Source organism: Rhodocyclaceae bacterium (assembly GCA_020248265.1).
Taxonomy (GTDB): Bacteria; Pseudomonadota; Gammaproteobacteria; order Burkholderiales; family CAIKXV01; genus CAIKXV01.
The window spans coordinates 1-55736 of the sequence record JADCHX010000021.1 but is presented as its reverse complement, the minus strand read 5'-3'; the positions used below and the strand labels follow the sequence as shown (position 1 = coordinate 55736).

The following is a 55736-nucleotide window of genomic DNA, read 5'->3' as shown; positions in this document are numbered from 1 at the left end:
ATCGCCGACGATGACCTCGCATGTCTGGTCCTGCCGCGCACCGGCTTCGACCGGCTCGCCGGACAGTCGCCAGGCACTGCAATCACCATCACCGCCAACCTGTGCCGTGAACTCGCGCACCGGCTGCGGCGCACCAACCGGACACTGGTGGAACTGAGTCGTTGACTGCGGCAGTGACCTGAGCCGACCTGACAGCGATGGATCGGGGCTGCGGGTCACAGCGACAGTTCACAGCCGCAGTCAACGACCACAGGTCCGGCCTGCCTGGAGCGCTTGCCCGGCTCCGGAGGCCCTGCTACCGTCCGTACCATGGTGACAACCGAACCCGAAAGCACTTTGTCACGCCGCAAGCCCCGGACTCGCAGCCTCTGGCGCTCGCTCGTTGCCGTGCCGATGTGCACGCTTTCGCTCGCTGTGGCAGCAGCCAGCGCACCGGCAAGGGAAGATGCGATGCAAGGGGCTGAACGCTTGCTGCTGGAGGCGCAGCGGGTGGGCAATCCGGAGCGGCTGGCGCAGGCCTACGCGTTGCGCGCCGCCGCCCATCAGGGCGCGGGAGATCGCCAGCGTGCGCTCGCCGATGCGCAGACCGCCTCGCAGCTCTTGCCTGCCAGCGCCTCTGCGCCGCTGCGCGCAGCCATTGCCGGCACTCTCGGCCAGGCGCGGCTGCGCGCCGGCGAGATCGACACCGCCGAAGCGCCGTTGCAGGAAGCGATCGTGCTGGCAAGCTCGTCTGGCAATACGCGTATCGAGGCTGTGGCAGCCAACGATCTGGGCTTGCTGTACCTGCGCCTGCAGCGTCTGCCAGATGCAGCACTGCAGTTTCGCCGCGCGCAGGCCGCTGCGGAAAATGCCGGCAACACACTGACAGCGGCCAGCGCGGCGATCAATCTGGGCCGCCTCGAGTTTCGCAGCGGCAACCTCGCCGCCGCGACCGGCGCCGCCAGCGGTGCCGAAAAGCTGCTGGCAACGGCACCCGTGAGCCGGGACACCGTGCTTGCGCGCGCCGCTGCGGGCGATCTGCTGCGCGAACTCGGCCGCACTGCAGGAGACCCGGTGGTGCGCGCCGCACGGTTGTCGCTCGAGGGCACGGCCACGAGCGCCGCCGAACTGCGCGATCCGTACGCGGCCGCATTCAGCCTGATCCATCTGGCTGAACTCGAGATCGACCAGCGCAATCTGCCAGCCGCTGCCCGGCTCAATGCACGGGCGCAGTTCGCGGCGCAGGCGTCCGGTCAACCGCTGGCTGTGTTCCGTGCGCAGTGGCAGTCTGCCCGGTTGCTCGACACCGCCGGTGACGCCACCGGCGCGATCAATGCGTATCGCGCCTCGCTCGCATCGCTCAACGAGATCAAGCCGGACATCGCGGCCGACACCTGGGCGGCGGGCGACGCCTACCGGGAGCGGGTCGGCGCCGCCTATCTCGGTTTCGTCGAACTGCTGCTGCGCCGCGCCGGGCAGGACAGCGATACGCAGCGCTCGGCGGCTTCGCTGCGCGAAGCGCGCGCGGTCATCGAGCGCTTTCGCACCGTCGAGCTGGAAGACTACTTCCGCGACGACTGTGTCGAGCGGTATCTGGCAGGCATCCGTCCGCTCGAGCAGGCGGCCGCAGGCACGGCGATCATCTATCCGATCCCGCTGCGCGACCGGCTGGAGCTGCTGGTGAGCGTGGGCGAGCGCATGTATCGTGTCTCGGTCCCGGTAGGCGAAGAACAGTTGCGACGGGAGACCAACGCACTGCGTGCAGCGCTGGAAAGAAGAACGACCTTTCGGTACCTGCCCCATGCACGCCAGCTCTACGACTGGGTGATCCGGCCTCTGGACACGATACTGACCGGCGCATCGGTGCATACGCTGGTGATGATTCCGGATGCGCCGCTGCGCGGCGTGCCGCTGGCGGCGCTGCATGATGGCAACGACTTCCTGCTTGCCCGTTACGCGGTGGCGATCGCGCCCAGCCTGACGCTGGTCGATCCAAGACCACTCGCCAGCCGGGGCACTTCGATTCTGGCTGCGGGCGTATCGCAGGCAGTGCAGGGATTCACAGCGCTGCCGGCAGTCGAGGGCGAGTTGAGCGAAGTGGCCGCTTTCGGCGCGAAGGCGGTGCTGCTCGACTCGGCATTCAGCGCGCAGGCGTTCGAGAAAAACCTGCGCGAAACGCCGGTCTCGGTAGTCCATGTCGCTTCGCATGCGCGTTTCTCCGCCGACTCGCGCCAGTCCTTCCTGCTCACCTATGACGGACGGCTTTCGATCGATCGGCTCGAGCAGCAGTTGCGCACGACTCGACTGCGCGACGACCCGATCGAGCTGCTTCTTCTCAGTGCCTGCGAGAGCGCGGCTGGCGACGAACGGGCTGCGCTGGGTCTTGCCGGGGTGGCGGTCAAGGCCGGCGCGCGCAGCGCCGTGGCCACACTGTGGCAAGTCAGCGATGCGGCGACCCGGGTGCTGGTGGGAGAGTTCTATCGGCAGCTGGCACAGCCCGGCGTGAGCAAGGCCGAAGCGTTGCGCCGTGCGCAGCAACTGCTGCTGTCCGACCTGCGCTACAGGCATCCCGGGCTCTGGTCGCCATTCATGGTCATTGGCAACTGGCTTTAGCGCGCTCGCGATGACGACCGACAGCGAGTTCCCGGAAGACGTGTTGGTCCGTCTGATTGCGGCCCATGGCACGGCCCGCTGCTATCCGAAGAACGCTGTGATCATCGCCGAGGGCGATCCCTCGGACTGGCTCTATGTGATCGTGTCTGGCCGGCTGAAGGTCTACCTGAGAGACGACACAGGCCGCGAGGTGGTTCTGGCGACCCGCGGCCCGGGCGAGTATGTCGGCGAGATGGCCCTCGACTCCGGCGTGCGCACAGCCTCGGTGATGACGCTCGAGCCCTGCGAGCTGTCGGTCGTGTCCCAGCAGGCGTTCCTCGAGTTCATCGCCAGCGAGCCGGGTGCGGCTTTCAGCCTGATCCGGACACTGATCCGGCGTGCGCGCGAAGCCTCGGAGAACATCCGCAATCTTGCCTTGCTCGATGTCTACGGCCGCATCGCCCGACTGCTGCTGGAACTGGCGACCGAGCAGGACGGCAAGCTGGTTGTACAGGAGCCGCTCACCCAGAAGGATATCGCCGAGCGTGTCGGCTGCTCGCGCGAAATGGTGAGCCGTATCTTTACCGACCTGTCCTCAGGCGGCTACATCAGTTTCGAGGGGCGCCGGGTGCATATCGAGCGTATGTTGCCCAAGCGCTGGTAGCGTGGGGAACCCGTCGACCGTATCCAGCCCGGGGCAGTCTCTGGCCGAGTCCCGGTCGATCCTCACCGCTGCGCGCAGCCGCGGGATCGCCGCGCTGTGCTGTCTGTGTGCGGCGGTGCTGCCGTTCACCTCGCCAGTGCAGTGGCTGGACCACAAGCTGGTCGATGCGGGACAGCGCGTCTTGCAGGCGGTCGCACCACGCGCAGCAGACATCGAAGTGGTCGTGATCGGCATCGACGATGCGACACTGCGCGCCTTTCCCGAGCCGCTCGCGCTCTGGCACCTGCGGCTCTCCACCCTGTTCTCGGCACTGTCCGAAGCGGGGCCGCGCGCCGTCGGCCTCGATGTCGAGCTGCCCGATCGCTCGCTCGCCTTCATCCAGCCGGAGCTGGACCGCACGCTTCTGCGTGCCCTGTCTCAGCTCGCTCGCGCGCAGCCGCTGGTAATTGCGCGTGGCCTGGATCGCGATGGCCGACTCAAGCCGGTGTTCGTGCCTTATCTGACCGTGCTTGGTGCCGACGGCAGCGCGCTGGCCGCCCTGGAGGTCGACCCGGACGCGATCGTTCGGCGCCTCACACCGCGCCTGGGCGACAGCGAGGGCGGCATCGAAACCTTCAGCAGCCTGCTGGCCCGCCGTCTTGGCCGCACACCGACCGCCGGTCTGATCGACTACAGCGTCGGGCCGCGTTTCAGCTATCTGCCGCTGGTTGAAGTCCATGCCTGGGCAGTGGCAGGCGACAAGCTGCGCTTGCGTGCCGCAATGCTCGACAAGGTCGTCCTGATCGGCAGCGTACTTCCCTTCGAGGATCGACATCGCGCGCCAGTGCGGCTGGCGGAGTGGGAACACGCGGACACCGTGCCGGGCGTGCTGCTGCATGCGCAGGCACTGCGCACCCTGCTCGGGCCGGGACCGATCCGGCCAGTGGCACTGCCCTGGGTGATGCTGCTCGCAGCGCTCGCCGGCCTGCTCTGGTTCTGCGGGCGCAGGCCTGCGGTCGGACTGGCGTCGCTTGCCCTGGTCGCACTGGCGCTGGCGGCATCCGCCCTGTTGCTGCTGCATCGACAGTGGTGGCTGCCGATCGGCGGCGCGCTGCTCGGGGCGGGACTGGCCACAGGCGCGCGCCTGTTCACTCAAGCGTGGCTCAGCCATCGCGAACGACACTGGCTGCAGCGTGCGTTTGCCGGGGCAGTGAGCCCTAACGTGCTCGATCTGATCGTCAGCGGCCAGCTGCAGGCCGGCACCGGCAGCGGCCGGCGCACCCTGTGCGTGATGTTCGGCGACATCCGGGACTTCACGCAGTTGACCGAACGCAGCGAACCCGAAGAGATCGTCGATCTGCTCAACCGTTACTTCAGCCAGGTGACTGCGGCCGTGCACCGGCACCAGGGCACGATCGACAACTTCCGCGGCGATGGCATCATGTGCATGTTCGGCGCACCCCAGCCTTCGGCCGACCCCGCGCAGGAAGGCTTCAGCGCTGCGCGCGACATCCTGACCGGGATCGATCAGCTCAATGCGGAGCTGGTTGCGCAATCGCGGCCGGCGATCGCCATGGGGCTGGGGCTCGCGCTGGGCGAGGCCGTGGTCGGACGCGTCGGGTCGGCGGAGCGCAACGAGTACACCGCGATCGGCGACTGCGCCAATGTGGCAGCCCGGCTGGAGGGACTGACCCGCGAGCTCGGCTATCCGGTTCTGGTGAATAATCACGTTGCGTCGGCGCTGCAGCCCGGGATAGCGTTCGACGATCTGGGGTATCACGCGCTCAAGGGTCATGCTCCAGTTCAGGTTTTCGGATGGCCCGCACGCGCAGCCGGGGTTTCCCCCGAAGCCGGTGTGGCCAATGCAGAGGTGTCCCGATGAGCAGAATTTTCGCTGGATCAGTTTCCCGAGCAGTCGCCGGGTCGATGGCGATGGCGCTGGCGGCGATGCTGGGCAGCTCCTTCGCCTGGAGCGCGACCATGGCTCTGGTGATCGACACGCAGGGCACCAGCAGCCAGCGCTCGAAGGCGCGCGTCGAACTGCTGAGCGAACTGGCCCCGGGCAGCGAACTGCAACTCGATGCAGCCGCGCGGGTTGTGCTGGTACACACCGTCACCGGCGTGGAGTACACGCTGTACGGTCCAGGCGATTTTCGCTGGACCAACCAGGGCGCGCAGTCGCTGCGTGCAGGCGGACGCATCACCACCCGTGAACCGCTCGGTGGCGCACTGCGCGAGGTGTCGCTGCGCACCGGACGACTTGCGCAGGCAAGCATAGCGATGCGCGGCGAGGGCCAACCCGAGCCACTTCGACTGACTTCGCCCGTGGCCACCTGGCTGCTCGAGATGCCACGCGAGTTCAGCTGGCAACCCGGGCCAGGCGCTCTGAGCTATCGGTTCGAACTCACCGATTCGCGCGGCACCCTGATTCATGTAGTCGAGTCGTTGACTGAAACCCGGCTCACCCTGCCGCCAGCACTCGGTCTCGAGCCCGGCCGCACCTATGCCTGGCAGGTGACGGCACACCTGCCCACCGGGGCGAGGCTGGAAGGCTGGACCGAGTTCGGGGTGGCCGGCGATTCCATGCGCGCGAGCGCCAGCCGAGCGCAGCCGCCTGCAGATGCCGGCTTTTCCGACCGGCTTCTCTACGCCGCCCTGCTCGATACCTGGGGCTTGCGTGAACAGGCCGATGGCGAGTGGCGGCGGCTGGCATCCGACCGGCCGGACGAGCAGCGGATACGCGCGCGCGCCGCAGCACAGTAACAGTTCGTCTCAGAACGAAGTCACATAGGTCAGACGCAGGTGCCAGCCATTGTCGGCCAGCGTCGAGGTCGGCGTCCGCACCGGGTGCAGCGCGTCCCCGTAGTAGATGTGCAACTGCACGCCGGCGTAGGGTTCCCAGCGTACGCCAGCGCCGATGCTCGACAGATAACCGGGCGCTGGCGCGGGATCGTTGCGCAGCCGGCCCTTGCCGGCATCGGCGAACACGGCCAGCTGCAGTGCGCCGTCCGTCTTGGCCTGGGCGCGTTGCCCAGGAAGCCGCACATGGCCAACCAGATGCCGGTACTCGATCGAGGAGAACCAGCCGCTGTCGCGTATCTGCACATCCTTGCGATACCCACGCACACTGTCAATGCCGCCGAGCGCGTAGCGCTCCGGGCCGAGCAGACTGTCGTTGGACTGCTGGTTCTCCGCCCTCGCGACCAGGGTGCCGCGTGCACCCAACCGCTCGATCCACTGCCCCTGCACCAGCGCCGAGGTGAACTTCGAATCGGCGATGCCGGGCGCGCTGGCGACCGATGCCCCCATCGCGTCCAGCCCGAAGGACACAAGACCGCGCAAGGCCACCACGCGCTGGGTCGAGCGCCCCACCCAGTCCAGCCCGAGGCGCAGCGCGCTCACGGTGGTCACGCCATCGGGGGCGCCGGGCACAAACACCGACGGCTGACCGAGAAAATAGTTGCGCGTGCGCCGGTTCGAGACTGTCGCGGTGGCGATCAGCGATCTGGCAAGCGCAGTGATCAGCGGCTGCGACAGCGCAAGATCGAACCCGCTCGACGCCGCGCTGATGTCGAGCTGGTCGAGCGGGGCCTCGACGATCCGGCTTCGAGTCTTCGCCAGCCGAAACTGCACCTGGGTGCCGCTCGCATGAATCGGCATCACGACGCTGAACTGCCCATCATCCAGACCCTCGGTTACCGCACCACGCAGCGTGATCACTTCACCAGCACCGAACAGATTGCGTGCGCCCACGAATGCCTCGGCCTGGTTTGTACCCACCACTGGCGAGCGATCGTTGCCATAGGCGAAGCTGGCGAAGTACACCGGCCCGCCAGTTACATCGACTCGCAGGCGTGCTGCGCCCGGCTGGCTGCCGGGTGCCAGTTCGCCCGACAGCCGCTCGATCTGCGGATCCTGCAGCAGCAACTGCATCTGCTCCTGCAACCGATTCACATTGAGCACCGGCTCCGCACTGCGAGCGAGGCGGTCGCGCAGATAACCCGGCCGGAAGCGGTGCTGGCCGATGATGTCGATGCTGGTAAGTCGGCCTTCGATCACCAGCACCCGCAGCTCGCCGTCGTTCACCTCCTGATCCGGAATCACTGCGCCTGAGTTTATGTAGCCTGCCTCGATGTACCGCCGAGTGATCGCCAGCCGGATCGCCTCGAGTTCGGCAGCACCGATCCGTGTGCCCAGATACCTGGCCACCACCTCTTGCAGTTCAGGCGCGCTGAACACGGTGTTGCCCTCGAACCGCAGCGCGCGCAACAACAGCGCCGGCTGCGTGGCCAGACTGCCTGCCTCGGGTGCCCTCCCTGGCGGCACCACCGGCAGCAGCAACTCCGGCCGTACCGGCGCGCGCGGCAACTCGTCTGGCAGCGACTGCAGGTCACGCGGTCGGCTGGGCTGATCGGCAGGCGGCAGCGCGATCTGGGCTCTTGCCATCGACCCGGCCACTGTCGCGCAGGCCGTGGCTGTCGCCAGGATCAGCGACTGGAAGCTGCAGCCTGGCCGCCGATGTCGTTCAGCGGCAGGCAAAGTGGAACGCGGGCGTCGCCCAGGCAAGCAGGGGCGACGCAGACACGCCGGCCGCCGCACTGGCGCCGGAAGAATCCGCTGGGTCGAAGTAGCTGGAGAACAGGTTCTGCTCAGGCGAGAACGGCAGACCACTGCGGCCAGTGGCACGCAGACTGCTGCCACTGCTGCTGCCGCGTACCGAGCAGGCGGTGCGCAGCAACGAAGTGGCGTCCAGGAACTGCGAGGGCAGTGCAGCCAGCGCGCTGACCAGATCGATGCCAGAGGTACTGACCTGGACTGTGCCAGGAAGCCCGAGTGCCGACGAGGCGTCGATCAACGTCCCGGGCGCGTTGAAGAAATAGTTGGCGACGATACCGATATTGCCGCCCGGTCCGCCGAAGGCATTGGCGACGATACGCGAGCCCTGCTCGAACACCACGAATATCGGATCGATCGCGATGTTGCCCCCGGCGCCGGCGCCCGACCCGACGGCCGTGCTCACTTCACCGCCCTTCAGGTGCAGCAGCGTACCCACCGTCACATCGATGTTGCCGCCGTCGCTCGCTGCGGCCCGGGTGCTGATCGTGCCACCGAACAGCTGCAGGCGATCGCTCGCGCTCACCGCGATCGAGCCGGCATTGCCGGTGCCGGTAGCGGTGGCAGTGACCCGGCCACTGTCGCTGATCAGGATTGCCGGCGCGTCCAGGCTGAGATTGCCGCCATTGCCGGAGCCGGCGCTGTTGCTGGAGATCGTGCTCGGGAACGGGCCCTGTGCACGGCCGGCAGCGCCGCGTACGAGGTCAGGCGCTATCGTGTCGGCAACCACCGCTGTCGCATCTACACCGCTCACCCGGATCGAGCGGCTGGCGGCGATGTCGACGCGCCCGCCGGCACCGCTGCTGCTGGTGCCAGCGTCGATCCAGCCGCCGTTGACCACCGCAAGGTCGCCGGCGCGCACCGTCAGCGGGCCGGCGTTACCGGCACCGGTGGTCGAGGTGCGCACGATGCCGCGGTCGAGCGTCATCGTGTCAGCCGCCAGCACGATGCCGCCACCGGCACCGCTGCCCTGCGTCTCGGCGTACAGGCCGGAGAAGGCCGCGTCGGTCGGACTGCGGCCACTGATCAGCAGACTGCCGGTGGCGGCGATGTCGATCGAACCGGCGGCACCGGTCGAGCCGGTGGCCGAACGCGCATCGACCTGCGCGCCATTGCGCAGAGTGATGTCGCCTGCGCGCAGCGTCACCGAGCCGCCACGGCCGTTCAGCAGCGCGTTGCTCTGGATGCGCCCATCGTCGAGCAGGATTGAGGCCGCGTTGACGCTGATGCTGCCGGCGTTACCGCTGCCGCGCGCCTGGCTGCTCAGGCCGCCTGGCCAGAGGGGATCAGCCCCCGAAAAGCCGACACCGTACGCCGGCGCCCGTTCGACCATCTCGAAGGCACCGGTGAGGTTGATCGTGAGCGCACCGGCGTTGCCGGCGGTGCCATCATTGGCGTTGACTTCGATGCGCGAGGCACCGGTCATGCGCAGCGCTTCTCCGGTGATGGAGATCCGGCCGGCACTGCCTGTCGTCGTGGGCGAGAACCCGCTCAAGTCCGGATCGGCCGAGGCGACGATAACGGCCCCATCCTGCATCACGATACTGCGTGCCGAGATGTCGATCAGGCTGCCGTCGCGCGGGCCTTCGGTGGTGGAGACGATGCGGCCGTCGTGGGCCATGCGCAGCGAATCGGCACGCACCAGGATCTGACCCTGTTGACCGGTACCCCAGCGCGTGCGCGAGAACAAGGCGCCACCATCGAGCAGCACCGAGGGAGCATCGATCAGGATCGTGCCCCCGCGCCCGCCACCTTGTGTGACCGCTGCCACGCGCGCGAAACTGCCGCGATCGGCTGTCGTATCGATTGCGAACGAGGTGGCAGCACGAATCTCGACGTTGCCACCATCTCCGGTCGACTGACTGTTGGAACTCTCGATGTTCACGTCCCGCTGCAGGACGCCCGGCTGCAGCCGGATCGTGTCGCCGTTCAGGCGTATCGCGCCGGCGTTGCCACGGTCGTAGGCGACGCTGATGATGCCCACCCCGGCGACGGTGATCTGCGGCGCGGTCACGCTGATGTCGCCGGCACCACCGGTGCTGTAGCTGTAGGTGTAGCCGAGCGAATCGGTGGGCGCGAAGCGTTGCGCGGAGATGATCATGTCACCGCCACGTCCGCTGCCGACCGCCCTCGTCCCGTACTCGGCAAGCCCACTGGTGAGGATCACGGGGGCCGACAGCAGGACGTTGCCGCCGCGACCGCTGCCCCAGGTGTCGGACAGCACGCTCGACACGTTACCGTCCCAGTCGACGCCGGACAGTTCGATCAGGCGGCTGGCATTGACGCTGATGTTGCTGCCGGGCCCGCTGCTGGTGTTGCGCATGTAGCTGTAGACGAAACCGCCATTGACGATCGATGCCTCGCCAGCATCGATCGTGATCGCGCCGCCGGCACCGGCGCCACGGCCATCGATCTGCACGATCCCCGCGTCCACCACCACCCGGTCGCCGCGCAGCACGATGTCGCCGCCGCGCCCCCCGGCCAGCGCGAAGCTGGTGATCGCGGTGTAGTTCGGATCGGCCGGCTGCGCGAGCACGGTCAGCGGGCCCTCGGCGGTGAAGCGCAGGTCGCCGCCGCGGCCGGTCGAGCCGGCGATTGTCTGCACGCGGGTGTACTGGTCGAACTGCATCGCCGGTGCGTCGATCACCACGTCGGCGCCACGCCCCCCGGCATTGGAGCGCGAGACGATCGTCGCCCCGCGCGCGATGAAGCCGGCGCCGTTGATCGTGCCGTCGCTCACCCCCGTGGACGTGATCTCGATCGGCCGCGCATCGGCCGCCTGGCTGTTCACGCTGGTGATCGATGCCCCGGCGATCGCAATCTGTCCGCTGCGGATCACGATGCGGCCCGGTGCCAGCGCCATACTGGCCACGCTCTCGGCGTTCAACTGCGCACCGCCGCTCACCGTGATCGTTCCGTGCGCCAGGCCAGCGCTGGGCGTGAGCCCGGAATCGAGGGCGAACTCGCCCGCGCCAGCCGCACTGGCGATGCGCAGATCGCCGCCGCGCCCGCGCACGCGCGCAGCCGCACCGCTGATGGCGACGTTGCCGCCGACATACGACACATCCTTGCCGAAGGCGCCGTTCAACACCGAACCGGTGATGGTGATCGGCGCAGGCGCCGGCCCGAGGAAGCCGAACGCCTGCGGCGGCGCGATCGACAGCACGCCCGGGTCGACCGCAACTGCCTCGAAGCGCGTGCCGTCGCCCATCCGGATGTAGTTCGCGGTGGTCGCATGGAACGACCCGGTCAGATCGAGCGTCGCCCCGCTGCCGAACAGGATGCCGGCCGGATTGATCAGGTAGAGATTGGCGCCGGCGATCGATGTCCCCAACTTCCCGTTGATGCTCGACGCGGTGCCGCCGGTGACCCGTGCGAGCACGTTGCCCACCGACACAGGGCCGCTGAACATCGCACTGCCGCCGGTGGATACGTTGAACGTGGCGAAGCTGTGAAACAGGTTGGCGCCGGCCTGCCTTCCGAGCGAGGCGGGGATGGTCACATTGGCACCGGACAGCGTCGAGGCTGCACCCAGCGTCCCATCGGTCACGATCTGGGCGCTGGCTGGGGCCATCACGCCGATTCCAGCAGCAACGATAGCCACCCGATCAAGCCGGCAATGGCGCCCGATGCGCTTCACAGCATCATCTCCAAATCTGCTCCAGACCTTATCTTGACGGAGGTCTTGGCTCCAGACAAGGCCAAGATTACGTACGATGGACAAAGCCTACTGCAGGTTCGCGCCGACACATCTGTGACTTTTTCACATTCTGACACGCGGTCGATCCGGTCAGGCTGGACCGCCCTGACTCCGAATCGACGCTCGCCGTGCACTGGAGCAGGCTAGCCGGCCTTGCTCGGCGTCGGTGCCGGTGGAGCGGGTGCTGTGCAAGCAGGTCTCAGGATTGCGACTTCGTGGCTTCGCCTGCCCGCACTGTTCTGGTTGTTGCCCGCACCGACGTACCCACTACCCCCGCTTCCCGCGCAAGGGCAAGGCAAGGCCAGCCCGCACGCAGCGCCAGACCTGGGCGCAGGCACGCCAGAGCAGAGCGCTGGCGTGCCGGAGGCCCTGGCGCAGCTGACGGGCACGTTCTGCTCGTGCCCAGGCGTGCAGTTCATGCAGGGCCTGAGCGTCGAACACGGGATACGAACGGTTCAGGCTGGCGTTGACCTTCGGATCGCAGTGCAGGTCGTTCATGACGGGTACCCCAATGAGAGAGAGCCGCCGACCGCGTTCTGGCTGGGCCAGGGACGCACAGCAGCGGTGGCCTTCACTCTATGGAGTCACTGCGCAGGCATCTGTGCGCGGTTTACCGCTTCGATGTGACCGATTCACACCCCTTTGCCGGCGAGTGCCCGCCCCCGATCATTGCGTGCGCTGCGCGTGCTGCTCGTGCCAGGCCGGCATAAACGCCGGCAGCTGCGAGCAGCGTGGGATGCGTACCGTATTCGACGACCCCGGCTCGGCACTGCCCAGCCTGAGGACGGTTCGACTTGCGCGGCATCGCCCGCAAGTCTAGATTGCGCGATCCGATCCCGGATCGTCATGGCGACGATGGGCGCGCGGTTGCAACGCGGTTGCAACGCGATTGAAAAGCAACAGTCACCCGACAGGTACGCAATGGACACGAGCGAAGATCGGACTTCTGGCGGTGACGGCCGGGCGCTGACCGATGCGTTGGCCGCCCACGGCGTAGTGCGCCGGTTTCCGCGCAACGCGGTGATCATCACCGAAGGGGACACATCGGACAGCCTGTACGTCATCATCACCGGACGGGTGAAAGTCTATCTCGCTGACGAGACGGGTCGAGAAGTGGTGCTCAATGTGCACGGACCGGGAGAGTACATCGGCGAGATGTCGCTGACGGAGGGCACACGCACTGCTTCGGTGATAGCGCTGGAAACCTGCGAACTGTCGATCGTGACTCAGAGCGCGTTCCGGCAGTTCATTGCACAGAATCCGGACGCCACCTATCACCTGATCCGCAAGCTGATCCATCGTCTGAAGGTCGCCTCCAATGGCGTACGCAACCTCGCCCTGCTCGATGTGTATGGCAGAGTCGCACGCCTGCTGATTGATCTGGCCGTGGACCGGGACGGCAGCATGGTGGTGCCGGAGCCACTGACCCAGCAGGAAATCGGCAACCGCGTGGGATGTGCACGCGAAATGGTGAGCCGGATCTTCTCTGACCTGACCGCCGGCGGCTACATCCGGTTCGAAGGCAGGCACATTCATATTCTTCGTACGCTGCCCAAGGATTGGTGAGGTCGGCCAGCACGCCTCGCAACCGATTACGGGTAGAACGGGCAGAGCCGATAGCCGACCGGTCCGAGCTCGGTGGTGTCGAGCGTGAGCTTGATCGAGAAATCCTCGCCGGCACGCAGTCCGGTCCGGTTGTCGGGTGCCGGATAGGCAAGTGCGATCGATTACCGGCGACGAGGTCGGGTCTTCATCGCGCCGATGCAAAACTCAAGACTTGACCCCATTTCCCCAAGACTTGACCCCATTTCCTTTCCCTGACCCCATTTTCCACATCGGATGCTCCCGCGTTGACGCTTCTGCTTGCTCTCGCCTCGGCGTTCGCCTTCGCCTGCGCGATGATCGCGAGCAACGTCGGCCTGCGCCACATGAGCGCCCGTGCCGGGGTGACGGTAAGTGTGCCGTCTGCGGCGGTGCTGTTCTGGCTGGCGCTGCCGGCTTTCATCGATCCGGCGCTGGCGGCGGCGCCGATCAGCGCGCTGGGGATATTCCTCGCCGTCGGGCTGTTCTTCCCGGCGGCGGTGACGCTGCTGGTGTTCGAGTCGAACGCCCGGCTCGGGCCGACGATTGCCGCAACTGTGTCCTGTACTGCACCGCTGTTCGCAGTAGCGGCCGCGGTGCTGCTGCTGGGCGAAGTGCTGGATCTGCGCCGCGCCGCTGGCACACTGGCTGTGGTCCTCGGCATCGCTGTGCTGTCGACCGCCGGAAACGCATCGAAGGCCGCCAGTCCGGGCGCGGGCAACGCGGTGGACGGACGCGGCATGGTGCTCGCGCTCGGTGCGGCGATGCTGCGGGCCGCAGCGCAAGTCCTGCTCAAGATCGGCTTCGTGTTCTGGGCCAGCCCTTATGCCGCGATCCTGGCCGGCTATACGGTGTCGGCTGCGGTGATCCTGATTGCCTCGCGGTTGCTCGCCGGACGCGCGCCGATCGTGCGTACCCGGGGCGGCATTCCATGGTTCATCCTGGCGGGGGTGTGCAATGGTTCGGCGATGCTGCTGATGTATGCCGCGCTGGTGGACGGCGAGGTGAGCCTGGTGGCACCGATCGTGGCCGGTTATCCGCTGTTCACCCTGCTGTTGTCAGCGCTGTTTCTGGGCAACGAGCGGCTGGCAGGCCGGCACCTGCTCGGTGTCGCGATCACCGTGGCCGGTGTGGCACTTCTCGCTTCGCGCTGAATCGCCTGGCGGGCAGTGGCGTGCATCGTTCATGGCCTGGAAGCACGCAGCTGGCTAGGGGTCCCGGAAGATCCGGTCTGTCTTGAAGGAGACCGCGACCTGCCCGGCATTATGGCCATAGAAGTAGCCGAAGTCCGTCAAGGCCCGGGTGACAAGGTCGAACAGGGCGTGATCCGAGCGCCGGGATGGATGGTCCGCAGGCGCCGTGATGTCGTTCCCCGCGGTCTCGATGATGCGGTCGACCTCCCACATATAGACCGGATCGAGGACGAAGATCGCGTCCACGTCCAGTCGTCGGCCTGCGCCGTCCAGGCGAAATTTTCTGCCCCCCTCCGGACCGGTGGAGAGGAGGACGAGCTGATACAGACCATCGTCCGAGACCATCCGATACTCACCGGGAATGCGTTTGAATTCCACAATGGCGATGACGACCTCGCGCGGGAACACGAAAACGCGGATAGTACTTTCAAACACCCCTGCGAGCGCCTGGCTGCGGCCTCGAGGACGCGATCGTCGCGCCGACGCGCTGCACGCGCAGTGCCGTGGCCCCCGAATCGGGTGGCCAACCCGGCAGCACGGCGCAAGATGGCCCTCGAATCCATCGTCCTCACCCGTGCCCCGCTCGTCGAGCGACGCGTTGGCGAGGGAGGCGCTCGAGGCGCCGATGGAGATCTGGATATGGCTGAACGCCACTGTGCTCGAATAGCCGATCACGGCCACCGGACTGTCGGAGCGATCCTGCACGGCAGCCAGCGCGGCGGTCATCGTCTGCGCTCCGGCCAGCGCGCCCAGCAGCAGCAGCGGCTCGATGCGCAACAGGTAGCGCCCCACCAGCAGGCCCACGAACTGCGGCACCAGCGTGACCACGATGCCGCCGAAGAACACCGCGAGGCCGACCTCGCGGATCGCGTCGATGAAGACCGGGCCCGCCTTCAGCCCGATCATGGCGACGAAATTGGCGCCACGTGACGATCGGATCGGCTCGCCGGCGAGTCACGCGATGCGATCGACGGCGGGCGCGAGTCCATGAAGCGTCAGGATGTCGCCGGCCTCTAGACGCTGCCCGGGTTCGACAGGCAGCGCAAGCCCCGAGCGCCGGATCGACTGCAGGAAGACGCCACGAGACGCGACCGTCTCCGCGCGGATTTCGGCGACCGAGCGGCCGACCACCGAGGGGCTGCTGAGAACCACATCGCGCGTGGCGACCGCCACCTCGAGCAGTTCGTGGTCGTGCACCTCCTCTGCGCTTCCAGCCAGCAGCTGAACCAGCGTCACGCGCGAGCCGATGACCGCGACCGCGTCGCCTGCACGCAGCACCGTGTCCGGTTGCGCTCGACGAAAAGGCGTACCGGCGCGACGCTGCGCTCGGCCGCGGCAACGGTGAGGCCGACGAACCGATGGCGAGCCTCCAGCCTGTAGGCTCGCATCGCGAACATGCACCATCCCGAGTCGATGCCGTCGTCCTCGCGGGTGAAGCCCATCGCGGCCTCGAGGCCCCGGCCATCGGCCTTGAGATCGGCCCGCAGCAGCCAGGGACCGATGTAGGCGCAGAACAGGATGACCCCGACGGTGCCGAAGAGGTAGGTGAGGGCATCGGCCACCGGAATCTGGGCGATGAGCCGGGACTTCTCCTCCGCGGAAATGGGCAGCGCGCGGATCGCCTCGCTGGCGGTACCGATGACCGGGGATTCGGTCAGCCCGCCCGACATCATGCCCGCCGCGTACCCCTGCGGGTCCAGCCAGACCCAGGCAGCGGTCACTTGGCCAGTTCGCGCAGCACGTTGCGTCGCCGCTTCATGATCTCGCGCGCTGCGGTCATCTGCAGATCGAGGATTTCACCATCGAACGTCAACTCGCCAGCGCGCCGACATCCGGCAGCCCGTCCACCTGCCATAGCTGGCCGAGCAGCCGCCGCGCCCGCGCCGCTGTCAGCACAGTGCCCGCCAGCGCCAGGAACTTCGCCTCCAGCTGCACATCGCTCACCGGGCGCCCCGGACTACCGGTGGCATGTTCGATCGCCTGGCGCAACACCCGCCCGTCGGCCAGCGACAGTTCGACCTCGCAGCCGTGCTGAGGCATCGCGGGGTCTGGCGTCATCTCGACCGACCGTCGCACGCCGGCTACCACCGGGTCGTGTACCCGCGCATCGGTGAACTGCGCGGGCAGGCAGGTACCATCCACGAACGCGGCCGCCATCGCATGCTGGAACGACAGGCGCGCGGCCAGTCCATCGGCGGGCTCGGGACGGCTCTCCAGCCGGATCGCGAGCGGGTTCACCCGTCCGCCGATGCGCACCACCTGCGCCGGCGACACGCCAGGCTGCGTGCGCAGCGCGAACATCGCATCGACCATCGGGTGGCTGAGGATCGCCGATGCATAGGGCTTGGGTGCGTTGTCCATCAGCAGCCAGCGCTCGCCGAGGCCATCGACGATCGCCTCGGCGTCGAACGCCCCGGCGGCGAAGGCCTGCGCGAAGCCGTGCGGCCCTTCGAGGATGCGCGTGGTGCTGCTGAAGCCGCGCTGCGCCATCAGTGCGGCAAGCAGCCCGGACTGCGCAGCGCGCGCCGGGTGGAACGCCTTGGTCATCGTGCCGAAGGTCTCGCGCAAGCCGCCGGCCTGGGTACCGGCGAGCCCGAACGCGACGGCCATCGTCGACGCATCCAGCCCCAGCAGGCGGCCCGCGGCGGCCACGCTGCCGAACACCCCCGCGGTGCCGGTCATGTGCCAGAGCGCGCCATGGCGCATCTGCTGGATCGACAGCGCGACGCGGCAGCAGGCTTCCAGTCCGAGCACCGTGGCGGCGAGGAAGCTGCGGCCGTCCGTGCCGCGGTCTTCGGCCAGCGCCAGCGCGGCCGGGATCGTCGGCGCGGAGGGATGCAGCACCGTCGGGAAGAAGGTGTCATCGAAGTCGTCCAGGTGGGCGAGCAGCCCGTTGGCGAGCGCCGCATGCATCAGCGGCACCCGCTGGCCGACGCCGATCACCGTCGCGCGCGGCCGGCCGCCTTCGGCCTGCAGCACGTCGAGCAGCATCGGCAGCGCCGGGTCCTGCGTCGCGTGCAGCGCCACGCCGAACAGGTTCACCAGGCAGCGGCGGCCCTCGTGCAGCACGGCCTCGGGGATCGCCCCGGCGTCGGCCTGCGCAACGAAGGCGGCGAGCCGTGCGGTGACGGCCTCGGCTGCTCCACCTGCCGCGGCGCCCCTCTCGTCGCCCCTCTTGCTGCCCCTTTCGCCACCCGTGTCGCCACCCGTGTCGCCGCCCGTCTCGCCGCCCATCGCGCGCTCAGTCCGCCTGCGCGCCAGCGGCGTGGATGATCGGCGTCCACTTGCCGATCTCCGCCTTGATGAACGCGCCGGTCGCCTCGGGCGAACTGCCGACCGGGTCCAGCCCGAGCGTGGCCAGCGTCTCCTTCATCGACGACGTCTGCAGGGCCTTCACCGCCTCCGCGTTCAGGCGGCCGACGATCTCCTTCGGCGTGTTGCCTGGCGCCAGCAGCAGGAAGAACCCGGTCACCACGTAGCCCGGCACACCAGACTCGGACACCGTCGGCACCCCGGGCGTGACCGCCGGCCGCTTCTCACCGGTGGCCGCGATCGCGCGCAGCTTGCCCGACTTGAGGTAGGGCATCGCCGAGGCGATGTTGCTGAACATGAAGTCGATCTGGCCGCCGATCAGCGCGGCACCCGCCGGGCCGGCCCCCTTGTAGGGCACATGCACGAGCTTCGTGCCGGTCATCTGCTGGAACAGCACGCCTGCCAGGTGGTTCGCGCTGCCGTTGCCCGAGGAACCGAAGGTCACCTCGCCCGGGCGCGACCGGGCCAGCGCGATGAACTCCTTCAGGGTCTTCACCGGCACCGACGGATGGGTCGACAGGTAGTACTGTCCGGAGGTGAGCTGCGTGATCGGCGCGAAGTCGCGGATCGGGTCGTACGGCAGCTTGCGCACCAGCCCCGGGTTGATCACGAACTCCGGCGCGACGGTCATGAGCGTGTAGCCGTCGGCTGGCGCACGCGCGACGATCTCGGTGCCGATCACCGTACCGGCGCCGGCGCGGTTCTCGACCACCACCGATACGCCCATCTGGTCACCCAGCCGCTGCGCGATCAGACGGCCCATCGCATCGGTGCCGCCGCCGGCGGCGATCGGGATCACCATGCGGATCGGCTTCGACGGATACGGCTGCGCGGACGCATGCGGCGCAAGCGCAAGCATGGCCGGTACGAACGCCGCGAATGCGGGCAGCGCGTGCCGCAGTGCAGCCTGCGCGCACCTCGAGATCAGTCTTCCTGCGTACATCCCTGCTCCTCCTGCGCACCGTCTTGCCTCGAGCGGTACGTCTGCATCGGACCGTCGTCCGGCCATGCTTCGATCGTGGGCGCGCGCGTTTGCGCTGCCGGAGGACGCAGGTTAACCTAGCCCCGCGTCAGGTGCTGCGGGACCGCCCGGCCTGCCGAACAGAGGGGCGACTGTGCAGCGAGGGTGGACGAAAGGCATGCGGGCAGCAGGCGTGCGGATGGCAGGCGCGATCCTCACCACCACCGCAGTAGGACTATGTGCGGCTGCCGAGCCAGCGATGATCGCTGCGACTGCCTCCACCACTGCCACCACCACCGCGGCGATCGACCTGGTCGACGACCGCGGCCGCACGGTGCGCCTGGCCGCGCCGGCCCGGCGCATCGTCAGCCTGCTGCCGTCATCGACCGAGACCGTCTGTGCCCTCGGGGGCTGCGACCGGCTGGTCGGCGTCGACCGGTTTTCGAACTGGCCGCCGCAGGTCGAGCGCCTGCCGAGGCTGGGTGGCCTCGAAGACGCGCAGGTCGAACGCATCGTCGCGTTGAAGCCGGACCTCGTGCTGGCCGCCTCGTCGGCGCGGGTGCTCGACCGGCTCGACGCGCTGCGCATCCCGGCACTGGCGCTCGAGCCGAAGACGCTCGACGACATCCGGCGCGTACTCGACACGGTGGCCATGGCACTCGGCGACCCCGCTGCCGGGCAAGCCGAATGGCACAGGCTGTCGGCGCGCATCGATGCAGCCGCGCGGCGCGTGCCGCCATCGATGCGCGGACAGCGTACCTACTTCGAGGTGTCGTCCGCGCCGCATGCGGCTGGCGCAGGTTCGTTCGTCGGCGACATGCTCGCACGGCTGGGCATGGGCAATATCGTGCCGGCATCGATGGGCGTGTTCCCGAAGCTCAGCCCCGAGTACATCGTGCGCGCGCAGCCGCAGGTGATCTTCGCGAGCGACGCAGCCCTGCGCGAGATGCCGAAGCGGCCGGGCTGGCCGGCGCTGAGCGCACTGCGCGATCGCCGCACGTGTGCGTTCCTGCCGAACGCCTACGACACACTGGTGCGGCCCGGTCCGAGACTGGGCGAGGCCGCCGACCTGCTGGTCGAGTGCCTGCGCGCGCTCGACGAGGCGCGCCGATGAGGGTGGCAACAGCACGCGACGGTGGCGCAACGCTGCGCTTCGCGCTGCTGCTCACGGCCGCCAGTGCCGGGCTGCTGCTCGCCGGCCTCGCGGCCGGCAGCGACGGCTGGTCGCTGGCGTGGGCGGACGAATGGACGCTGGTGAGCGAGATCCGTGCGCCGCGCTCGATCGGCGCCTGGCTCGCCGGTGCGCTGCTGGGTTTCGCCGGGGCCGTGGCGCAGGGCCTGTTCCGCAATCCGCTGGCAGACCCCTACCTGCTGGGGTCCGCAGCCGGTGCCGGCCTGGGTGTCGTGCTGGTGCTCGCCGCCGGGGGTGCCGCCGGGGCGTCGATCGGGCTGGCGGCGGCGGGTGCATTGCTGCAGGCGGGCCTGGTCGGCGCGGCCTTCGCAGGCGCCCTCTGTGGTGTGGGGCTCACGTTGCTGCTGGCGCGCGGCGCCGCACGGCCGATGTCGCTGCTGCTGTGCGGCGTGGTGGTCGGCGTGCTGCTGACCGCGCTGTCCGACCTGGTGACGCTCGCCTCCCCCGAGGCGATGCGCGGCAAGCAGATCTTCCTGCTGGGCAGCACCGGCTTCCTCGGATGGACCAGCACGGCCGTGCTGGCCGCCGTGCTGGCCGCGGTACTGCCGGCCGCGCTGCGGGTGTCGCGCGCGCTCGACGCGCTGGTGCTCGGCGAGGCCAGTGCCGCGAGCCTCGGCGTACCGCTGCAGCAGGTGCGCCTGCTGCTGGTAGGCACGATGGCCATGGCCACCGGTGCCGCCGTCGCACAGGCGGGGCTCATCGCCTTTGTCGGACTGGTCGCACCGCACCTCGTACGCCGCTGCCTGAGCGTCGCACACGGGCCGCAGCTCGCGCTGTCGGCGATGGCCGGCGGCGTGCTGCTGCTCGCCAGCGACATCGCGGCGCGCACCCTGGTCGCGCCGCAGGAACTGCCGGTGGGTGTGCTGACCGCGGTGCTCGGCGGCATCTACCTGCTGGCACTGCTGCACCGGAGGCAGGCGTGAACGGCACGGCGCCGCCCCTGCAGGCCCAGGGTATCGGCGTCACCCTCGGCGGCCTGCGCGTGCTCGACGAGGTGTCGCTCGCGCTTCCCGCCGGGTGCTGGACTGCGATCGTCGGTCCGAACGGCGCCGGCAAGAGCACGCTGCTGTCGGTGCTGGCCGGCCTGCGCCGTCCCGACCATGGACAGGTAACGGTCGGCGGCGACCGCATCGAGACACTCGCCGCACGCGAACGCGCGCGGCGCGTTGCCTGGCTCGCGCAGCAGGGCGAGGCCGACGGCGAACTGGCGGTACGCGAGATCGTCGCGCTGGGGCGGCTACCTCACCACGGGCTGTTCGGCACCCCCGGGGCCGATGACCAGCGCGCGGTCGACCTCGCGCTCGAGGCGGCCGGTGCGACGGCCTTCGCCGGGCGCCGGCTGGACGAACTCTCCGGTGGCGAGCGGCAGCGCGCGCTGCTGGCAAGGGTGCTGGCGGTGCAGGCGCCGGTGGTACTGCTCGACGAACCGACCACCCACCTCGACGCGCCCCACCAGCGTGCGGTGCTCTGCTGCATCACGGGGCTGGTGCGGCAGCAGGCGGCGGTCGCTGCAGTCCTGCACGACCTCACGCTTGCGCTGGCCGCAGACCGCGTGGTGGTGATGGACCACGGACGCATCCGCGCCGCCGGGAGCCCCGGAGACCCCGCGCTGCATGCGGCGATCGAGTCCGTGTTCGAACAGGCGATCGTCATCGAGCCGATCAGCCGCACCGGCGCCGACGGCACCGCTGGCACGCGCTGGGTCGCAGTCCCGGCGCCCTGATGTGTCGTACTGACGTGTTGTACTGACCCGGCGCCCGGGTCAGTCCACCGCCACCTTCAGGTACGACGAGCGCCCACCATCGGCCGCGATCGTCGTGCCGTTCACCATGCGCGACTCGTCCGAACCCAGGAACACGGCGATCGCCGCGATGTGCTCCGGCTCGCCGACCGAGAACGGATAGAGCTTCTGCATGGTGATGCGCGCCTTCGCCGCCGGCGACGGGTTGTCGGAGAGCAGCCAGTCCTTGTTCTCCCAGCGCGCGATCGACCGCTCGGTGCGCACGATGGCCGGGGCGATCGCATTGGCGCGGATGTCGTACCCGACGTACTGCGCCGCCAGCGTCTGCGTGAACGACATGATGCCGCCCTTGGCCGCCGCATAAGCCGGCTTCTCGGAGCCCTTCAGCCCGAGGTGGGAAGAGAAGTTGATGATCGATCCGCCGCCGGCCGCGATCATGTGCGGGATGGCGTGACGGCAGCACAGGAACGGATGCAGCAGGTTGAGCGCCATCGTCCGGTGCCAGGTGTCGATGTCCATCAGGTGCACCGGACGATCTTCCTGCAGCGAGCCGCCGGCGCAGTTCATGATCACGTCGAGCCGGCCGAACGTCTCGACCGTACGCTCGACCGCATGCTTCACCTGCGCGTCGTCGGTCACGTCGGTGCGGATGAACAGCGCCTCGCCGCCTTCGGCACGGATCTGCGCCTCGGCGGAACGGCCGGCTTCTTCGTTCAGTTCGAACAGCGCGACCTTTGCTCCTTCGCGCGCGAACGCACGCGCGGTCGCACGGGCAATGCCGGCACCTGCGCCTGTGAGGAAGGCAACCTTGCCCGACATCCTGGCCATGACGACTCCGGCAAACGCGTGAAAGGAAGCCGCGGATTCTACGCGCAGCCCCCGCCGGGACCGATGCTAGACTTTCGGCGATGAAGACGCGTCACGTGCCTCTCCACTGGAACGGCCGCAGCGGCGGACGCGCCGCACGCCTGGCCACCCTCCTCGGCCTGCTCGCGCTGTGCGGATGCGCGACCGTCGATCGCGGCGCGCCGAAGGCGGCGGCCGGTCCGATCGAGATCCAGGACCGGCGCCAGCGGCTGGTGACCCTCGCGCTGCAGGAGTGGACCCTGTGGGGACGGCCACGCATCGACGCGTCCGGCAGGACCCTCGGTCGCCCGGATCCTTCAGCCTCGACCACATCGACGGTGCCGCGCAACGAATATGAGCCCGACTACACCAGCCGCGTGCTGATGTACTGGTTCGTCCTTCGCGGCAGCGACTTCGCGCCGCAGCGAGCGCTGCTCGCGGACGGATCGCTGACCCCGTGGTCCGCGGTATTCATCTCGTTCCTGATGCACGCGGCCGGCGTCCCGCGCGAGGTGTTTCCGCCCAGCGCCCGGCACTGGGACTACATCAAGCGCGCGCACGACTTCCCCGACCCGTCCGGCTTCGAGGCGCTGGATGCGACCCGCGCCGCGCCCCGGGTCGGCGACCTGATCTGCGCGACGCGCTCATGGACGGCCGGCGTGGTCACCACCTTTGCCCAGCTTGCCAGCGACGCCAGCCGCGGCACCTACCACTGCGACCTGGTGGTCCGCGTGTCCCCGGGGCGGCTCGGCGCGATCGGCGGCAACGTTCGCGATGCGGTCACCTGGACCGACGTGCCGCTCGATGCAGACGGGCGGCTGCGGCCGACCGCCGGCCGGCCCTGGCTGGTGGTGCTGCGGAACAACCTGCGCTAGGCTGGCCGGCGCATCACCAGATCACGCCGGCGACCGCCACCAGGGCAACCACTGCGAGCGCCCAGCTCAGCCGGACCGCGCGCACCCGGTTGAGTTCGACGCGCCGGACCATCTGCGTGTTCTGCTCGGCCAGCTCACGGATCAGTTCGGCCGACGCCAGCAACTGGCTGTGCAGGTCGGCCACCGTCGCATCGAGTGCGTCGATGCGCGCCTGGAACGCTTCCGGCGACCTGTCGTCGCGCGCCCGGGCCAGCGCCCCGGCATCCAGCGGTGCCTGCGCAGGCTGGCCGGCGACGCTGCTCCAGAGCTTCTTCGCGCCCTCGGCGACCTTCGGCGCATTGCGGATCACGTCGGACCAAGGCACCGCCTGTAGTACGGTCAACCAGCTGATTGGCATGTCGATGGTCCCTTGTCGGTCATTCCGCCTTGATGCCCGCCGCCTTCACCACCTTGGCCCAGGTGGCGATCTCGGACTTGATGAATGCGCCGAACGCTTGCGGGTCGAGGATGGCCGGCTCGAAATCGTTCTGCAGCATCCGCTCGCGCGTGGCCGGCAGCTTCACGATCTGCTCGATCTCGCCATACAGCCGCTGCACGATCTCGCGCGGCGTGCGCGCGGGTGCCACCACGCCGTACCAGACCTGCGCCGACATCGCCGGGCCGCCGCCTTCGGCGATGGTCGGCAGGTCAGGCGCACCGGACACCCGCTTCGGGCTGGTCACGCCCAGCGCGCGCAGCTTGCCGGCCTTCACGAACGGGATCGCACCGGGCGTGGATGCGAACGTGAACTGGATCTGCCCGGCGATCACGTCGGTCGTGGCCGGGCCCGCGCCCTTGTACGGCACATGCACCGCGTCGATGCCGGCGAGCGTGCGGAACATCTCGGTCGCCAGGTGCGCCGCCGCGCCAGGCACCGCGCCGTAGTTGAGCTTGCCCGGACGCGCCTTGGCGTATGCGATGAACTCCTTCACCGACGTGACTGGCACCGACGGGTTCACCGCCAGCACGAAGGGGGCAGTCGCGACCAGTGCGATCGGCGCGAAGTCGCGTATCGGATCGTAGGGCAGCTTGGCAAACAGACTCACGTTGTTGGCAAGCGGGCCCGAGGTGCCGGCGAACAGCGTATGCCCGTCGGGCGCGGCCTTGGCCGCGAGGTCGGCGCCGATGTTGCCGCTCGCCCCGGGACGGTTGTCGACCACGACCGGCTGGCCGAGCCGCTCCTGCAGCGGCGTGGCGACGAGGCGGGCGAGGATGTCGGTCGGCCCGCCGGCAGGCAGCGGCACGATCATCCGGATCGGGCGCGTCGGATACTGGCCGGACTGCGCCAATGCCTCCAGCGCCGGGAACGACAGCGCAACACAGCCCGCGGCCACCGTTGCACGGAACCGCCGGCCGTCAGAGCCGTCAGGGCCAGCCTGCACCTGCATCACATGATGCTTCATCGAAGAGTTCATTCCGTTCATCCTTGCCTCGCTGCAGGTTCCATCGCTAATCGAACTCGAACACGACGATCTCGTGGTCGTCGAGGCGGTCCACCACCACTTCGGCGCGCCCGGCGCGCATCACCGGAACCAGCGCCGTCTCGCTCGAAGCCAGGCGCACCGCGTGCGGCGGCTCGCCACCGTCGCAGCGCAGCGACACCACGATACCCGACACCGGATGGATGGCGGTGCCCGGATGCCGCCAGCCGGTATTCAGGTGCTTGCCCACCGGGAAGTTCACCAGGTGCACCAGGTCGCGGCGCCCGCCCGGTGTCGCTTGCCGCATGTGCGTCGCGTCGACATGGTCGGGGGCGTCGATGAACACCTCGCGCGGTTCGCCGATCGCCCACGACACGCCATTGGCCAGCACCCGGCCGAGGTCCGGAAAGCCGTAGTGATAGAACAGCGCATCGACCTGGTTGGCGAAGTACACCACCCGTCCGGCACCGAAGCTGCCGCGCAGCGCGACCGGGATGTCGGTGCCGCTGCCGATGGCACTGTACTCGGGGATGCTGATCGTCGCCCCCGAGTGCGCGATCACCGGCGGGATCAGCGTCAGCGGCACTTCGCGCCCGGCGGCCGGGTCGACTTCCAGTTCCACCAGCGCGCCATCGTTGGGCAGCAGGTCGGTGTCGCCGATGCCATCGAGCAGCGGATCGTCCCGGCGCTCCAGCTTCGCGTACGAAGACTTCAGGTCGCGCCGCACCCCGGTGCGCCGCGCACCGAGCAGCGCATCGAGCGCGGGCCGGTGCGCCGGTTCGCCCCGGGCATCGTAGCGTCCGGTCTCGAAGCTGCAGACCAGCGATCCGCCGCCCTTCACCCACTCGACGAGCAGGTCGATCGCCGCATCGCTCAGGCAGGCCGCGTTCGGCAGCACGAGCGCACGATAGCGGGCGAGCGTCGCGGCATCCAGGAACTTGTCCGACAGCATGTCGAACGGGATGTGCGCCTCCTGCAGCGCGCAGTAGGTGCCGCGCACCGGATCGAAATAGCGCGCACCGGGCTTGTCTCGGCCGTAGTTGTCCTGCGTGTAGCGGGAGAACACCACCGCCACCTGCGCGGCCGAGCGCGCACCGTCGAAGTAGCCTTCCCAGCGCGCCAGCCGGGCGAACACCTCGCGCATCGGCGCGAGCGAGCGGCGGTCGAACAGCGGCGAATAGCCGCCGTTGATGTGCAGCCAGCTCGACACACCGTTGGCGAACTGCTGCGCGATCCACGCCCGGTTCTCCGCCTCGGGGGTCGCCGACAGTCGCCACCACGGATAGAAGTAGCTCACCGTCATCCAGCGTGGCCGGTCGGGTCCGAGCGAGGCGAGGTACTTCGCCTGGATGCCCGGCCACCAGGGCGCGGTATTGCGCCGCTGGCATTCGAAGGTCAGCACGTCCTGGCCGTCGAGCCAGTAGTCGATGTCCCAACCACCGATCTGGATGGTCTCGAGCGACTCCATCAGCTGCACCGCCGAGATGAAGATCGCCTTCGGATTGGCCGCATGGATCGCGCCATGCATCAGCTTCACCCAGTCGGCGATCTGCTGGTAGCGCCATTCGTTGAACGTACGCCAGACGGGGTTCTCCCAGTCTTCCTCGAGCGGGATCGCCTCGCCGGCATGCGCGCGGAACGAGGCCTGGCAGGAGTCGCAATGGCAGACCGTCGTATCCCACGCCCCGAACTTGCCCGCGTTGTTCCAGATGCCATCGACCGGATAACGGGTCAGGATCTCGGTCACGACCTCGGCCATGCGGCTGCGGTAGTAGGTACCGCTCGGGCAGGTCACGTAATGGTCGCTGACTTCGCACAGGTTGCCGTCCCGGTCGCGGGTGAACCACTCGGGATGAGTCTCGGCCAGCGCCTTCGGCGCGCAGCTCGGGTCGATGCGAGCCAGCACATGCATGCCCTCGCGGTGCGCGACCGGTACGATCTCGTCGAGCAGGTCGCGCGAGCCGAGTCCGCTGCTGATGCGGTGGCCGTCGATCTGCGTCTGGTAGAACGCGACGATGCCGCCGCCGCTGATGCAGAACGCCGTCGCGGAGAACTGCTTCGCGTCGGCGACCAGCGCCTCCGCATCGATGCGCGGCTCGTCGCCTTCGCGCAGGTTGATCAGCAGCACCCGGTTGGGTCCCTGCCACCAGGGTCTTGCCTGTTCGGTCATGCCGTCTCTCCGGGGGTGGCCGGCCTGGCCGCTGCGTGTCACGGGTCAGTTCCGCGGGTCAGTCTCGCGGGTCACTGGTGCCGATGGCCTTGCCGTAACGGATGATAGCGCCGGACAGTAACGGCAGGCAGGCGATTCTTGCCAAATTTTGCCAACAAGGCTAGTCTCGTTCCATGAGCACGATGAACATCTCCCTTCCCGAGACCCTCAAGTCCTTCGTCGATGAACAGGTCACGGAACGTGGTTATGGCACCAGCAGCGAGTACGTGCGCGACCTGATCCGCAAGGATCAGGATCGGCAGAAGCTTCGCGGAATGCTGCTGTCGGCAACGACCAGAGAATCGAGCCGCCCCGCCGATGAGGCTTACTTTGACTCGCTTCGACAGCGCGTGCGCAGGGCGGAGAAGAGCGGCAACGGCAAGTGAAGGGCAAGCCGGTGATTCCGCGTCCGCGCGCCACCGAGGACGCGGAAGAGGCGGTTCGGCACTACATCGACGCCGATGCTGCGCAGGCTGCCCTCGGATTCATCGCCGCGCTGGAGCAGGCATATGCACGGCTGGCCGTCCATCCGGCCATCGGGTCACCCCGCTATGCACACGAGCTGGGATTGCCGGGACTGCGCTGCCGGCCGCTGGCACGCTTCCCGTATCTGGTGTTTTATGCAGAGCGCGCGGAGTACATCGATGTGTGGCGGGTACTTCACAGTCGACAGGACATTCCGGAATGGATGCAGGAGCCGGACACTCAGGGATGAAACGGTCCCACAGGTATGGCTTGCCGTGCAACGCGTGTCGCCGCATACTTTTCTGATGATCCATACCGTGCGCAGGATGCGCCTTGCCGTCACGTCCGGGTCCGCACCGAGCGCGTGCGGACGATCGGCCTTTCCGGGTTCGTTGATCGCAGTGCTGTCAGCCGTCATGACTTTCAGTGCGGCGCACGCACAGCCACAGTCCTGGCCCGCGCGTCCGATCCGTCTCGTGGTGCCGTTCGCGCCCGGCGGCGCCGTCGACCTGAGCGCGCGCACCGTCGCGCAAGCCATGTCGCCCAGGCTCGGCCAGCAGGTGCTGATCGACAACCGCGGCGGCGCTGGCGGCAACCTCGGGGTCGAGCTGGTGACCCGGGCGGCGCCCGACGGCTACACGCTGGTGATGGCCACGTCCGGGCAGGTGGCGATCAATCCCCACATGTATGCACGCATGTCGTTCGACCCGCTGAAAGACCTCGCGCCGATCACCCCGGTCGGCCATGCGCTGAACATACTGTGCGTGCACCCGGCACTGCCGGTGAAGTCGGTGAAGGAGTACATCGCGCTGGCGAAGTCCAGCCCGGGCAAGCTGACCTTCGCCTCCGGCGGTACCGGCGCCTCCGATCACATCGCCACCGAACTGTTCATGAGCATGGCCGGCATCCGGATGACGCACATCCCCTACAAGGGCGGCGCACCGGCGATGACCGACCTCCTGGCGGGCCATGTCGATTCAGGCTTCTCGACCGTGGCGACCGCGATCGGCCCGATCCGCAGCAACCGGCTGCGTGCGCTCGGCCTCACTTCGTCGAAGCGCTTCGAGCTGCTGCCACAGATACCAACCATCGCCGAGGCCGGGCTGCCCGGTTACGAGTCGGTCAGCTGGTACGGACTGTTCGCGCCAGCCGGCACCCCGGCCGAGATCATCGCCCGGGTGAATACCGAAGCCGTCAGTGCGCTGCAGGCGGAGGACGTACGCAGGCGCATGGTCGAGTTCGGCGTGATGCCGGTTTCCAGCAGTCCCGATGCGTTTTCCACCTACATCGCCGCCGACTCGCAGCGCTGGGGCAAACTGATCCGCAGCGCGGGCATCAAGGCCGAGTGATGCACCACACAGGTTCGAGGATGCCCATGAATATCCCGGCGACGCTGCTGGCTGCGACGTTTTCCTTCGCTCTCGCGACCGGCAGCGGCGAGGCCACCGCTGCGGCCGCCTATCCCGACCGGCCGGTGCGGCTGATCGTGCCGTTCGCCCCGGGCGGCTCGACCGACGTACTCGCGCGCGTGCTGGGCCAGAAGCTCGGCGAGAAGCTCGGCCAGCCGTTCCTGATCGACAACCGCGCCGGCGCCGGTGGCACCATCGGCACTGCGATCGCGGTCAAATCGAACAGCGACGGCTACACGCTGGTGCTGGGCACTACCAGCACGCTCGCGATCAACGAGAGCCTGTACCCGAAGCTCGGCTACGACATCGCGCGCGACCTCGCGCCGATCGTACTGCTGGCGAAGGGCCCGTTCGTGCTGATGTCCACGCCCGGCCTGCCAGTGGCGTCGCTGAAGGAGCTGATCGCGTACGCGAAGGCGCGGCCGGGCAAGCTCTCGATCGCCTCCTCGGGCAATGGCACCTCGGTGCACCTGTCGGCCGAGCTGTTCAAGATGGTGGCGCAGCTGCCCGACATCGTGCACATCCCGTTCAAGGGCGGCGGCCCGGCCGGCGTCGCACTGATGGCAGGCGAGGTGCAGCTGATGATCAACGACCTGCCGCCGGCGATCGGCCCGATTCGCGCAGGCAAGCTGCGTGCGCTGGCGGTGGCCGACAGCCGGCGCTCGCCGCTCCTGCCCGACGTACCCACGTTCGCGGAGGCTGGCCTGCCAGGCTACGAGTCGCTTTCCTGGTTCGGGCTGCTGGCACCTGCGGGCACGCCCGCGTCGATCGTCACGCTGCTCAATGCGACCACGGGTGCGATCCTGGCGAACGACCGCGACCTGCGTGCACGGTTCACCGAACTGGGCGTGGAGCCGATCGGAGGCACGCCCGCCCAGCTCGCTGCGTTCGCCCGCGAAGAGACGCGCAAGTGGTCGGCGGTGGTGAAGAAGGCGAATGTCGTGATCGAGGGAGGTTCCTGATGAAGCGACTGACCGAAGCACAGGCGACGGAATACGCAGCCGAGGGCTGCACGCATCCGGTCCGCGTGTTCAGCGCACAGCAGGCAGCCCACTACCTGTCATGCCTGGAAGCTGGCGAGCGGTCCATGGGCGCCGAGTTCAAGAAGGTGCTGCGTACCAAGGCCCACCTGTCGCTCAAGTGGGTGGACGAGGTGATCCACGACAGCAACGTGCTCGATGCGGTCGAGGACGTGATCGGCCCCGACATCCTGCTCTACAACCTGACCGTCTGGATCAAGAACGCGAACGATCCGTCGTTCGTCGGCTGGCACCAGGACTCGACCTACTTCCCGCTCGACCCGGCGGTGCAGGTGACTGCCTGGATCGCGTTGACCGACAGCGTCGAGGAGAACGGCAGCGTCAACTACCTGCCGGGCAGCCACACGCTCGGGCAGTTGCGCCATGCCGAGGCACCCGGCGACGGGAGCCTGCTGTCCAAGGGACAGCACATCGTCGAACCGGTGGATTCCAGCGTGGTCAAGACCATCCCGCTGCAGCCAGGCGAGATGTCGCTGCACCACACGCGGCTGGTGCACTACTCCGACCCGAATAACAGCTCGCGCCGGCGCATCGGCCTCGGCGTGAGCTACATTCCGACGTCGGTGCGCTGCACCGGCTCGGTCCGGCACACGGCCATGCTGATGCGCGGGGTCGACCGCTACAACCATTTCGACCACGAACCGAGGGTCCGTTTCGACTTCGATCCCGAGGTAACCGTCTTCCGCACCGATGCGGTCGCGCGTTACTACGCTGCCCGCGATGAGCAGGTGGAAGTCCGCGCGCGCGAATTCGCGGCAGCCCGTTGAACCAGGAGACACCATGGCATCGATGAAGGGCCGGTTCTGCGTCGTCACCGGCGCATCCACGCAGCATGGCATCGGCAACACGATCGCCAGGCGCTTCGCCGAAGCCGGTGCATCGGTGTTCCTCGTTGCCGAAGGCACGAAGGAGCAGCTCGAGACCGCACAGGCCGAGTGCCGGGCCTATCCGGAGGCCGGGACGATCGAGTACGGCATCTACGATCTTTCCGTCTCCGGTAACGCCGAGGCAATGATCGCCGACGCGCACAAGCGGTTCGGCCGCATCGACGTGCTGGTCAACAACGCCGGCATCCGCGCGCCGTACAACTTCGGCGACTACACCCGCGCGCAGTTCGACGCCGTGGTCGGCGTGAACATCGCCACGCCGTTCTTCGCCAGCCAGGCGGTGGTGCCGATCATGCGTGCGCAGGGCGGCGGCCGCATCATCCATATCGCCAGCCAGCTCGGCCATGTGACCTACGCGAAGCGCGCGCTCTACGGCCTGACCAAGGCAGCGCTGCTGCACCTCACCAAGTCGATGGCCTACGAACTGGGCAAGGACAACATCCAGGTGAACTCGGTCAGCCCCGGGCCGATCAAGACCCAGCCGCTGATCGACCGCCTGCGCACCGAACCGGAAGAGATGGCCCGCCGCGTCAGCCAGTACGTGCCGCTCGGCCGGCTCGGCGAGCCGGGCGAGATCGCCGATGTCGCCTTCTTCCTTGCCACCGATGCCCCCGCCTTCCTGCAGGGCGAAGATATCTGCGTGGATGGCGGATACATCAACCACTGATGGCCGACGCGGGCGACAGCACCGAGAACGCCGGTATCGTCGAGCGCCTGATGGCGCTCGAGGTCAAGGCGAGTTTCACCGAAGACCTGGCCGATGAACTGAACCGCACGGTGGCGCGACAGCAGCAGCAGATCGAGGCGCTGGCCCGCGAACTGATGCGGCTGCGCGGGCAGGTGGAGGAGCTGGGCGAGCAGGATGGTGCAGGCGACGGCACGAGGCAGGAAGTGCCGCCGCACTACTGATGCAGGCGCCGGTTGGGCGCAACATGACGGAGAACCCTCGCATGACCCACTGCCGGATGACCACGTTGATGCTGCTGCTCGCAATGGCCTCGGGCGCCCTTGCACAGGGTACCGCCCCCGACTACCCCAAACGCCCGATCCGCATCCTCGTCGGCTTCTCCGCCGGCAGCACCGCCGACCTGCTGCCGCGCATCGCCGGCCAGCGGATGACCGAAGCCTGGGGCCAGCCGGTGATCGTCGACAACCGGCCCAGCGCCGGCGGCATCGTCGCGGCCGAGATCGTGGCCAAGGCGACGCCGGACGGGCACACGCTGCTGTCGGTGTCGGCCGGCCATGCGGTGTCGGCGGCGCTCTACAAGAGCCTTCCCTACGACACGCTGAAAGACTTCGCCGGCATCACCCGCTTCGCGAACGTGCCCAGCATCCTGGTCGTGGCACCCGCTTCGGGCATCAAGTCGGTCAAGGACATCATCTCTCTGGCCAAGGCCAAGCCTGGCACCCTCACCTATTCGACGCCGGGCATCGGCAGCGCCAACCACCTCGCGGGCGAACTGCTGAAGAACCTCGCCGGCATCGACGTCACGCATGTGCCGTTCAAGGGCATCCCCGAGGCGATGACCGCGACGATGACCGGCACCATCACCTTCAACCTGTCGCCGGTGCTGAACGTGGTGCCATTGGTCAACAGCGGCAAGCTGCTCGCGATCGCGACTACCACCGGCGCCCGCGCCAGCGCACTGCCCGACGTGCCGACCATCGGCGAATCGGGCGTGAAGGGCTATGCGTTCGACCCGTGGTTCGGCATCCTGACCACGGCACGCACGCCGCGTGCGATCGTGAACCGGCTCAACCAGGAGATCGTGCGCTCGATGGAACTGCCCGAGATCAAGGCACGGCTGGCCACCCTGGGCGCGGAACCGGCACCGCTGTCGCCGGACCAGTTCGATGCGCACATCCGCAGCGAGGTCGAGAAGTTCCGCAAGATCGTCGCGAGCGCGAACATCAAGGTGGAGTGACCGCGGCGCGGCATCGCTGTTCTGACGCACCGGAAGATGTCTTCATGCCGACTGTCATACGAATTTGACAGGTGCAATTGTCCATCCAGCGTGTCAGACTTCCGCCACGCACGCCGCCAGCCTGCGCGTGCTCACAACGGGAGCCGCATCATGAACAGCATCATCATTTCGTTTCTCGTCTTCGGTGCACTGTTCGGCCTGACCACCTACCCGGTCCGCCATCTGTTCAGCGAGGGTACTGTCTCTCGCAGCGACAACGGCGAACGCGGTCCGATGGACGGCCGGACCATGTGGGTCGCGATCAGCGTCTTCCTGTGGCCGATCCTGATGTTCACCGGGTTCTACACGATGCTCTACAAGCGCGCGCAGCGGCAGCGCAGCGCCCGGCACGGGTAACGGCCTGCCGGCGCAGGCGCGCCGGCATCAGCCCCCGCCCTTCTCTGCACCCTTCTCCCCGAACTTCGCCACCTGCCCCTTCCACGCATCCGACAGCAGGCACGGCAGCCAGGCCTCGTTCTCGGCCTGCAACCCGCCGGAGAGCATCGTCTCCTGCGACGCGTTCAGTGCGATCTTGGCCTGGATCAGCGACATGCGCGGCTGGCGTGCGATCGACCGGGCGAGCTCCATCGTCACGGCCATCAGTTCCGGCCGTGGCACCACGCGCAGCACGATGCCCAGCCGCTCGGCCTCGTGCGCATCGAAGCGCCGGCCGGTGAAGATCAGCTCCTTCGCCTTCTGCAGACCGACCGCACGCGGCAACCGCTGCGTGCCGCCGGCGCCGGGCAGGAAACCCAGCCCGACCTCCGGCAGCGCGAAGGTCGCATTGTCGGAGGCGATGCGCAGGTCGCATTGCAGCGCGAGTTCGAAACCGCCGCCGAGGCAGTAGCCGTTGATCGCGGCGATGGTCGGCTTGGCCATCGAAGCCACCGAGTTCACCCAGCGGTTACGGAAGAAGCGGCGTTCGTCGTAGAGCTGCTGCACGCTGCGCTGCCCACGCTCCTTCAGGTCTGCGCCCGCGCAGAAGGCCCGGTCGCCCTCGCCGGTGATCACCACGACGGCGACGGACGGGTCGGCGTCGAGCTCGCGCGCGAAATCGATGATCTCTGCACGCAGCTGCAGGTTCACCGCGTTCATCACGTGGGGACGGGTCAGTGTCACCAGCGCAACACCATCCTCGATGGATACGCGCTTGACGTCGGTGGTCAGTGAATGCGGTGCAGGCATCGCGTCATCCTTTCGTATGCGTTGCGCGCGATCGTATCCACGCACGCGGCAGCTGTCGATGCGGGTCGGCGATGCGGATCAGGATACCCGCCCATGCCATACTGCCACCGAGGAGGCCAGATCCCGATGCCACGCCCGCTAAGACGCCGATACTCGCGGCGACCGCCGACCCTGCTGCAATCCACCCCCGCGCTCGTGACCGCCGCCATGCTCGCTGCCGCGCCCCTGGTGCCGGCGCGTACGGCAGCAGCCCAGCCCGCAGGCTTCCCCGACCGACCGCTGCGGATGATCGTGCCGTTCGCGCCCGGTGGCGTCGCCGACATCGTCGCTCGCATCGTCGCGCAGAAGATGGGCGAAGACCTGCGACAGACGGTGGTGGTCGACAACCGGTCGGGTGCAGGTGGCTCGATCGCGGCCGAACTCACCACCGTCGCGCGGCCCGACGGCCACACGATCCTGCTATGCACCTCGAGCGTGGCGGTGTTCAACCCGCTGCTCTCGAAGGTGAAGTACGACCCCATCCGCGACCTCACCCCGTTGTCGCTGGTCTCGGGTGCCCCGTTCGTGCTGCTGGTGCCGGTCAACTCGCCCGCCACGAGCGTGCAGGAACTGGTGTCGATCGCCCGCAGCAAGCCGGGCTGGATCAGCTTCGGATCGGCCGGCATCGGCTCGGCATCGCACCTGATCACCGAGATCTTCGTCTCGATGACCGGCATCAAGGCCACGCACGTGCCCTACAAGGGCACGGCACCGGCCACCAACGACCTGCTCGCCGGCAACCTGCAGATGATGTTCGATTCGATCAGCGCATCGGTGCAGCACATCAAGTCGGGCCGCGTGCGTGCACTGGGCGTCTCGAAGCGCACCCGCTCACCGTTGATGCCTTCCCTGCCGCCGATCGCCGACAGCGGCGTGCCGGGCTTCGAAGGCGTGAGCTGGCAGGGGATGTGCGGGCCGGCGGCGCTGCCGCGTCCGATCGCACAGGCGCTGACCACTGCGGTGATCAAGGCAGTGAAGGCGCCGGATACCGCGGAGACCTTTGCCGGCCTGGGTATCGAGGGCATCGGCAGCAGCGCCGAGGAGTTCAGCGCCTTCCACAAGGCGGAGATCGCCAAGTGGGGCAAGGCGATGCGGGATGCGGGGATCCGGCAATAGCAATCACGGCTGGCCGATTGCAGTGAGCGGGTCGATGGCGGCCATGCCCAGTGCATGGGCCACCCCGGAATGCGTGACCTGTCCACGATGCACGTTGAGGCCCGCGCGCAGGTGCGGGTCGTGGCGCAGCGCAGCCGTGGCGCCCCGCTCGGCAAGTGCGAGCACGAACGGCGCGGTGGCATGGTTGAGCGCATAGGTGGAGGTGCGCGGCACGGCGCCCGGCATGTTGGCCACACAGTAGTGCACGATGCCGTCGACGACGAAGGTCGGCGCCCGGTGCGTCGTCGGGTGCGAGGTCTCGCAGCATCCGCCCTGGTCGATCGCGATGTCGACGATCACCGCACCGCGCTGCATCCGGCCGAGCAGGTTGCGATCGATCAGCCTGGGCGCGGCATCGCCCGGCACCAGCACCGCGCCGACGACGAGGTCAGCCTGCACCACATGCCTTGCGATCGCGTCTGCGTCTGCCAGCACCCCGCGCACGGTGCCGCCGGTCAGCGCATCGAGCCGGGCGAGGGCCGCTGCGCTGCGGTCGAGCACGGTCACTTCTGCCCCCATCGCAGCGGCCACCCGGGCGGCGTTGTTGCCGGAGACGCCGGCGCCAAGCACCACGACCTTCGCCGGATCGACCCCGGTTGCGCCGGCAAGCAGCACACCGCGCCCGCCCTGTGTCGCCTCGAGGAAATGCGCACCGACCTGGATCGACATGCGTCCAGCCACCTCGGACATCGGTGCCAGCAGCGGTAACCGGCCCTGCACATCGGTCACCGTCTCGTAGGCGATGCAGGTGGCGCCGCTATCAGCCAGGTCCTGCGCCTGCGCGGCATCGCTGGCCAGGTGCAGGTAAGTGAACAGGACCTGCCCCGCGCGCAATTGCCGCCGCTCGTCGGGCTGCGGCTCCTTCACCTTGACGATCAGGTCGGCGGTTGCCCAGACCGAAGACGCGGTCGCGGCGACCGTGGCACCGACGGCTGCGTAGTCGGCGTCACCCGCGCCGATGCCGAGCCCGGCGCCGGTCTCGACCAGCACCCGATGCCCGTGCGACACCAGCGACTTCACGCTCTCCGGCGTCAGCCCGACCCGATACTCGTCACTCTTGATCTCCCGCGGTACGCCGATCAGCACTGCAGCCTCCTTCGTAAGGTGCCGCGCAGCACCAGTAACGCATCGACCGCCACCACCCCTTCGCCGCGCGACCGTACGATCAGCGGGTTGATGTCGAGTTCCGACAGCCGGCCGCGCAGCGACCAGGCCAGTGCAGACACCTGCACCAGTACCTCGGCCAGTGCCTCGCGATCGGCCGGTGGTCGGCCGCGCTGGCCGTCGAACAGCGCGCTGCCGCGCAGCTCGTCGACCATCGACTGCGCCGCGTCCAGGCCGAACGGCGCGATGCGGAACACCATGTCCTTCAGCGTCTCGGCGAACACGCCGCCCAGCCCGAGCGCAACCACCGGCCCGAAGGTCTCGTCGTCGACCACCCCGACGATGGCCTCGATGCCGCCCTCGACCATGGGACAGGCCAGCAGGCCGCCCAGCCGCGCGCGCGGCACCGCTTCGCGCGCGCGAGCAAGCATCGCTCGACCGGCCTCAGCCAGCTCAGCCACGTCCTGGATGCCGAGCCGCACCCCGCCGATATCGCTCTTGTGCGCGATGTCGCGCGACAGCAGCTTGAGCGCGACCGGAAAGGGAATCCGCTCACCGACCGTTTCGGTGCCCGCCAGGCCCTCGCCCTCGCGCAGCAGCGGTGAATCGAGCGGGATGCAGACATCGGCCGTCACCGGGATGCCCGCCGCGCGCAGCAGCGCCTTGCCCTCGTGTTCATCGAGCGCGACATCGCCCGCTGGCAGCGTATGCTGCGCAAGGCCGGCAGGCATCTCCGGTGCCGCACGCGACGCTGCATGGCGCGCACGCGCCTGCGCGAAGTCGGCAAGCTGGCCCATCACCTGCGCCGCACGGTTGGGCGAGGAAAGCAGCGGGATGCCCGCACCGGCGAAGAACTCGTGTCCGACACTGGATATCGAGGCCGGCACCGCCGACACCGCGAACACCGGCTTGTCGAACTTGACCGCCGCCTCGGCCAGCACGCGTGCGGCCAGCGCGAACGACGGACCCATGATCGTGCCGAACAGCACGCACAGCTGGTGCACCTCGGGGTCGGCGAGCAGCGTCTCGAACGCGGCGCGGAACGATGCCTCGTGCTCCGGTCGCGGATAGCCCGCAGTGGTATCCACCGGGTTGCCCACCGCCGCCAGCGGCGGCAGCAGTTCGCGCAGCCGCGCCTGGGTCGCCTCGCCCAGCGGCGCGAGGACCAGGCGCGCCTCGTCCGCGGCATCGGCGAACACCACGGCGGAGCCACCGGTGTTGGTGACGATCGCGACGTTGCGCCCGCGCGCCACGCGCGCCGGCCAGGACGGCTGCGCCACCTGCGCCGTGCCGGCCGACTGCAGCGACCCGCCCGACTGACCCACCAGGAAGTCCACCACCTGCTCCGCGCTCGACACCTCGACCACGCCGCACTGGCGCAGCGCCGCCCGGTACACCGCATAGGTACTGGTGAGGTTGGCGGTATGCGAAGCTGCGGCACGCGCACCCTGCCCGGTCTTGCCCGCCTTCCAGACCACCACCGGCTTGCCGGCCTCCAGCGCGCGGTCGAGTGCAGCCATCAGCGCACGGCCATCGGCCACGCCCTCGATGTAGGCAAAGATCACCTTCGTCTGCGGATCGTCGACGTAGTGATCGAGCAGTTCCGGCATCGTGATGTCCGACTCGCTGCCGGTCGCGACCACATGGCGGAAGCCGACGCCGGCCATCGCCGCCTGGATCACCACGCTCATGCCGAAGCCGCCGCTCTGCACCGCCACCGACACCCCACCCGGCTGCAGCTTCGGCGGACGCGTGAGGCTGCCAAAGGCGGCCACGACGTTCGCATGCACGTTCACCAGGCCGATGCAGTTCGGGCCGATCAACCGCACGCCGCCGTCGCGCGCCGCAGCCAGCATCTCCTGCTCCAGGCGCTCACCCTCTGGTCCGATCTCGCGGAAGCCGCCACCCAGCACCACCGCATGGCCGATGCCCTTGCGCCCGCACTCGGCGACCACGCTGGCGACATGCGCGGCCGGCAGCGCGATCACCGCCAGATCGCACAATCCGTCGATCGCGGAGACGGACGCATACGACCGGCGGCCATCGATCTCGTCGTACTTCGGGTTCACCGGATACACGCCGCCGGTATAGCCCGAAGTGTTCAGCGCGCGGATGGTCTGGCCGCCGAAGCGCGTGATGTCGCCACTGGCGCCGACGATGGCTATGCCGCGGGGGGAGAGGAGGTATCGGGAGAGGGACATGCAGTGATCAGTCACCCATCAACCGAGCCAATGCCCTGCGCACCGGCACGATGTCGTCCGACGAAAGACGTCCGACAACCCCGCGCACAAGGCGATGGTCGAGCGTGAACAGCTTGAATCGAACGCGAGACGGCGCTGGCAGTCCGGCTGCGGCCAGATCGGTCACCACGCAGTCGAGCGGCCAGGGCGAATTGTCCTGGGAAGTGATCATGGCCATTACCGCGTGGCCCGCCGCAGTGTTGAAGGCGTCCGCATCCGACAGGACAAGTGCCGGGCGATTCTTGCTGGCGTTCCGGTCGGTGAACGGAAACGGCACCCGAACCACCGCATAACGTTCAAAAGTCACGGTACGCTTTTTCGTCGGCAGCGCCTGCCCATTCCACCAGGGTGCCCTGCACCGCACGCAGATACTCGACATCCATCGGCTTAACACGCCGGACGACGGCAGTACCGTCCGTGCCCACTTCCCACGCGATCAGATCGCCGGGCGACACGTTCAGCGCGGCCCGGACATCCTGCGGGATCGTCGTCTGCCCTTTGGCAGTGATCTTTGCGATAGCCAGCATGGAAGGCTTCCCTGTAATGTCGTTCTTACTGTCATTACTTTACGCTTCTCCTCCCTGCCGTACCACCCAGACCTGGACGGGACGCCGCCTGCATGACCACCCACGTACCTGCTTCCCCCTCGCCCTGGGTGACCCGCTGGGGTGCCGAGGTCACCACCGGCCCTGTGCTGGACCTCGCCTGCGGCAGCGGTCGTCACGCCCGCTGGTTCGCCGCGCGCGGCCTGCTGGTGGTCGCGGTCGATCGCCAGCGGCCCGGCACGGGAGGACCGGACGATCTGTGCAACCTGCCCGGCGTCGAGTTCATCGAGGCCGACCTCGAAGACGGCAGCCCGTGGCCGCTGGGCGAGCGGCGCTTCGCCGCGATCGTGGTCACGAACTACCTGCACCGTCCGCTGTTCCCGCGGATCGCAGGCGCGCTCGCCGAGGGCGGACTGCTGATCTACGAGACGTTCATGGTCGGCAACGAGCGCTTCGGCCGCCCGACGAATCCTGAGTTCCTGCTGCGGCCGGGCGAGCTGCGCGAGGCGTTCTCCGGGCTGACGGTGGTCGCGTTCGAAGAGGGCGAAGTCGACCGTCCGAAGCCTGCGTTGGTGCAGCGGATCGCCGCCCGGCGATGACGTCCGGTGCGCCCCGCCGCTGCGCCCTGCCTACTCCGCCGGCTTGCGCATCGTCCGGATCGCCTCGCTCACCCGTCGCGCGTCCACCTCGAGGAACTTCTGGAACTCCGGCGAATCCTGGAAGGCCACCGGCGTCAGCACCCTGGACATCGCCGACCGGTATTCCTCGCCGGTGACCACCTGGCGCACCGCGTCGCGCAACTGGCGCACGACCGGCTCGGGCGTGCCGCGTACTGCGAAGACCCCCGTCCAGTTGTAGAACTCGGCCTTGTAGCCCAGCTCGATCAGCGTCGGCACATCCGGGTAGAGCGCATTGCGTTCAGCACCCCAGGTGCCGTAGACACGCACCTTGCCGGCCTTCACATGCGGCGAGGACAGGGCAGGCGAGGCGGCAAGCATGGTGGCATGCCCGCCGAGCACCGCCGCCATCGCAGGCGCACCGCCCACATACGGAACATCCTGCAGCCGGATGCCCGCCGCAGTGGCGAAGATCTCCATCGCCGTATGCTGGGGCGCATACAGGCCCGAGTGCGCATAGAACATCTCGCCCGGCCGCTTGCGCGCGGCGGCCACCAGTTCCTTCACCGAGCGCCACTGCGCCGCCGGGTTGGCCACCAGCAGCGGTGGATCGGCGGTGAGACGCGCGATCGGGATGAACTGCTCGCGGGTGAAGGCCTGCGGCCGCTTGAACAGCGCATCGACCTCGGGCACCGTGCTGAACGAGGAGATGGTCACCAGCAGCGTGTAGCCGTCGGGCTTCGATGCAGCCGCCGCGGCGGTGCCGATCGCACCTGCGGCCCCGGGACGGTTGGTGACGATGACCGGCTGCTTGAACAGACGGTCGAGCTGGTTCGCCAGCGGCCGGGCGACGATGTCGCCCGCGCCACCGGGCGGGAATGGCACGATCAGCGTAATCGGCCGCGACGGCCAGGTCTCCTGAGCGTGCACCAGACCGGCGATTGCGGGGGCAAATGCGATCAACAACGTGCGCAGTGCTGCGGCGCCGGTTCTCACGTTCATCTTCAGACCTCAGGATTGGGCACGCTCAGCCAGCCGCGCCCGTTCAGGAGCGTTCCGTCCGCAAAGGTCACTCGCCAACGACGTTCCCCGCCTTGATCACCTTCGCCCACTTCGCGGTCTCGACTTCCATCAGCTTCGCGAACTCGGCGGTGGTTCGGCGCGACGTCACCACGCCCTGCTCGTCGAGACGGCGCACCATGTCGGGCATCTCGAGCAGCGCGTTGATCGCACCATGCATCTGGCCGATGATGCCCGCCGGCGTGGCGCGCGGCGCGAACAGGCCGAACCAGATCTGCGACTCGTAGCCCGGCAGGCCCGACTCGTTGATGGTGGGCACGTCGGGGAAGGCCGGGTTGCGCTTCGGCCCGCCCATGGCGATCAGGCGCAGCCGGCCGCTCTTGATGAACGGCAGCGCGCCAGGCAGAGAGCCGATCTGCAACTGCGAGTTGCCAGCCACGTTGTCGGCGAGCGCCGGCCCGCCACCCTTGAACGGCACATGCGTCATCCGGGTCTTCGACAGCAGCATGAACAGTTCGGTGTTCAGGTGCGGGAAGCCGCCGATGCCCGACGAGGCATAGTTGATCTCGCCTGGCCGCTTGCGCGCGAGCGCGATCAGTTCCTTCACGTTGGCCGCCGGAAAGCTCGGATGCACCACCAGCGCGCTGTCGCTGGTGCCGATCATCGCCACTGGCGCGAAGCTGTTGACGAGGTCGACCTTCGCCTTCTGGATGATGAAGCCGTAGCCGGTGGAGGTGAGCATCCAGGTGTAGCCGTCGGGCGCGGCCGCCGAGGCGAACTCCAGGCCGACGATCGACCCAGCACCGGCGCGGTTCTCGATCACCACGTTCTGCCCGAAGCGCTTCGACAGGTCGGACGCGAGCAGGCGACCGACGATGTCGGTACTGCCCCCGGGCGCCCAGGGCACGATGATGCGCATGGGCTTCTCGGGCCAGGATTGCGCCAGGGCGGGCGCTGCGGCGAAGGCTGCAGCGACGGCGGCAGCGAGGGCGGTGACGAACGAAGAGGCAGACATGTGCGGAAGACCTGTCGACGGATCACGTTGGAAGGATGGTACAGGGACGTACCGGGATACTGCTGAGAAGAGCAAGACGCAGGCCAACGACGCGTCCAGCGCCTCCCATCGACTGGCAGAATGCCTGTTGGCCGCCGGACACAGGCAGACACCGATACGTCGCCTCACCGTTTTCGTCGCGCTGTGCCTGACTGGTAGGCGCTGTCTTTGAACGGGTCGAAGACGGACACACCGAACACACGGAAATCCGCAACGTTTCGGGTCACCACCGTCAATCCATGCACGAGCGCAGTAGCTGCGATCAATGCGTCCTCGAGCAGCGTGTCGGAGCGCCTGTGCATGAGGCGGCCCCAGGCGCGACAGACGGCGCCATCCAGTGGCAGGACGTTCCAGGCCACGGCCAACTGTTCGAGCCAGCCCTCTATTTCGGCTGCTTTCACCAGATCCTGCACCCGCGTCAGCTCGATGCCAGCCTGAAGCTCTCCAAGCGTCATTGCACTCAGAAAGAGCTCGGACTCATCCACGGTTTCCAGCCAGGCTACAACCGCGAGGCTCGGCCGCGGGCGACGTAGCTCCGAGACGACGTTCGTGTCGATCAGGAACATCCGGCTTCCTACAACGAGTCGACTGGAGTACGACGCCGCGCACTACCGCGGTCGGGTAACCGGAACTCGTGGCGGGCCTCGTCGCTCAGCAGCAACTGCTTGATCGAAGGGCGTGCTGCGGATTGCAGCCGCCGCCATTCCTTCACAGGAACGAGCACCGCGGCTTCAACCCCGCGACGCGTGACGAGTTGCGGTCCCCCATTGAGACAGGCATCCAGCATCTCGCTGAACCGCGCCTTTGCGTCCTGCACAGGCCAGGATTCCATCACGCCTCCCGCTACTATCTGACCATACGACTGACTAGTCTAGCAGCGAGGGGCTGAGGGAGCGATCCGGGAATGCTTGGCTTATCGCCGGAAACAGGCCTCCCGGCCACACCTGGAGGGGGGGGTTGCGCACACACTGCGGAATTGTGATCCAGCCCTTAGCCGCCCCGGCCGATCTACTCCCCCTTCAACCCCGCCGCCTTCACCGCCTTCGCCCAGCGGTCTATGTCCTTCACCAGCAGCTCCGCGAACTGCTCCGGCGTCCCCGGCACGGCATCGACGCCCAGCTCACCCAGCCGCTCGCGCATGCCATCGGCGGTGAGGATGCGGTTCACTTCCGTGTTGAGCCGCGTGACCAGCGGCCGCGGCAGGCCGGCCGGTGCGAACAGGCCGATCCAGAAGTCCGCCTCGAAACCGGGCAGGCCCGACTCCCCGGCGGTGGGCACGATCGGCAGCGCGGGGCTGCGCCGCGGCCCGTTGATCGAGATCGGGCGCAGGCGTCCGGCCTTTATGAACGACAGCGCCGACGCGACACCGGTGAACATGATCTCGGTCTCGCCGGTCAGCGTCGCGCTCACGCCGGGCGTACTACCCTTGTACGGCACGTGCAGGACGTCTACCCCCGACAGGTGCTGGAACAGCGCCGCCGACAGGTGCGGCGAGCTGCCCACGCCAGCCGATGCGTACTTGATCGCCCCGGGCTTCTTCTTCGCCAGTGCGATCACGTCGGCGATGGTCTTCACCGGCAGCGACGGGTGGGCGACCAGCACGCTGGTCGAGTAGCCGAAGTTGGCCACCGCCACGAAGTTGCGCACCGGGTCGTAGGACAGCTTCGGGTACAGCGCCGGGTTGATCGCCATGATGCCGGTGCCGCTGACGATCAGCGTGCCACCATTGGGCGCGGCCTTGAGCGCGGCCTCGGTGCCGATGATGCCGTTCGCGCCGGGACGGTTCTCGATCACCACGGTCACGCCCAGCGCATCGCCCAGCCGCTGGCCGATCAGGCGCGCGAGCGTGTCGGTAGAGCCGCCAGCCGCCTGCGGCACCATGAACAGGACCGACTTCACCGGGTAGTCGAACTGAGCGGACTGCGCAGGCTGCGCGAGGGCAGTGCCCGCGCAGGGCGCCAGCAGCAGGAAGGCAGCAGCGGAACGAAGATCAAGACGATTCATCGCGGAGTCTCCAGGAACTTGCGCAGCACGTGCTGGACGATGCCGCCATGCCGGTAGTAGTCGACCTCCAGCCGGGTATCGAGCCGGGCGGTCAGCGTGATCGGGGTGCGCGTGCCATCGGGGCGGACGATGGTGCAGGCCACCGCTGCCTTGGTGCCCTGCGCGGCGGCGACTGTATCCATGTCGAAGGTCTCGTGGCCGGTGAGCCCGAGCGTCCTGCGCGTGGTGCCCTCCGGAAGCTGCAGCGGCAGCACGCCCATGCCGACCAGGTTCGAGCGATGGATGCGCTCGAACGATTCGGCGATCACCGCGCGGATGCCGAGCAGCGCGGTGCCCTTGGCCGCCCAGTCGCGCGACGAGCCAGCACCGTACTCGCGCCCGGCGACCACCACCAGCGGCACGCCGTCTGCGCGATAGCGCTCGGCGGCCTCGTGCACCGACATCGCCTCACCCGAGGGCATATGCAACGTTGAAGTGCCCTCGACCCCCGGCGTGAGTTCGTTGCGCAGGCGCAGGTTGGCGAAGGTGCCGCGCACCATCACCTCGTGGTTCAGCCGCCGCGCCGCATAGTTCACGAAGTCGTTCGGCGCGACGCCGAGCGACTGCAGGAAGCGTCCGGCAGGGCCGTTGGCCGGAATCGCGCCGATCGGCGAGATGTGGTCGGTGGTTACCATGTCGCCCAGCATCAGCAGCATGCGTGCGCCCGTGATCGGCTGCACGGGCTGCGGCACCGGCGGCATGCCCTCGAAGAACGGCGGGCGGATGATGAAGTGGCTGCCGGCACGCCAGTCGTGGCGCGGCGTGTCCGGTGCCTGCAGCGCCTGCCACTGCGGCGTGCCGTCGAGGATGTGGCGGTAGCGTTCGATGAACAGCCCCGCGTCGAGCGTCGCATGCAGCACCCCGCGCACGTCATCGGCATCGGGCCAGATCTCGCGCAGGTAGACCGGCTGGCCGTTCGGGTCGGTGCCCAGCGGCTCGCGGGTGAGGTCGCGGGTGACGGTGCCCGCGATCGCACAGGCAACCACCAGCGGCGGGGAAGCCAGGAAGTTCGCACGCACGCTCGGATGGATGCGCGCATCGAAGTTGCGGTTGCCCGAGAGCACCGCCACCGTCGCCAGATGTGACGCGTCGATCGCCTCGTGCACCGGCCCGGCCAGCGGGCCGGAGTTGCCCATGCAGGTCATGCAGCCGAAGCCCGTCACGTGGAAGCCGAGCGCGTCGAGGTCTTCCTGCAGTCCGCTGCGCGCGAGGTAGTCGGCCACCACGCGCGAACCGGGCGACAGCGAGGTCTTCACCCGCGCCGGCGGCTTCAGCCCGCGGCGCCGCGCATTGCGCGCGAGCAGGCCAGCGGCGAGCATCACCATCGGGTTCGAGGTGTTGGTGCAACTGGTGATCGCGGCGATCGTCACGTCGCCGTCGCCGAGCGTGTCGTCCATGCCGGCCAGCGGCACGCGGACGGGTGCAGCCGCAGCGGGCGCAGACGATGCCACCACCGACGCGAACGCCCCGGGCACCTGCGCCAGCGGCACCCGTGCATCCGGGCGCCCCGGCCCGGCCATGCAGGGCTCGATCGCCGCAAGGTCGATCTCCACCACCTGCGCATAGTCGGGCGGTGGCTGCGCCGTGTCGCGCCACAGCCCCTGTGCCTTGCAGTAGGCCTCGACCAGCGCCACCTGTGCCGGCGGCCGACCCGTGAGCGACAGGTAGGCGAGCGTCTCCGCATCGACCGGAAAGAAGCCCATGTTCGCGCCGTACTCGGGCGTCATGTTCGACAACGTCGCCCGCTCCGGCAGCGTGAGCGTGTCGACGCCCGGGCCGAAGAACTCCACCACCTTCGCGATCACCCCGTGCCGGCGCATCGCCTGCGTCACGGTGAGCGCGAGGTCGGTGGCGGTCGCACCCGCAGGCAGGCGCCCGACCAGGCGGCAGCCGACGACCTCGGGCATGAGGATCGAGATCGGCTCGCCGAGCGCGACCGTGCCGCCCTCGAGCCCGCCGACACCCCAGCCGACGACGCCAAGCGCATTGGTCATCGCGGTATGACTGTCCATCGCGATCAGCGAATCCGGGTACGCAAGGGTGCGGCCTTCTGCCTCGGCGGTGAACACCACGCTGGCGAGATACTCAAGGTTGATCTGGTGCAGGATGCCCGAGCCCGGCGGGAACACGCGCAGGTTGCCGAACGCGCGGCTGCCCCAGCGCAGGAACGCGTAGCGCTCGTGGTTCTGCTCGAACTCGCGCTGCGTGTTGAAGGCCAGCGCGTCCGCGCGCCCCTGCGCCTCCACCATCACCGAGTGGTCGACGATGAAGTCGAGCTGGATCTGCGGATTGATCCGCCGCGGGTCACCGCCGAGGTCGACCATCGCGTCGCGCATCGCCGCCATGTCGCCTAGCAGGGTGATGCCGGAGGAGTCGGGCATCATCATGCGCGCGGGACGGAAGCCGATCTCGCAGTCCACCGGCCCGGCGGCACGCGCGTCGTTGCGATGGGCCAGCCAGCGCACGAGGTTGTCGAGGTCGTCGGGACCGGACTGGCCGAGGGCGCGCTGGCGCAGCAGGTTCTCTACCAGCACCTTGATCGTGAACGGCAGGCGCCCGAGGCCGGACAGGCCCGCGCCTTCGGCCGCCGGCAGGCTGATGTAGTCGTACTCGGTGCCGCCGACGGGCAGCGTGCGGCGCAGGGCGTTCGCGCCCTGCCTGGAGACCGCTGGGGTCATTCATCCTCCTCAGCGCAGGCGGCTGCGTCGATCGGTTCGACATCTGCGGCGCCTGCTGCGACGCGGAGATTCTAGCGCCTCACGGCCTGCGTATCGAACGGTCATGGGTTACATTGCCGACGAGTGAAACCGCACCGAGAAGACGAAGGGTAGAAGATGATTGCCGTGCCGCATGCCCCCCCGTTCCGCGCCGACCAGGTCGGCAGCCTGCTGCGGCCCGCCCATCTCATCGAAGCACGCGAGCAGCGCCGCAAGCGCCTGCTGTCGGACGACGAACTGCGCGTCATCGAGGACGAGGCCATCCGCGAAGTGGTCGCGCGGCAGGAAGCGGCCGGCCTGCGCGTGGTGAGCGACGGCGAGTTCCGCCGGCAGAACTACATCGTGGATTTCTTCCGCAAGGCGCTCGGATCGGGCGGCCTGAAGGCGGAGCCGGGCGACTTCGTCCATCGCAATGCCAGGGGCGACACCATCCCGGTCGAGAAGCTCGTCATCCACAAGCCGCTGCGCTGGACCGGTCCGATCTTCGCCGAACACCTCGCGTTCGTGCGCTCGATCACGCAGTGCACGCCGAAGATGACGGTGCCCTCGCCGATCGTGCTGCACTTCATGGGCGGCAACGATGCCATCCTGCGCGATGCCTACAGCTCGCTCGACGGCTTCTGGGCCGACGTGATCGAGGTCTACCGCCAGGAGTTCGCCGCGCTGCATGCCGCCGGCTGCACCTATCTGCAGATCGACGAGACCTCGCTGGTGAAGTTCGGCGACCCTGAGATACGGGCCGTTCTGGAACGGCGCGGCGAAGACTGGCGCAAGCTGGTCGAGACCTATGTCGAGGTGATCAACGCGGTGATCGCCACCGCACCAGCGGGCATGACCGTCGGCATCCATGTCTGCCGCGGCAACCGCCTCGGCTTCTGGCAGGCCGATGCCGGCTACGAGTTCATGGCCGACCAGCTGTTCCGGCGGCTCGATGCGCGCTTCTACTTCCTCGAGTTCGACAGCCCGCGCGCGGGCCCGATCGACGCGCTCAAGTACATGCCCGAGGACAAGACCGTGGCACTCGGCCTGGTAACGACCAAGTCGCCTGACCTCGAGCAGCCGGAGATGCTGCGCGCGCGCATCCAGGAGGCCTCGGCCTTCGTCTCGCTGGACCGGCTGTGCCTGAGCCCGCAGTGCGGCTTCTCCGGCAACGTCGGCAACACCGTGATGACGGCCGACCAGCAGTTCGCCAAGCTGCGCCTGCTGGTCGAGACCGCACGTTCGGTGTGGCCGGACGCCTGAGCATGGCGCCCCGCGCCCTGCTGATTGCCGCGACGCTCGGTGCAGTTGCGCTTGCATCCACGGCCGCGGCCGTGGCGCAGGCCTATCCGGCCAAGCCCATCCGGCTGATCATCCCGTTTCCGCCGGGCGGCGGCAGCGATGTCACCGGGCGCATCGTCGCGATGGCGATGAGCGAACGCCTCGGCACGCAGATGGTCGTCGACAACCGCGCCGGTGCCGGCGGCATCATCGGTACCGAACTGGCCGCCAATGCCGCGCGCGACGGCTATACGCTACTGGTGGCCTCGCTGGCCCACGTGGTGAGCCCGTGGCTGTACGACCTCAAGGGCCGTTTCGACCCGATCCGGTCGTTCGCGCCGGTGGCCATCGTGGCGGGCAGCCCGGTCGTGCTGGTGGTGCATCCCGGCGTACCCGCCCGGTCGGTAGCGGAGCTGCTCGCCCTCGCCAGGAAGAATCCGGGCAAGCTGCAGTACGCATCGGCGGGCGTGGGCAGCGTCAGCCACCTCGCGGCCGAGCTGTTCAACTACACCGCGAAGGTGGACATGCTGCACGTGCCCTATAAAGGTGCAGGCGCAGCGACCGTCGATGTCGTCGCGGGGCATGCGAACCTCACCTTCGGCGGCCTGCTCGCCACCGTGCCGCACGTACGGGCCGGCCGGCTGCGTGCGCTGGGGGTGGCATCCCTGCAACGCAACCCGATCCTGCCGGAAGTGCCCCCGATCGCGGAAGCCGGCGTCCCGGACTACGAAACGGTGAACTGGTTCGGGCTGCTCGCGCCTGCCGGCACCCCGGCGGCCATCGTCGAGCGCCTGCACCGGGAAGTCTCCGCAGTGCAGGAACTCCCAGACATCCGGAAGCAGCTCGACAACGACGGGGCGACGGTGCTGCGGATGACTCCTGCCCAGTTCGGCGCCTACATGGCCGCCGACATGGAGAAGTGGGGTCGTGTGGTGAAGGCCGCCGGCATCAAGGCGAACTGACCACGACCCCCGAGCGCCCCCGCCCGATCAGCCGATCACTTCCACCTTCGCCCGCCGCGCCACTGCGGTCCAGGTGGTGATCTGCGACTCGATCAGCTTGTTGAACTCCGCCCCGGTCACAGGGGCCTTCCGCGGCAGGGTCTGCAGGTCGTCCAGCCGCTTCATGATGTCCGGACGGGCGAGGATCTCGGGCATCAGCGTGGTGAGCCGCTGCGCGATCGGTGCCGGCAGGCCCTTCGGCGCGGACAGGCCCAGCCACTGCGAACCGGTGAGCGAGGGGAAGCCCGCCTCGGCGAAGGTCGGGATGTCGGGCAGGCCGGGCAGCCGCGCGGGCGTGGACACGGCCAGCGCGCGCAGCGAGCCGCCCTTGAGCTGGTCGACGTTGGTCGTGATCGGATCGAGCACGCTGTCGATCTGTCCGCCCAGGAGCTCAGCCAGCGCCGGCGCACTGCCCTGGTAGGGCACATGGTCGTGCATGGGTGCATTGCCTTCGATCTTCAGCATCTCGCCGAACAGGTGGTTCGCCGAACCGATGCCCGAAGAGCCGTAGCGCACCGGCTTCACCCGGGCCGCCGCGACGTAGTCGGCAAGCGTCTTGAACGGCGACTGCGGGCGCACCAGCAGCACCATCGGCGCCTCGACCAGCATCGCCATGTGGGTGAAGTCGGCGATCGCGTCGAACGGCATCTTGTTGCGCGTGGCGGTCGCATAGACATGCACCGATGCATGGCTCACCAGCAGCGAGTAGCCGTCCGGGTTCTGGCGCGCGGCGAAATCGGTGCCGACCAGGCCGCCCGCGCCGGGCCGGTTCTCGACCAGCACGGTCTGCGACAGGGCCTGCTGCAGGTGCGGCGCGATCAGCCGCGCGACGGTGTCGACGAGGCCGCCAGGCGGAAACTGGCAGATCAGCCGGATCGGGCCGCGCGTGGGCCAGGCCTGCGATTGGGCATTCGCCCAGGGGGCGATGAGCGATGCCGCGCCGGCGGCGAGCAGATCACGACGCTTCATGGAGTCTCCGGAAGATTTGCAGGAAAAGAGACCCGAGCCGCTGAAGGCGCGAGTCAGCCTTCAAACCTTCAGCAGGAGATGTGCCAGATTCTCACGGAGTCCGCGTCGCTCGTTCGTGCGATCGAGGACGAACGATCACAAGGCCGAACCGTCGTGCCAGTTCACCACCTCCAGCCCCGGCACCCTCGAGAACTCTGCCACGTTGCGCGTGACCAGTGCAGCACCGTGGCGCAGCGCGGTGGCTGCGATGAGCAGATCGTGCGGGCCGATGGGCTGTCCCGTCGCCTCGAGACGCGCACGCAAGGTCGCCGCGACCTGAGCGCACGCTTCGTCGAAATCGAGCACCTGAAGGGCCGCCAGGAAGGTGTCCAGCGCCTCGAGACGGGACTGTGCCGCTGCCGGCGCAAGCCGCATCAGGCCGTAGCGCAGTTCGTAGACGACCACACTGGGAACACCGATCCGCGCCGGAGGCAATGCGTGCATCCGGGGCACGACCTGCGGATCGCCCCGGAAGTAGTAGCTGATGGTGTTGGTATCGAGCGCGAACACTCAGAAACCGATTCGCGGAACGTCCGGCGGAAGTTGCGTATCCGGGCCGCGATCCTGAAGCGGGAAGTCGGGGAACGCACCGGCCAGCTGCCGGCATGCATCCGGCCAGGCGTCGCCTGCGTGACTGCGGATCGCCTGGGCGACCCAGCGGCTTCTGGACAGGCCCGAGGCCGAGGCTGCACGGGCCAGCAATGCGTCGGTTTCGTCGTCGAGGTACAGGGTGACTTGCGCCACGGCACACTCCAGACAAAGTATATGTGGAAGTGTATGTGTCCAGCCACCGTGCTGCAAGAAGGTTCTCCTGACACCGCACGCCAGAGCGCTTCACGCTGCTTATCGCGCTTGTTCCGTCCAATCCTCGATCGACAGCCCGGGCAACTGCGCAAACGCACGATCACTCGTCACCAGGACGGCGCCGATGCTCAATGCATGCGTGCCGATGAGGAGGTCCATGGATGCAAGCACCCGGCCCTGACCCTCGCTTGCGGCCCGGGCGCGTCCATAGCCCTCCGATGTCGCTGCGTCCCACGGCAGCACGTCGACCCGGCGCAGGAACTGCCACACCGCATCGTGGAGTGCCCTGGCGTCCGGGCGCCTGGCAAGACCGAAAAGCAGTTCGCCCTGCGTGATCGCGGAGATGCACAAGGCCGTGATCGGCGCCGCCACCAGCCGCTGCGTGACTGCCGGGTGTCTCCTCAGCAGATGGCTGACCGTGCTGGTGTCCAGCATGTAGCGGGAAACCGTCGTCACGCCGGCAGCCCATCCAGCGGATCCCGAGGCGACTGGCTGCCTTGGGCGCGCTCCGCTTCGCTGAGAAAATCCTCAGGCACATCCGTCGCCTGCACTGCGGCGAAGAAGCCATCCCACGTGGTCGGCTTGCGAGACAGGATCACGTCACCGCTCACGGGATCGCGCCGGATGAAGACTTCCTTGGTGTCGAACCGGAACGCAGCGGGCAGGCGCACGGCCTGACTGCGGCCATTCGTGAAGAGTTTTGCGGTCTGGGTCATTGCCTGCCTCCGGGGTACAGATTTCATTCCTCGAGTTTATGTACCCCAGCGGTATATATCAAGGCATATGCCAGCATCCGACTTATCGCGTACGGCTCCGGATGGCCTCCCGTTCGACCGAGAGACAGCAAGACTGACCGGTGATGGATCGCAACGCGGCGACGGAAAGCGCCCCTTGAACGGCGATTCCCAGCAGGTCGGCGATTTCAGCGCCGCCCATAAACCCGCCCCACCGCCCCCACCCGCTCCGTGACCTCCCGCCGCAATTCCTCCGGCCCCACCACCTCGCACTCCGCGCCGTACTTCATTACGTCCATCACCAGTTCCAGCTCGCTGGCATAGGGCAGCTCGAGCTCATAGCGTCCGTCCGCCAGATACGCACCCTTCTGCTGCGGATGCCAGACCTCGCACGCCACCCAGCGTGCGCGCTCGGCGCTGAAGCGCAGCTTCGCCACCTTCGTCGCCTTCCCGGAGAAGATGCCGTAGCCTGACCCCAGCACCTCGTCCAGCGTCGCCTCGGGCACGTCGTCGGCCTTCGTCGACAGCACGGTCGCGGCCTGGATGGCGTCGACCGAGAAGCTGCGCAGGTCGCCGCGCAGGTGGCACCAGGCGTCGAGGTACCAGTTGTCGCGGTAGTGCACCAGCCGCTGCGGCGACACCTCGCGCTCGGTGTCCTCGCCGCGCCCCCGGCTGCGGTAGCGCAGCTTCACGCGCCGCCGCTCGAGCAGCGTACCGGCGACCCGCTCGAAGTGCTCCAGCGCCGCACGCCGCGCGCCCATCGGCAGCACCTTCACCCGCCGGGCGATCTCACCGGCTGGATGGCCCGCGCCGCCGATCAGCGCCTGCAGCCGGTCGGCCAGCGGCTTGAGCTGGCGCGAGAGGAAGCCCGGCTGCAGCTCGCCGACGAGCCGCTGCATGGTGAGCAGCGCCAGCATCTCGCGCTCGTCGAGCCACAGGCCGGGAAGTTCGAAGCGCTGGCCGTCCGCACCCTGCGGACGCAGCCGGTAGACGCCATCGTCGCGATCCCAGTCGATCGGCGCATTGAAGCGGTCGCGCAGGTACTCGAGGTCGCGGTTGATGGTGGCGCGCGAGACCTCGAGCGTGTCCCTCAACTGCTGCAGCGACGCGCCCTGCGGCCGGCCTACCAGGCGGGTGATCGTGCGGAAGCGTTCGGTGCGATCCATGAATGGGAGCCCGGAGGTTTTCGACATCGCGACGTTCGGCGCGATGTCATGCTTGCATCATCCTAACAGCGGCGCTGCAGACCCGGAACCGGTTTGCGCACAGGGTGGGAAACGCCGTCCACCGCCCCACTGCCTCATCCCATGAGCCTGCCGGACGCGATCCTTCTCTGCCACACCCGAGGAGGTTCGATGTCCGCCAAACGTCTCGCTGCGTCCGCCCCCGTTCCTGCTACCGGTCCGCAGGTTGTCCTCACCCCCCTCAAGCCGGCCCTGATCGCCGGTCTCGCACACACCCTTCCGGTGCTGGTGCGGGTGCAGGCGCCCGATGCAGACCCGTCGGTCGTTCCGGTCCGGCAGCCGTACCACCTGTCGCTGGTGATCGACCGCTCCGGATCGATGAGCGGCAAGCCGCTGCAGGAAGCGGTGCGCTGTTCGAGCCACATCGTCGACCGCCTGCTGCCGACCGACGTCGCCTCGCTGGTGATGTTCGACCACAAGGCAACACTGCTCGCACCGGCGCAACCGGTCGGCGACCGGCGCGCGCTGCACCACGCGCTGGCCGGCATCCAGTGCGGCGGCAGCACCGACCTCTATGGCGGCTGGGCCACCGGTGCCGATTCACTGCTGCCGGGTGCCGCATCGGCGTCGATCGCGCGCATCATCCTGCTCACCGACGGCAACGCCAACAGCGGCGAGCTCACCGAAGCGCAGGCGATCGCCGAACGCTGCACGTCCGCGGCCACGCGCGGCATCACCACTTCCACCTACGGGCTGGGGCGCGACTTCAACGAGACGCTGATGATCGCGATGGCGCGCGCCGGCGGCGGCAACCACTACTACGGCGACACTGCCGCCGACCTGTTCGAGCCGTTCGCCGAAGAGTTCGATCTGATCTCGAACCTGTATGCGCGCCAGGTACGGCTGTCGATCGCGACCTGCCCCGGCGTCGGCATGAAGGTGCTCAACGACTATCCGATGGACGCACGCGCGGGCGTGCCGGCGATCAGCCTGCCGGACATCCCCTGGGGCGCCGAAGCCTGGGTGCTGGTCGAACTGTCGATCCCGGCCGGCTTCGAGCCTCTGCCCGGCATGCCGCTGCTGCAGGCCGGCGTCACCGGCACGAGCCTGGAGCGCGCACCGATCGCCTTCCCCGACGCCGTGCTCGCGATGGACACGGTGTCACCGCAGGTGTGGGACGCGCTCACTGCCGACAGCCTCGTGCATTCGCGACATGCCGAGGTCGAGGCGAGCCGCCTGCTCGAGCAGGCGCGCACCGCAGCGGAGGCCGACGACTGGGACCGGGTGCAGGCGCTGATCGACTCGGCCGGCCGCCGCTTCGGCGACCAGCCGTGGGTCAAGGAAGTGCTGGCCTCGCTCGAGCAGATCGCCGAGCAGCGCGACCAGGCGCGGTTCGGCAAGGAGTCGATGTACAGCGCGATGAAGATGCGCTCGCGGGTGGCATCGAAAGACGAGGGACAGTACAACTCGGTGCAGGAGGCGGTGATGCCGAGGTTCCTTCGCAGGGATGGATCGCAGGGGACGAAGGGCAGCAGAAGGCAACCGTGACAGGAACGGCTGGCAACACGCAGACGACAACCAGCCCTCACGCGACGCGCGAGGGCTGGTTGTTGCTCGCGAGCGACCTGCTCGCCCAGGAACTCTTCGCGCCGCACGGCTATCGCGTGCCGCGCGTGAAAGTCTCGGTGGGCTACGCAAGCACCGGCCTGCGCAGCAGCGCCATCGGGCAATGCTGGTCCCGGAAGAGTGCTGAAGACGACACGAACCACATCTTCATTTCCCCGTCCCTGGGCACCGCGTACGAAGTCATCGATACGCTCACCCACGAACTGGTCCACGCGGTGGATGACTGCGAGCACCGACACGGCAAGGCATTCAGGAAAATCGCGCTGGCCATCGGATTGCAAGGACCCATGCGCAGCGCCAGCGCCAGCCCCGCGCTCAAGACCCGCCTGGAGTCACTGCTTGCGAAGCTGCCTCCCTATCCGCACGGACGGCTGAAGGCCGTGCATCGGCGCCCGGCGTCCGTGCCACCGCCGAAAGCCGAGTGCGCGACGTGCGGCTACAAGGTCACCGTGCCCAGGCGCTTCCTGCACCTGGGGCCACCGATCTGCCCGATGCACGAGACGCCGATGAGGGAACTTGGGGATTGGGGTTGAAGGGGCGGCCAGGCGTGGGTAAGTCAAGCCCCCAACAGCCGCCGCGCCAGCACCGTCTGCATGTCCCGCCGGCCATCGACGATCAGGTACACCACCACCCGGTCGCCGATCACGCGATAGACGACCCGCCAGGGCTTGAACACCGCCTGCCGATAATCCCGGATACCCAGCACGGCGAGTTCCTTCGGATGCGCACCGCGCTCAGGGAAGCGCGCGAGCCCGTCGATGACGTCCATCAGTCGGTCGAGCAGACGACCCGCACTGGCCGGGTTGTCGGCTTCGCAGAGGTAGCCGTGGATGGACTCGAGGTCCTGCTCCGCGCCTCGCGTGAGCAGAACCTGGTATAGCCTCGACCCGCCGGCCATCAGGCCCCGGCTGACTTGGCCCGCAGGCGCGCGACCACATCCGCCACGGGCTTGACCCGCCCCGCGTCGACGTCCTGTTGCCCGAGCGCCAGAAGCTTGAGCAGCGCAAGGGTCTCCTGCGTCTCCTCGTACGACGCGACATCCTGCAATACCGCTCGCGCCTCACCGTTCTGCGTGATGACCAGCGGCTTGCGTTCCTCGGCGAGGTGGGCGAGCACCTCGGCCGCGTTGGCCTTGAGGTAACTGATGGGCTTCACCTGGGTCGAGTAGCGCATGGTCGTGCTCCGGCGGATAGGTCGGACTGAATATAGACCTTTTTCGGTTCGATCTACAAGCGGCACATTGCGTCGGGCCCTGGCTTCGCACTGGCAGCCCACATTGGTTCACCGCAGCATCAGCCCTGCGGAACCACATACCGACGCGTATGGATTCAGCGTGGTAACGTAAAAACCGTGGCGCCAGACCAGACCAAAAACAAGGACGACTCGCATGATCGAGCGCGTTACGGGACGAGGAGCGGTGGCGGCGTCGGTCTATCCGCGCAGCCGAACACCGCTGCATTCATCAGCCATCGGTTGCGCCTGCGGACTGCTGCTCCTGACGACGGGCCCGGCATTCTCCCAGGCGTTCCCCGCCAAACCGATTCGACTGGTCATTCCCTTCGCGGTCGGGGGCAGCAGCGATGCGAATGCGCGGATTGTCACCAACCGGCATATTCAGGCCACTCGATTTTCGGCATATTCAGGCCAGTACGCTGCCGTCACGAGCATCTCGTAGCGGGTTAATCTTGGTTGGATTTGGCCGTCTTGGCAAGGCTTCGGGGTCGAGCGCTCGGGGCG

At 68.2% G+C, this 55736-nt stretch carries 58 protein-coding genes (1 of these 58 running past the window's edge); 27 read left to right on the top strand and 31 right to left on the bottom strand.

From position 1 onward, the window contains the following. The 5 genes from ING98_17190 to ING98_17170 form a co-directional block, all read left to right on the top strand. Nucleotides 1–165 carry the 3' end of an SLC26A/SulP transporter family protein gene (locus ING98_17190; protein ID MCA3103606.1) on the top strand. The gene continues 2085 nt to the left of window position 1, outside the view, so the window shows 165 of its 2250 coding nt (coding positions 2086–2250); its start codon lies off the left edge, out of view; its stop codon occupies nucleotides 163–165. 285 nt (nucleotides 166–450) lie between these two features. Continuing rightward, entirely contained in the window at nucleotides 451–2592 is a 2142-nt protein-coding gene (locus ING98_17185) for a CHAT domain-containing protein (protein ID MCA3103605.1), read from the top strand. Nucleotides 2593–2602: 10 nt separating this feature from the next. Further along, complete coding sequence (locus tag ING98_17180) at nucleotides 2603–3235, top strand: Crp/Fnr family transcriptional regulator (protein MCA3103604.1); 633 nt, start codon at nucleotides 2603–2605, stop codon at nucleotides 3233–3235. Between the two features lies 1 nt (nucleotide 3236). Continuing rightward, nucleotides 3237–5096, top strand: coding sequence for an adenylate/guanylate cyclase domain-containing protein (locus ING98_17175; protein ID MCA3103603.1), 1860 nt, complete (start codon nucleotides 3237–3239; stop codon nucleotides 5094–5096). Next, on the top strand, nucleotides 5093–5977 hold the full coding sequence (locus ING98_17170) for a fibronectin type III domain-containing protein (protein ID MCA3103602.1): 885 nt from the start codon (nucleotides 5093–5095) through the stop codon (nucleotides 5975–5977). The genes ING98_17175 and ING98_17170 overlap by 4 nt, the downstream gene beginning before the upstream one ends. A gap of 9 nt (nucleotides 5978–5986) precedes the next feature. Here ING98_17170 and ING98_17165 read toward each other — a convergent pair whose 3' ends face one another. The 3 genes from ING98_17165 to ING98_17155 form a co-directional block, all read right to left on the bottom strand. Beyond that, nucleotides 5987–7660, bottom strand: a complete 1674-nt coding sequence (locus ING98_17165) for a ShlB/FhaC/HecB family hemolysin secretion/activation protein (protein ID MCA3103601.1) — start codon at nucleotides 7658–7660, stop codon at nucleotides 5987–5989. A 79-nt stretch (nucleotides 7661–7739) separates the two neighbouring features. Then, nucleotides 7740–11402 (bottom strand): filamentous hemagglutinin N-terminal domain-containing protein, encoded by a 3663-nt coding sequence (locus tag ING98_17160; protein MCA3103600.1) that lies wholly within the window; start codon nucleotides 11400–11402, stop codon nucleotides 7740–7742. Between the two features lie 393 nt (nucleotides 11403–11795). Then, nucleotides 11796–12026: a hypothetical protein gene (locus ING98_17155; protein ID MCA3103599.1), complete on the bottom strand. Its 231-nt coding sequence runs from the start codon at nucleotides 12024–12026 to the stop codon at nucleotides 11796–11798. Between the two features lie 423 nt (nucleotides 12027–12449). Between ING98_17155 and ING98_17150 the strand changes: the two genes are divergently transcribed. Together ING98_17150 and ING98_17145 are read left to right on the top strand one after the other, a co-directional pair. Then, nucleotides 12450–13094, top strand: coding sequence for a cyclic nucleotide-binding domain-containing protein (locus tag ING98_17150; protein MCA3103598.1), 645 nt, complete (start codon nucleotides 12450–12452; stop codon nucleotides 13092–13094). Nucleotides 13095–13378: 284 nt separating this feature from the next. Beyond that, nucleotides 13379–14263 carry a DMT family transporter gene (locus ING98_17145; GenBank protein MCA3103597.1) on the top strand — a complete coding sequence of 295 codons (885 nt, stop codon included), beginning with the start codon at nucleotides 13379–13381 and terminating at the stop codon, nucleotides 14261–14263. A 54-nt stretch (nucleotides 14264–14317) separates the two neighbouring features. Here ING98_17145 and ING98_17140 read toward each other — a convergent pair whose 3' ends face one another. From ING98_17140 to ING98_17120, 5 genes are all read right to left on the bottom strand, one after another. Continuing rightward, on the bottom strand, nucleotides 14318–15208 hold the full coding sequence (locus tag ING98_17140) for a hypothetical protein (GenBank protein ID MCA3103596.1): 891 nt from the start codon (nucleotides 15206–15208) through the stop codon (nucleotides 14318–14320). Nucleotides 15209–15256: 48 nt separating this feature from the next. Next, complete coding sequence (locus ING98_17135) at nucleotides 15257–15538, bottom strand: hypothetical protein (protein MCA3103595.1); 282 nt, start codon at nucleotides 15536–15538, stop codon at nucleotides 15257–15259. After that, the gene (locus tag ING98_17130) at nucleotides 15535–16023 is read right to left on the bottom strand and encodes a hypothetical protein (GenBank protein MCA3103594.1); all 489 of its coding nucleotides are present in this window, start codon (nucleotides 16021–16023) and stop codon (nucleotides 15535–15537) included. The genes ING98_17135 and ING98_17130 overlap by 4 nt, the downstream gene beginning before the upstream one ends. 88 nt (nucleotides 16024–16111) lie before the next feature. After that, a complete protein-coding gene (locus tag ING98_17125; protein ID MCA3103593.1) occupies nucleotides 16112–17536 on the bottom strand; it encodes an MmgE/PrpD family protein in 1425 nt (474 codons plus the stop codon). Nucleotides 17537–17543: 7 nt separating this feature from the next. Beyond that, nucleotides 17544–18557, bottom strand: a complete 1014-nt coding sequence (locus ING98_17120) for a tripartite tricarboxylate transporter substrate binding protein (protein MCA3103592.1) — start codon at nucleotides 18555–18557, stop codon at nucleotides 17544–17546. 196 nt (nucleotides 18558–18753) lie between these two features. On the opposite strand from ING98_17120, the gene ING98_17115 reads away from it, so the two are divergent. The 3 genes from ING98_17115 to ING98_17105 are packed head-to-tail and all read left to right on the top strand — an operon-like array spanning nucleotide 18754 to nucleotide 21490. After that, nucleotides 18754–19689, top strand: a complete 936-nt coding sequence (locus tag ING98_17115) for an ABC transporter substrate-binding protein (GenBank protein MCA3103591.1) — start codon at nucleotides 18754–18756, stop codon at nucleotides 19687–19689. Then, a complete protein-coding gene (locus ING98_17110) occupies nucleotides 19686–20690 on the top strand; it encodes an iron ABC transporter permease (GenBank protein MCA3103590.1) in 1005 nt (334 codons plus the stop codon). Before ING98_17115 ends, ING98_17110 begins: the two co-directional genes overlap by 4 nt. Next, nucleotides 20687–21490 carry an ABC transporter ATP-binding protein gene (locus ING98_17105; protein ID MCA3103589.1) on the top strand — a complete coding sequence of 268 codons (804 nt, stop codon included), beginning with the start codon at nucleotides 20687–20689 and terminating at the stop codon, nucleotides 21488–21490. The genes ING98_17110 and ING98_17105 overlap by 4 nt, the downstream gene beginning before the upstream one ends. A 39-nt stretch (nucleotides 21491–21529) precedes the next feature. Here the strand turns inward: ING98_17105 and ING98_17100 are convergent, their stop codons facing one another. Further along, nucleotides 21530–22327: an SDR family oxidoreductase gene (locus tag ING98_17100; protein MCA3103588.1), complete on the bottom strand. Its 798-nt coding sequence runs from the start codon at nucleotides 22325–22327 to the stop codon at nucleotides 21530–21532. 89 nt (nucleotides 22328–22416) lie between these two features. Here ING98_17100 and ING98_17095 point away from each other — a divergent pair, with 89 nt between their 5' ends. Next, nucleotides 22417–23229, top strand: a complete 813-nt coding sequence (locus ING98_17095; GenBank protein ID MCA3103587.1) for a DUF2272 domain-containing protein — start codon at nucleotides 22417–22419, stop codon at nucleotides 23227–23229. 13 nt (nucleotides 23230–23242) lie between these two features. Here the strand turns inward: ING98_17095 and ING98_17090 are convergent, their stop codons facing one another. From ING98_17090 to ING98_17080, 3 genes are read right to left on the bottom strand one after another with little or no spacing between them, the layout of a single operon-like run. After that, complete coding sequence (locus ING98_17090) at nucleotides 23243–23626, bottom strand: hypothetical protein (GenBank protein MCA3103586.1); 384 nt, start codon at nucleotides 23624–23626, stop codon at nucleotides 23243–23245. Between the two features lie 19 nt (nucleotides 23627–23645). After that, entirely contained in the window at nucleotides 23646–24683 is a 1038-nt protein-coding gene (locus ING98_17085) for a tripartite tricarboxylate transporter substrate binding protein (protein ID MCA3103585.1), read from the bottom strand. A 34-nt stretch (nucleotides 24684–24717) separates the two neighbouring features. Beyond that, nucleotides 24718–26859, bottom strand: a complete 2142-nt coding sequence (locus ING98_17080) for a beta-galactosidase trimerization domain-containing protein (GenBank protein MCA3103584.1) — start codon at nucleotides 26857–26859, stop codon at nucleotides 24718–24720. Nucleotides 26860–27032: 173 nt separating this feature from the next. On the opposite strand from ING98_17080, the gene ING98_17075 reads away from it, so the two are divergent. The 9 genes from ING98_17075 to ING98_17035 all read left to right on the top strand — a co-directional run bounded on the left by ING98_17075 (nucleotide 27033) and on the right by ING98_17035 (nucleotide 33020). Then, entirely contained in the window at nucleotides 27033–27284 is a 252-nt protein-coding gene (locus ING98_17075) for a type II toxin-antitoxin system ParD family antitoxin (GenBank protein ID MCA3103583.1), read from the top strand. Beyond that, nucleotides 27281–27613 carry a type II toxin-antitoxin system RelE/ParE family toxin gene (locus ING98_17070; protein MCA3103582.1) on the top strand — a complete coding sequence of 111 codons (333 nt, stop codon included), beginning with the start codon at nucleotides 27281–27283 and terminating at the stop codon, nucleotides 27611–27613. Before ING98_17075 ends, ING98_17070 begins: the two co-directional genes overlap by 4 nt. A gap of 166 nt (nucleotides 27614–27779) precedes the next feature. Next, entirely contained in the window at nucleotides 27780–28712 is a 933-nt protein-coding gene (locus ING98_17065; protein ID MCA3103581.1) for a tripartite tricarboxylate transporter substrate binding protein, read from the top strand. Nucleotides 28713–28738: 26 nt separating this feature from the next. Beyond that, nucleotides 28739–29734 carry a tripartite tricarboxylate transporter substrate binding protein gene (locus ING98_17060; protein ID MCA3103580.1) on the top strand — a complete coding sequence of 332 codons (996 nt, stop codon included), beginning with the start codon at nucleotides 28739–28741 and terminating at the stop codon, nucleotides 29732–29734. Beyond that, nucleotides 29734–30579, top strand: coding sequence for a phytanoyl-CoA dioxygenase family protein (locus ING98_17055; GenBank protein ID MCA3103579.1), 846 nt, complete (start codon nucleotides 29734–29736; stop codon nucleotides 30577–30579). Before ING98_17060 ends, ING98_17055 begins: the two co-directional genes overlap by 1 nt. Before the next feature lie 13 nt (nucleotides 30580–30592). After that, complete coding sequence (locus ING98_17050; protein MCA3103578.1) at nucleotides 30593–31366, top strand: SDR family oxidoreductase; 774 nt, start codon at nucleotides 30593–30595, stop codon at nucleotides 31364–31366. Then, on the top strand, nucleotides 31366–31608 hold the full coding sequence (locus ING98_17045; protein MCA3103577.1) for a SlyX family protein: 243 nt from the start codon (nucleotides 31366–31368) through the stop codon (nucleotides 31606–31608). The genes ING98_17050 and ING98_17045 overlap by 1 nt, the downstream gene beginning before the upstream one ends. A 41-nt stretch (nucleotides 31609–31649) precedes the next feature. Then, nucleotides 31650–32624, top strand: coding sequence for a tripartite tricarboxylate transporter substrate binding protein (locus tag ING98_17040; protein ID MCA3103576.1), 975 nt, complete (start codon nucleotides 31650–31652; stop codon nucleotides 32622–32624). A gap of 150 nt (nucleotides 32625–32774) precedes the next feature. Next, on the top strand, nucleotides 32775–33020 hold the full coding sequence (locus ING98_17035; GenBank protein ID MCA3103575.1) for a hypothetical protein: 246 nt from the start codon (nucleotides 32775–32777) through the stop codon (nucleotides 33018–33020). A 27-nt stretch (nucleotides 33021–33047) separates the two neighbouring features. Here ING98_17035 and ING98_17030 read toward each other — a convergent pair whose 3' ends face one another. Then, nucleotides 33048–33848 carry an enoyl-CoA hydratase/isomerase family protein gene (locus tag ING98_17030; GenBank protein MCA3103574.1) on the bottom strand — a complete coding sequence of 267 codons (801 nt, stop codon included), beginning with the start codon at nucleotides 33846–33848 and terminating at the stop codon, nucleotides 33048–33050. A 207-nt stretch (nucleotides 33849–34055) separates the two neighbouring features. On the opposite strand from ING98_17030, the gene ING98_17025 reads away from it, so the two are divergent. Next, nucleotides 34056–35003 (top strand): tripartite tricarboxylate transporter substrate binding protein, encoded by a 948-nt coding sequence (locus ING98_17025; GenBank protein MCA3103573.1) that lies wholly within the window; start codon nucleotides 34056–34058, stop codon nucleotides 35001–35003. A gap of 3 nt (nucleotides 35004–35006) precedes the next feature. Here the strand turns inward: ING98_17025 and ald are convergent, their stop codons facing one another. The 4 genes from ald to ING98_17005 are packed head-to-tail and all read right to left on the bottom strand — an operon-like array spanning nucleotide 35007 to nucleotide 38913. Then, nucleotides 35007–36128: an alanine dehydrogenase gene (gene ald, locus ING98_17020; GenBank protein MCA3103572.1), complete on the bottom strand. Its 1122-nt coding sequence runs from the start codon at nucleotides 36126–36128 to the stop codon at nucleotides 35007–35009. After that, on the bottom strand, nucleotides 36122–38347 hold the full coding sequence (locus tag ING98_17015) for an acetate--CoA ligase family protein (protein ID MCA3103571.1): 2226 nt from the start codon (nucleotides 38345–38347) through the stop codon (nucleotides 36122–36124). Before ING98_17015 ends, ald begins: the two co-directional genes overlap by 7 nt. Before the next feature lie 7 nt (nucleotides 38348–38354). After that, the gene (locus ING98_17010; protein ID MCA3103570.1) at nucleotides 38355–38693 is read right to left on the bottom strand and encodes a type II toxin-antitoxin system PemK/MazF family toxin; all 339 of its coding nucleotides are present in this window, start codon (nucleotides 38691–38693) and stop codon (nucleotides 38355–38357) included. After that, on the bottom strand, nucleotides 38683–38913 hold the full coding sequence (locus ING98_17005; GenBank protein MCA3103569.1) for a type II toxin-antitoxin system PrlF family antitoxin: 231 nt from the start codon (nucleotides 38911–38913) through the stop codon (nucleotides 38683–38685). The genes ING98_17010 and ING98_17005 overlap by 11 nt, the downstream gene beginning before the upstream one ends. A gap of 92 nt (nucleotides 38914–39005) precedes the next feature. On the opposite strand from ING98_17005, the gene ING98_17000 reads away from it, so the two are divergent. Next, a complete protein-coding gene (locus ING98_17000; GenBank protein ID MCA3103568.1) occupies nucleotides 39006–39530 on the top strand; it encodes a class I SAM-dependent methyltransferase in 525 nt (174 codons plus the stop codon). 30 nt (nucleotides 39531–39560) lie between these two features. Here ING98_17000 and ING98_16995 read toward each other — a convergent pair whose 3' ends face one another. The 6 genes from ING98_16995 to acnA all read right to left on the bottom strand — a co-directional run bounded on the left by ING98_16995 (nucleotide 39561) and on the right by acnA (nucleotide 46343). Then, the gene (locus ING98_16995; GenBank protein MCA3103567.1) at nucleotides 39561–40550 is read right to left on the bottom strand and encodes a tripartite tricarboxylate transporter substrate binding protein; all 990 of its coding nucleotides are present in this window, start codon (nucleotides 40548–40550) and stop codon (nucleotides 39561–39563) included. Between the two features lie 67 nt (nucleotides 40551–40617). Continuing rightward, nucleotides 40618–41583: a tripartite tricarboxylate transporter substrate binding protein gene (locus tag ING98_16990; protein ID MCA3103566.1), complete on the bottom strand. Its 966-nt coding sequence runs from the start codon at nucleotides 41581–41583 to the stop codon at nucleotides 40618–40620. A 164-nt stretch (nucleotides 41584–41747) separates the two neighbouring features. Continuing rightward, nucleotides 41748–42188: a type II toxin-antitoxin system VapC family toxin gene (locus tag ING98_16985; protein MCA3103565.1), complete on the bottom strand. Its 441-nt coding sequence runs from the start codon at nucleotides 42186–42188 to the stop codon at nucleotides 41748–41750. A gap of 8 nt (nucleotides 42189–42196) precedes the next feature. Next, a complete protein-coding gene (locus ING98_16980) occupies nucleotides 42197–42454 on the bottom strand; it encodes a type II toxin-antitoxin system Phd/YefM family antitoxin (protein ID MCA3103564.1) in 258 nt (85 codons plus the stop codon). Nucleotides 42455–42630: 176 nt separating this feature from the next. Further along, on the bottom strand, nucleotides 42631–43626 hold the full coding sequence (locus ING98_16975) for a tripartite tricarboxylate transporter substrate binding protein (protein ID MCA3103563.1): 996 nt from the start codon (nucleotides 43624–43626) through the stop codon (nucleotides 42631–42633). Next, complete coding sequence (acnA, locus tag ING98_16970; protein MCA3103562.1) at nucleotides 43623–46343, bottom strand: aconitate hydratase AcnA; 2721 nt, start codon at nucleotides 46341–46343, stop codon at nucleotides 43623–43625. Before acnA ends, ING98_16975 begins: the two co-directional genes overlap by 4 nt. Before the next feature lie 156 nt (nucleotides 46344–46499). Here acnA and ING98_16965 point away from each other — a divergent pair, with 156 nt between their 5' ends. Further along, nucleotides 46500–47624 carry a 5-methyltetrahydropteroyltriglutamate--homocysteine S-methyltransferase gene (locus ING98_16965; protein ID MCA3103561.1) on the top strand — a complete coding sequence of 375 codons (1125 nt, stop codon included), beginning with the start codon at nucleotides 46500–46502 and terminating at the stop codon, nucleotides 47622–47624. Nucleotides 47625–47626: 2 nt separating this feature from the next. Continuing rightward, complete coding sequence (locus tag ING98_16960; GenBank protein ID MCA3103560.1) at nucleotides 47627–48604, top strand: tripartite tricarboxylate transporter substrate binding protein; 978 nt, start codon at nucleotides 47627–47629, stop codon at nucleotides 48602–48604. A gap of 27 nt (nucleotides 48605–48631) precedes the next feature. Here the strand turns inward: ING98_16960 and ING98_16955 are convergent, their stop codons facing one another. The 6 genes from ING98_16955 to ING98_16930 form a co-directional block, all read right to left on the bottom strand. Then, complete coding sequence (locus ING98_16955; GenBank protein MCA3103559.1) at nucleotides 48632–49612, bottom strand: tripartite tricarboxylate transporter substrate binding protein; 981 nt, start codon at nucleotides 49610–49612, stop codon at nucleotides 48632–48634. 135 nt (nucleotides 49613–49747) lie between these two features. Further along, on the bottom strand, nucleotides 49748–50161 hold the full coding sequence (locus ING98_16950; GenBank protein MCA3103558.1) for a type II toxin-antitoxin system VapC family toxin: 414 nt from the start codon (nucleotides 50159–50161) through the stop codon (nucleotides 49748–49750). Then, complete coding sequence (locus ING98_16945) at nucleotides 50162–50395, bottom strand: ribbon-helix-helix protein, CopG family (GenBank protein MCA3103557.1); 234 nt, start codon at nucleotides 50393–50395, stop codon at nucleotides 50162–50164. It lies immediately after the preceding gene. 99 nt (nucleotides 50396–50494) lie between these two features. Continuing rightward, entirely contained in the window at nucleotides 50495–50890 is a 396-nt protein-coding gene (locus ING98_16940; GenBank protein MCA3103556.1) for a type II toxin-antitoxin system VapC family toxin, read from the bottom strand. 17 nt (nucleotides 50891–50907) lie between these two features. Beyond that, nucleotides 50908–51171, bottom strand: coding sequence for an AbrB/MazE/SpoVT family DNA-binding domain-containing protein (locus ING98_16935; protein ID MCA3103555.1), 264 nt, complete (start codon nucleotides 51169–51171; stop codon nucleotides 50908–50910). A gap of 206 nt (nucleotides 51172–51377) precedes the next feature. Further along, nucleotides 51378–52355 carry a WYL domain-containing protein gene (locus ING98_16930; GenBank protein ID MCA3103554.1) on the bottom strand — a complete coding sequence of 326 codons (978 nt, stop codon included), beginning with the start codon at nucleotides 52353–52355 and terminating at the stop codon, nucleotides 51378–51380. Between the two features lie 189 nt (nucleotides 52356–52544). On the opposite strand from ING98_16930, the gene ING98_16925 reads away from it, so the two are divergent. Further along, nucleotides 52545–53921: a VWA domain-containing protein gene (locus ING98_16925; GenBank protein MCA3103553.1), complete on the top strand. Its 1377-nt coding sequence runs from the start codon at nucleotides 52545–52547 to the stop codon at nucleotides 53919–53921. Nucleotides 53922–53980: 59 nt separating this feature from the next. Next, nucleotides 53981–54532, top strand: a complete 552-nt coding sequence (locus ING98_16920; protein MCA3103552.1) for a SprT-like domain-containing protein — start codon at nucleotides 53981–53983, stop codon at nucleotides 54530–54532. 23 nt (nucleotides 54533–54555) lie between these two features. Here ING98_16920 and ING98_16915 read toward each other — a convergent pair whose 3' ends face one another. Both ING98_16915 and ING98_16910 read right to left on the bottom strand, forming a co-directional pair. After that, nucleotides 54556–54897 carry a type II toxin-antitoxin system RelE/ParE family toxin gene (locus tag ING98_16915; protein ID MCA3103551.1) on the bottom strand — a complete coding sequence of 114 codons (342 nt, stop codon included), beginning with the start codon at nucleotides 54895–54897 and terminating at the stop codon, nucleotides 54556–54558. After that, the gene (locus ING98_16910; GenBank protein MCA3103550.1) at nucleotides 54897–55172 is read right to left on the bottom strand and encodes a type II toxin-antitoxin system Phd/YefM family antitoxin; all 276 of its coding nucleotides are present in this window, start codon (nucleotides 55170–55172) and stop codon (nucleotides 54897–54899) included. Before ING98_16910 ends, ING98_16915 begins: the two co-directional genes overlap by 1 nt. 214 nt (nucleotides 55173–55386) lie before the next feature. Between ING98_16910 and ING98_16905 the strand changes: the two genes are divergently transcribed. Beyond that, on the top strand, nucleotides 55387–55674 hold the full coding sequence (locus ING98_16905) for a hypothetical protein (GenBank protein MCA3103549.1): 288 nt from the start codon (nucleotides 55387–55389) through the stop codon (nucleotides 55672–55674). Nucleotides 55675–55736: the final 62 nt, after the last annotated feature.

Coding starts and splice junctions, on each gene's coding strand:
- ING98_17125 (MCA3103593.1), bottom strand. CDS start 17,536: ATGGGCGGCGAGACGGGCGGCGACACGGGTGGCGACACGGGTGGCGAA.
- ING98_17050 (MCA3103578.1), top strand. CDS start 30,593: ATGGCATCGATGAAGGGCCGGTTCTGCGTCGTCACCGGCGCATCCACG.
- ING98_17080 (MCA3103584.1), bottom strand. CDS start 26,859: ATGACCGAACAGGCAAGACCCTGGTGGCAGGGACCCAACCGGGTGCTG.
- ING98_17040 (MCA3103576.1), top strand. CDS start 31,650: ATGACCCACTGCCGGATGACCACGTTGATGCTGCTGCTCGCAATGGCC.
- ING98_17155 (MCA3103599.1), bottom strand. CDS start 12,026: ATGAACGACCTGCACTGCGATCCGAAGGTCAACGCCAGCCTGAACCGT.
- ING98_17025 (MCA3103573.1), top strand. CDS start 34,056: ATGCTCGCTGCCGCGCCCCTGGTGCCGGCGCGTACGGCAGCAGCCCAG.
- ING98_16935 (MCA3103555.1), bottom strand. CDS start 51,171: ATGACCCAGACCGCAAAACTCTTCACGAATGGCCGCAGTCAGGCCGTG.
- ING98_16965 (MCA3103561.1), top strand. CDS start 46,500: ATGATTGCCGTGCCGCATGCCCCCCCGTTCCGCGCCGACCAGGTCGGC.
- ING98_17090 (MCA3103586.1), bottom strand. CDS start 23,626: ATGCCAATCAGCTGGTTGACCGTACTACAGGCGGTGCCTTGGTCCGAC.
- ING98_17165 (MCA3103601.1), bottom strand. CDS start 7,660: ATGGCAAGAGCCCAGATCGCGCTGCCGCCTGCCGATCAGCCCAGCCGA.
- ING98_17035 (MCA3103575.1), top strand. CDS start 32,775: ATGAACAGCATCATCATTTCGTTTCTCGTCTTCGGTGCACTGTTCGGC.
- ING98_16915 (MCA3103551.1), bottom strand. CDS start 54,897: ATGGCCGGCGGGTCGAGGCTATACCAGGTTCTGCTCACGCGAGGCGCG.
- acnA (MCA3103562.1), bottom strand. CDS start 46,343: ATGACCCCAGCGGTCTCCAGGCAGGGCGCGAACGCCCTGCGCCGCACG.
- ING98_17085 (MCA3103585.1), bottom strand. CDS start 24,683: ATGAACTCTTCGATGAAGCATCATGTGATGCAGGTGCAGGCTGGCCCT.
- ING98_16975 (MCA3103563.1), bottom strand. CDS start 43,626: ATGAATCGTCTTGATCTTCGTTCCGCTGCTGCCTTCCTGCTGCTGGCG.
- ING98_17185 (MCA3103605.1), top strand. CDS start 451: ATGCAAGGGGCTGAACGCTTGCTGCTGGAGGCGCAGCGGGTGGGCAAT.
- ING98_17180 (MCA3103604.1), top strand. CDS start 2,603: ATGACGACCGACAGCGAGTTCCCGGAAGACGTGTTGGTCCGTCTGATT.
- ING98_16995 (MCA3103567.1), bottom strand. CDS start 40,550: ATGAACGTGAGAACCGGCGCCGCAGCACTGCGCACGTTGTTGATCGCA.
- ING98_17030 (MCA3103574.1), bottom strand. CDS start 33,848: ATGCCTGCACCGCATTCACTGACCACCGACGTCAAGCGCGTATCCATC.
- ING98_17015 (MCA3103571.1), bottom strand. CDS start 38,347: ATGTCCCTCTCCCGATACCTCCTCTCCCCCCGCGGCATAGCCATCGTC.
- ING98_16930 (MCA3103554.1), bottom strand. CDS start 52,355: ATGGATCGCACCGAACGCTTCCGCACGATCACCCGCCTGGTAGGCCGG.
- ING98_16960 (MCA3103560.1), top strand. CDS start 47,627: ATGGCGCCCCGCGCCCTGCTGATTGCCGCGACGCTCGGTGCAGTTGCG.
- ING98_16905 (MCA3103549.1), top strand. CDS start 55,387: ATGATCGAGCGCGTTACGGGACGAGGAGCGGTGGCGGCGTCGGTCTAT.
- ING98_17065 (MCA3103581.1), top strand. CDS start 27,780: ATGACTTTCAGTGCGGCGCACGCACAGCCACAGTCCTGGCCCGCGCGT.
- ING98_17150 (MCA3103598.1), top strand. CDS start 12,450: ATGGACACGAGCGAAGATCGGACTTCTGGCGGTGACGGCCGGGCGCTG.
- ING98_17100 (MCA3103588.1), bottom strand. CDS start 22,327: ATGTCGGGCAAGGTTGCCTTCCTCACAGGCGCAGGTGCCGGCATTGCC.
- ING98_17110 (MCA3103590.1), top strand. CDS start 19,686: ATGAGGGTGGCAACAGCACGCGACGGTGGCGCAACGCTGCGCTTCGCG.
- ING98_17160 (MCA3103600.1), bottom strand. CDS start 11,402: ATGGCCCCAGCCAGCGCCCAGATCGTGACCGATGGGACGCTGGGTGCA.
- ING98_17170 (MCA3103602.1), top strand. CDS start 5,093: ATGAGCAGAATTTTCGCTGGATCAGTTTCCCGAGCAGTCGCCGGGTCG.
- ING98_17095 (MCA3103587.1), top strand. CDS start 22,417: ATGAAGACGCGTCACGTGCCTCTCCACTGGAACGGCCGCAGCGGCGGA.
- ING98_16980 (MCA3103564.1), bottom strand. CDS start 42,454: ATGGAATCCTGGCCTGTGCAGGACGCAAAGGCGCGGTTCAGCGAGATG.
- ING98_17120 (MCA3103592.1), bottom strand. CDS start 18,557: ATGTACGCAGGAAGACTGATCTCGAGGTGCGCGCAGGCTGCACTGCGG.
- ING98_17005 (MCA3103569.1), bottom strand. CDS start 38,913: ATGCTGGCTATCGCAAAGATCACTGCCAAAGGGCAGACGACGATCCCG.
- ING98_16940 (MCA3103556.1), bottom strand. CDS start 50,890: ATGCTGGACACCAGCACGGTCAGCCATCTGCTGAGGAGACACCCGGCA.
- ING98_16925 (MCA3103553.1), top strand. CDS start 52,545: ATGTCCGCCAAACGTCTCGCTGCGTCCGCCCCCGTTCCTGCTACCGGT.
- ING98_16955 (MCA3103559.1), bottom strand. CDS start 49,612: ATGAAGCGTCGTGATCTGCTCGCCGCCGGCGCGGCATCGCTCATCGCC.
- ING98_16910 (MCA3103550.1), bottom strand. CDS start 55,172: ATGCGCTACTCGACCCAGGTGAAGCCCATCAGTTACCTCAAGGCCAAC.
- ING98_17075 (MCA3103583.1), top strand. CDS start 27,033: ATGAGCACGATGAACATCTCCCTTCCCGAGACCCTCAAGTCCTTCGTC.
- ING98_17060 (MCA3103580.1), top strand. CDS start 28,739: ATGAATATCCCGGCGACGCTGCTGGCTGCGACGTTTTCCTTCGCTCTC.
- ING98_17115 (MCA3103591.1), top strand. CDS start 18,754: ATGCGGGCAGCAGGCGTGCGGATGGCAGGCGCGATCCTCACCACCACC.
- ING98_16985 (MCA3103565.1), bottom strand. CDS start 42,188: ATGTTCCTGATCGACACGAACGTCGTCTCGGAGCTACGTCGCCCGCGG.
- ING98_17000 (MCA3103568.1), top strand. CDS start 39,006: ATGACCACCCACGTACCTGCTTCCCCCTCGCCCTGGGTGACCCGCTGG.
- ING98_17055 (MCA3103579.1), top strand. CDS start 29,734: ATGAAGCGACTGACCGAAGCACAGGCGACGGAATACGCAGCCGAGGGC.
- ING98_17045 (MCA3103577.1), top strand. CDS start 31,366: ATGGCCGACGCGGGCGACAGCACCGAGAACGCCGGTATCGTCGAGCGC.
- ING98_17140 (MCA3103596.1), bottom strand. CDS start 15,208: ATGATCGGGCTGAAGGCGGGCCCGGTCTTCATCGACGCGATCCGCGAG.
- ING98_16990 (MCA3103566.1), bottom strand. CDS start 41,583: ATGTCTGCCTCTTCGTTCGTCACCGCCCTCGCTGCCGCCGTCGCTGCA.